The 57671-nt window shown below is 50.0% G+C and carries 42 protein-coding genes, 2 tRNA genes and 1 pseudogene (1 of these 45 running past the window's edge); 29 read left to right on the forward strand and 16 right to left on the reverse strand.

Annotation, left to right across the window (positions count from 1 at the left end; all coding sequences use genetic code 11):
- The 3 genes from AACZ40_RS04185 to AACZ40_RS04195 all read right to left on the reverse strand — a co-directional run.
- On the reverse strand, nt 1-700 hold a 700-nt coding region (locus AACZ40_RS04185; RefSeq protein ID WP_339673392.1), incomplete at its 3' end, for a HEAT repeat domain-containing protein.
- A gap of 514 nt (nt 701-1214) precedes the next feature.
- Complete coding sequence (gene lysA / locus AACZ40_RS04190; RefSeq protein WP_291178651.1) at nt 1215-2486, reverse strand: diaminopimelate decarboxylase; 1272 nt, start codon at nt 2484-2486, stop codon at nt 1215-1217.
- A gap of 103 nt (nt 2487-2589) precedes the next feature.
- On the reverse strand, nt 2590-3603 hold the full coding sequence (locus AACZ40_RS04195; protein WP_291178653.1) for an aspartate-semialdehyde dehydrogenase: 1014 nt from the start codon (nt 3601-3603) through the stop codon (nt 2590-2592).
- Nucleotides 3604-4083: 480 nt separating this feature from the next.
- Between AACZ40_RS04195 and purD the strand changes: the two genes are divergently transcribed.
- The 5 genes and pseudogenes from purD to AACZ40_RS04220 all read left to right on the forward strand — a co-directional run bounded on the left by purD (nt 4084) and on the right by AACZ40_RS04220 (nt 9656).
- The gene (purD, locus tag AACZ40_RS04200; protein WP_291178656.1) at nt 4084-5355 is read left to right on the forward strand and encodes a phosphoribosylamine--glycine ligase; all 1272 of its coding nucleotides are present in this window, start codon (nt 4084-4086) and stop codon (nt 5353-5355) included.
- A gap of 45 nt (nt 5356-5400) precedes the next feature.
- A pseudogene (locus AACZ40_RS04205) lies at nt 5401-6161 on the forward strand (2-phosphosulfolactate phosphatase).
- A gap of 79 nt (nt 6162-6240) precedes the next feature.
- Nucleotides 6241-7908, forward strand: coding sequence for a glycine--tRNA ligase (locus AACZ40_RS04210; protein ID WP_291178662.1), 1668 nt, complete (start codon nt 6241-6243; stop codon nt 7906-7908).
- A gap of 56 nt (nt 7909-7964) precedes the next feature.
- Nucleotides 7965-9503: an FAD-dependent oxidoreductase gene (locus tag AACZ40_RS04215; protein WP_291178665.1), complete on the forward strand. Its 1539-nt coding sequence runs from the start codon at nt 7965-7967 to the stop codon at nt 9501-9503.
- 82 nt (nt 9504-9585) lie between these two features.
- Nucleotides 9586-9656, forward strand: a tRNA-Gly gene (locus AACZ40_RS04220).
- A 58-nt stretch (nt 9657-9714) separates the two neighbouring features.
- Here AACZ40_RS04220 and AACZ40_RS04225 read toward each other — a convergent pair.
- Nucleotides 9715-14406, reverse strand: a complete 4692-nt coding sequence (locus tag AACZ40_RS04225; RefSeq protein ID WP_291178669.1) for a PQQ-binding-like beta-propeller repeat protein — start codon at nt 14404-14406, stop codon at nt 9715-9717.
- A 300-nt stretch (nt 14407-14706) separates the two neighbouring features.
- Here AACZ40_RS04225 and AACZ40_RS04230 point away from each other — a divergent pair, with 300 nt between their 5' ends.
- From AACZ40_RS04230 to AACZ40_RS04240, 3 genes are all read left to right on the forward strand, one after another.
- On the forward strand, nt 14707-17184 hold the full coding sequence (locus AACZ40_RS04230) for a DUF1553 domain-containing protein (RefSeq protein ID WP_291178672.1): 2478 nt from the start codon (nt 14707-14709) through the stop codon (nt 17182-17184).
- A 71-nt stretch (nt 17185-17255) separates the two neighbouring features.
- The gene (locus AACZ40_RS04235) at nt 17256-17837 is read left to right on the forward strand and encodes a DUF1501 domain-containing protein (protein ID WP_339673398.1); all 582 of its coding nucleotides are present in this window, start codon (nt 17256-17258) and stop codon (nt 17835-17837) included.
- Complete coding sequence (locus AACZ40_RS04240; protein WP_339673400.1) at nt 17764-18735, forward strand: DUF1501 domain-containing protein; 972 nt, start codon at nt 17764-17766, stop codon at nt 18733-18735. The genes AACZ40_RS04235 and AACZ40_RS04240 overlap by 74 nt, the downstream gene beginning before the upstream one ends.
- A 33-nt stretch (nt 18736-18768) precedes the next feature.
- Here AACZ40_RS04240 and AACZ40_RS04245 read toward each other — a convergent pair whose 3' ends face one another.
- Nucleotides 18769-20124 (reverse strand): arylsulfatase, encoded by a 1356-nt coding sequence (locus AACZ40_RS04245; RefSeq protein ID WP_291178678.1) that lies wholly within the window; start codon nt 20122-20124, stop codon nt 18769-18771.
- A gap of 44 nt (nt 20125-20168) precedes the next feature.
- On the reverse strand, nt 20169-21173 hold the full coding sequence (locus AACZ40_RS04250) for a zinc-binding dehydrogenase (RefSeq protein WP_291178681.1): 1005 nt from the start codon (nt 21171-21173) through the stop codon (nt 20169-20171).
- A gap of 172 nt (nt 21174-21345) precedes the next feature.
- Between AACZ40_RS04250 and AACZ40_RS04255 the strand changes: the two genes are divergently transcribed.
- A complete protein-coding gene (locus AACZ40_RS04255; RefSeq protein ID WP_291178684.1) occupies nt 21346-22380 on the forward strand; it encodes a Gfo/Idh/MocA family oxidoreductase in 1035 nt (344 codons plus the stop codon).
- 16 nt (nt 22381-22396) lie between these two features.
- Here AACZ40_RS04255 and AACZ40_RS04260 read toward each other — a convergent pair whose 3' ends face one another.
- Nucleotides 22397-22894: an acetolactate synthase gene (locus AACZ40_RS04260; RefSeq protein ID WP_291178687.1), complete on the reverse strand. Its 498-nt coding sequence runs from the start codon at nt 22892-22894 to the stop codon at nt 22397-22399.
- Between the two features lie 314 nt (nt 22895-23208).
- Between AACZ40_RS04260 and AACZ40_RS04265 the strand changes: the two genes are divergently transcribed.
- The 10 genes from AACZ40_RS04265 (at nt 23209) to AACZ40_RS04310 (ending at nt 33443) form a co-directional block, all read left to right on the forward strand.
- On the forward strand, nt 23209-23814 hold the full coding sequence (locus AACZ40_RS04265; protein WP_291178690.1) for an HAD family phosphatase: 606 nt from the start codon (nt 23209-23211) through the stop codon (nt 23812-23814).
- 243 nt (nt 23815-24057) lie between these two features.
- A complete protein-coding gene (locus AACZ40_RS04270) occupies nt 24058-25794 on the forward strand; it encodes a hypothetical protein (RefSeq protein WP_291178693.1) in 1737 nt (578 codons plus the stop codon).
- Nucleotides 25791-26999 (forward strand): hypothetical protein, encoded by a 1209-nt coding sequence (locus tag AACZ40_RS04275; RefSeq protein WP_291178696.1) that lies wholly within the window; start codon nt 25791-25793, stop codon nt 26997-26999. Before AACZ40_RS04270 ends, AACZ40_RS04275 begins: the two co-directional genes overlap by 4 nt.
- A gap of 441 nt (nt 27000-27440) precedes the next feature.
- Nucleotides 27441-27767: a hypothetical protein gene (locus tag AACZ40_RS04280; RefSeq protein WP_291178699.1), complete on the forward strand. Its 327-nt coding sequence runs from the start codon at nt 27441-27443 to the stop codon at nt 27765-27767.
- A gap of 156 nt (nt 27768-27923) precedes the next feature.
- Nucleotides 27924-28253 carry a hypothetical protein gene (locus AACZ40_RS04285; protein ID WP_339673404.1) on the forward strand — a complete coding sequence of 110 codons (330 nt, stop codon included), beginning with the start codon at nt 27924-27926 and terminating at the stop codon, nt 28251-28253.
- Nucleotides 28254-28406: 153 nt separating this feature from the next.
- Nucleotides 28407-28700 (forward strand): hypothetical protein, encoded by a 294-nt coding sequence (locus AACZ40_RS04290; protein WP_291178702.1) that lies wholly within the window; start codon nt 28407-28409, stop codon nt 28698-28700.
- A 63-nt stretch (nt 28701-28763) separates the two neighbouring features.
- Nucleotides 28764-29831 (forward strand): Flp pilus assembly protein CpaB, encoded by a 1068-nt coding sequence (gene cpaB, locus AACZ40_RS04295; protein WP_339673406.1) that lies wholly within the window; start codon nt 28764-28766, stop codon nt 29829-29831.
- Between the two features lie 198 nt (nt 29832-30029).
- Complete coding sequence (locus AACZ40_RS04300; RefSeq protein ID WP_291178708.1) at nt 30030-31364, forward strand: CpaF family protein; 1335 nt, start codon at nt 30030-30032, stop codon at nt 31362-31364.
- A 71-nt stretch (nt 31365-31435) separates the two neighbouring features.
- Nucleotides 31436-32368, forward strand: a complete 933-nt coding sequence (locus AACZ40_RS04305) for a type II secretion system F family protein (RefSeq protein ID WP_291178711.1) — start codon at nt 31436-31438, stop codon at nt 32366-32368.
- Between the two features lie 70 nt (nt 32369-32438).
- Nucleotides 32439-33443, forward strand: a complete 1005-nt coding sequence (locus tag AACZ40_RS04310) for a type II secretion system F family protein (protein WP_291178714.1) — start codon at nt 32439-32441, stop codon at nt 33441-33443.
- 88 nt (nt 33444-33531) lie between these two features.
- Here AACZ40_RS04310 and AACZ40_RS04315 read toward each other — a convergent pair whose 3' ends face one another.
- Nucleotides 33532-34962, reverse strand: coding sequence for a sigma-54 dependent transcriptional regulator (locus AACZ40_RS04315; RefSeq protein ID WP_291178717.1), 1431 nt, complete (start codon nt 34960-34962; stop codon nt 33532-33534).
- A gap of 644 nt (nt 34963-35606) precedes the next feature.
- Between AACZ40_RS04315 and AACZ40_RS04320 the strand changes: the two genes are divergently transcribed.
- A complete protein-coding gene (locus AACZ40_RS04320) occupies nt 35607-36962 on the forward strand; it encodes a hypothetical protein (RefSeq protein WP_291178720.1) in 1356 nt (451 codons plus the stop codon).
- 63 nt (nt 36963-37025) lie between these two features.
- On the opposite strand, the gene AACZ40_RS04325 is transcribed toward AACZ40_RS04320, so the two are convergent.
- Nucleotides 37026-37099 (reverse strand) — tRNA-Cys (locus AACZ40_RS04325).
- Between the two features lie 466 nt (nt 37100-37565).
- Between AACZ40_RS04325 and AACZ40_RS04330 the strand changes: the two genes are divergently transcribed.
- From AACZ40_RS04330 to AACZ40_RS04350, 5 genes are all read left to right on the forward strand, one after another.
- Nucleotides 37566-38381, forward strand: coding sequence for a hypothetical protein (locus tag AACZ40_RS04330; RefSeq protein WP_291178723.1), 816 nt, complete (start codon nt 37566-37568; stop codon nt 38379-38381).
- Between the two features lie 149 nt (nt 38382-38530).
- Entirely contained in the window at nt 38531-39679 is a 1149-nt protein-coding gene (locus AACZ40_RS04335; RefSeq protein ID WP_291178725.1) for a trypsin-like peptidase domain-containing protein, read from the forward strand.
- Between the two features lie 237 nt (nt 39680-39916).
- Nucleotides 39917-40282 (forward strand): STAS domain-containing protein, encoded by a 366-nt coding sequence (locus AACZ40_RS04340; protein ID WP_291178728.1) that lies wholly within the window; start codon nt 39917-39919, stop codon nt 40280-40282.
- Between the two features lie 302 nt (nt 40283-40584).
- Nucleotides 40585-40773: a hypothetical protein gene (locus AACZ40_RS04345; protein ID WP_291178731.1), complete on the forward strand. Its 189-nt coding sequence runs from the start codon at nt 40585-40587 to the stop codon at nt 40771-40773.
- Between the two features lie 208 nt (nt 40774-40981).
- Entirely contained in the window at nt 40982-41617 is a 636-nt protein-coding gene (locus tag AACZ40_RS04350) for a hypothetical protein (protein WP_291178733.1), read from the forward strand.
- 133 nt (nt 41618-41750) lie between these two features.
- On the opposite strand, the gene AACZ40_RS04355 is transcribed toward AACZ40_RS04350, so the two are convergent.
- Nucleotides 41751-43142: a PQQ-binding-like beta-propeller repeat protein gene (locus tag AACZ40_RS04355; protein ID WP_291178735.1), complete on the reverse strand. Its 1392-nt coding sequence runs from the start codon at nt 43140-43142 to the stop codon at nt 41751-41753.
- A 64-nt stretch (nt 43143-43206) separates the two neighbouring features.
- Nucleotides 43207-43671 carry a RidA family protein gene (locus tag AACZ40_RS04360; RefSeq protein WP_291178737.1) on the reverse strand — a complete coding sequence of 155 codons (465 nt, stop codon included), beginning with the start codon at nt 43669-43671 and terminating at the stop codon, nt 43207-43209.
- A 168-nt stretch (nt 43672-43839) separates the two neighbouring features.
- Here AACZ40_RS04360 and AACZ40_RS04365 point away from each other — a divergent pair, with 168 nt between their 5' ends.
- From AACZ40_RS04365 to AACZ40_RS04375, 3 genes are all read left to right on the forward strand, one after another.
- Nucleotides 43840-44874, forward strand: coding sequence for an endonuclease/exonuclease/phosphatase family protein (locus AACZ40_RS04365; protein ID WP_291178739.1), 1035 nt, complete (start codon nt 43840-43842; stop codon nt 44872-44874).
- A gap of 187 nt (nt 44875-45061) precedes the next feature.
- Nucleotides 45062-46624, forward strand: coding sequence for a PQQ-binding-like beta-propeller repeat protein (locus AACZ40_RS04370; RefSeq protein ID WP_291178742.1), 1563 nt, complete (start codon nt 45062-45064; stop codon nt 46622-46624).
- Between the two features lie 114 nt (nt 46625-46738).
- Complete coding sequence (locus AACZ40_RS04375) at nt 46739-48655, forward strand: sulfatase-like hydrolase/transferase (protein WP_291178745.1); 1917 nt, start codon at nt 46739-46741, stop codon at nt 48653-48655.
- A 51-nt stretch (nt 48656-48706) separates the two neighbouring features.
- Here AACZ40_RS04375 and AACZ40_RS04380 read toward each other — a convergent pair whose 3' ends face one another.
- Nucleotides 48707-52261, reverse strand: a complete 3555-nt coding sequence (locus AACZ40_RS04380) for a class I tRNA ligase family protein (RefSeq protein WP_291178747.1) — start codon at nt 52259-52261, stop codon at nt 48707-48709.
- 257 nt (nt 52262-52518) lie between these two features.
- On the opposite strand from AACZ40_RS04380, the gene AACZ40_RS04385 reads away from it, so the two are divergent.
- The gene (locus AACZ40_RS04385) at nt 52519-52995 is read left to right on the forward strand and encodes a tRNA (cytidine(34)-2'-O)-methyltransferase (protein WP_291178750.1); all 477 of its coding nucleotides are present in this window, start codon (nt 52519-52521) and stop codon (nt 52993-52995) included.
- A gap of 8 nt (nt 52996-53003) precedes the next feature.
- On the opposite strand, the gene AACZ40_RS04390 is transcribed toward AACZ40_RS04385, so the two are convergent.
- From AACZ40_RS04390 to AACZ40_RS04405, 4 genes are all read right to left on the reverse strand, one after another.
- Entirely contained in the window at nt 53004-54005 is a 1002-nt protein-coding gene (locus AACZ40_RS04390; RefSeq protein ID WP_291178753.1) for an aldo/keto reductase, read from the reverse strand.
- Between the two features lie 584 nt (nt 54006-54589).
- On the reverse strand, nt 54590-55549 hold the full coding sequence (locus AACZ40_RS04395) for a ferredoxin--NADP reductase (protein WP_339673415.1): 960 nt from the start codon (nt 55547-55549) through the stop codon (nt 54590-54592).
- A 374-nt stretch (nt 55550-55923) separates the two neighbouring features.
- Nucleotides 55924-56910 (reverse strand): methyltransferase domain-containing protein, encoded by a 987-nt coding sequence (locus AACZ40_RS04400; RefSeq protein WP_291178759.1) that lies wholly within the window; start codon nt 56908-56910, stop codon nt 55924-55926.
- A 47-nt stretch (nt 56911-56957) separates the two neighbouring features.
- Nucleotides 56958-57671, reverse strand: the 3' portion of a protein-coding gene (locus AACZ40_RS04405; protein ID WP_291178762.1) for an MBL fold metallo-hydrolase. 66 nt of this gene lie beyond the right edge of the window; only the last 714 of its 780 coding nucleotides appear in the window; the start codon falls outside the window, past its right edge — the gene reads right to left on this strand; its stop codon occupies nt 56958-56960.

The following is a 57671-nucleotide window of genomic DNA, read 5'->3' on the forward strand; positions in this document are numbered from 1 at the left end:
AGAGGTAGAGCGCTGCTGATGGATCAGCGATGTCGCCGAGTACTTCAGCAGCGATCTTGCGGACACGATTCTCCGGAGCCCGTAAGGCCGCAATCAGTGGTTCTACGACCGGTTTTCCCAGCTGTGATAAGGCGAATGCCAGTTCGTCATTTTTGGCAGGATCTTCGCTGACGTTTAACTGTTTCAAGATGGGAGGCGCGACGATCGACCCGGCAGATTTGAGCTGGATAATCGCGATGTTTCGATCCGTAGGAGAACCAGACAGATCGTTGATTAATTTATTAATGCGAGCGGGATCAGTGGCGTAAGCACGGAAGGCGGCTTCCATCTGATTCAGCAGGGTGATCGATTCCGGCTGCAATGCTTTGTTATTCGCCAGGGACAGGAATGCCGCGGGCCCATGTTCATCGCGGAGTGCCAACAGGGTTTCCTGGTCGAGGTTGGCTTTCAGCAGTTGCTCCAGGTAGGGTTTGGCAGAAGCGGCATGTCCGAGTCCGGTCAGTTGAATGACTGCCTGCAGCATTTGAGCAGGCGTCTCCGGTTTTGACAGCAGGAGTTCATCAGCAGAAAGACCGGTAATCGTCGCTGACTTTTGTAATTGCGGAGGAATTTCCTCCTGTGACCAGACGTGGGAGGACGTACTCAGGGTGCAGAAAATGACCAGAGCAAAGGCTGCCAGGATCCGATTATTAAAAGACATTCAGTCGACTCCGTGTCGTCATGGTTGTCGGCTATTCATGGGGCTGCCTGCGAACAGATCCGTTTCTAGGCCTGTCTGTCTGGCAGATTGAATATCTCTGATGGGAATACACAGTTACAGAAATTATATACTATTCTTATCACCTTACCCAAAACAACATAATTCAATTATTTCGTTTCAAGTCTTCACAGAAATCAGGTGGTATGTATTCAAATAGACATATTCAGTGTAGAAGCTTCCGTATCTAGACTGTGTCCAGTTTTACTGTAGCCTCTCCAGGACTATTGGGACCGAGTATAATAGATTGAGAGACGCTATAGTTAAATGCGACGCGTATCTAGTATCATCGTTTCTGACGGCGATAACGGTGCAATCGAATAAAGGGGATGCACGTATCTTTGCTGTTCCCAATGTATTACACAGCGCAAGAACCCGATAACTGTTATAACCCAACCAGGGCAGGACTGGTCTTCTGAACATTCAGGGGAGGCAGATCTGACGGAGTCAGAGGATCTCAGGTCTGTTCGAGGGCAATCAGCTCTTCGTAAGTTTCCCGGCGACGGATGACATGATATTCACTGCCATCCACCAGGATTTCTGCACTGCGGGGCCGCGCGTTGTAGTTGCTACTCATTACAGAGCCATAAGCACCCGCGCTGAACATGCAGAGATAGTCTCCCCGCTCCATGGGGGGCAGATAACGGTCTTTCGCAAAGTAGTCACAGGATTCACAGACCGGACCGACAACGTCAGCCTTCTCGCAGCCCTCGATTTCGCCTTCACAGTCGAAAGGCATGGGAACGGCTGGTTTGACAGGCCAGACACGGTGATAAGAATCGTACATCGCCGGACGTACCAGATCGGTCATGCCCCCATCCTGAATGTAGAACAGCTTGCCCCCTTCCCGCTTGGTAAAGACGATCTGGCTGATTAACACGCCGGAATTCCCGGCGATAAAGCGACCTGGTTCCAGTGCCAGACGACAGCCGATTTCTTTAATGGTGGGGACAATCACATCCGCGTAAGTTTGAGCGGAAGGGCCTTCGTCCGTTTTGTAGCTGATGCCAAAGCCGCCTCCGAGGTTGAGCCAGTTGGTATTGTGGCCTTTCTCACGCAGTTGGGAAATGACCTCGGCTCCTTTTTTGACCGCCTTGGCATACGGATCGGTCGAGAGAATGGGGGAACCCAGGTGCATATGAATGCCCGTCAGTTCCAGACGCTCATCTTTGAGTACCTTGTCGGCCAGTTCGGTGGCACGTTCGATATCCATGCCGAACTTGTTGCCTTTTTTTCCCGTGGTCGTTTTGTGATGAGTTTTGGCGTCGATATCCGGGTTCAAACGTAAAGCAACGCGGCCCACACAGTTCAATTCGCCGGCGATCCGGGCGATGGCATCAAGTTCGGCTTCACTTTCGACGTCGAACATCAGGATGTCAGCCTTGAGTGCCTGACGAATTTCTTCATCGGTCTTGCCGACACCAGCAAAGACAACGCGCGAGGTATCGGCGCCGGCCTGCTGGACGCGGAACAGTTCTCCTCCGGAGACCACATCGAAACTGCTGCCGGCATCGTTCATCGTTTTGAGAATACTCAGGTTCCCGTTGGCTTTGACAGAATAGCAGATGACCGGATCAACTTCGGCAAACGCGTCCTGGATTTCTTTCAAGCGACCGAGAAAGTCTGATTTGGAATAAACCCACAGGGGTGTGCCAAACTCTTCTGCCAGTTGAGCAACGGGGACATTTTCACAAAACAGTTCATCATTCTGGTAATGAAATGCAGACATGGCGTAGCCTTTACGATGTAATCTTTGAAAAATGGCACTGGCGGGACGAACTCTTCAATCCGGAATCCGCCCGCAGCGACAGTGGTGGAGACGCGAAAACAGCTTAGGTGCAGGCTTTATGTTTAGCGAGCAACTCGGCAATTTGGACAGCGTTGGTGGCAGCGCCTTTACGGAGGTTATCACTGACGCACCAGAAACTCAGCCCGTTCGGACAAGAAATATCACGGCGGATTCGACCGATGTAGACTTCATCACTGCCATCACAGGTAGAGGGGAGTGGATACGAGAGGTTCTGCAGATCGTCGACGACAGTGATTCCCGGAAAATCAGAGAACAACTGTCGGGCTTCTTCCGGCGAGATCGGGCGTTCGGTCTCCACAGTGATGGTTTCGCTGTGGCAGTTTGCCACGGGGATCCGGACACAGGTAGGATTGATCTGAATCGATTCATCGCCCAGAATTTTCCGGGTTTCATACACCATTTTCATTTCTTCGCTGGTGTAGCCGTCTTCTTTTTCGCTGCCAATCTGCGGGATCGCATTAAAGGCGATCGGGTGGGCGAAGACTTTGTAATCGTGGGATTTGCCTTCCAGGTAGGCGCGGGACCCTTCCAGAAGATCGCTGGTACCGGCAACACCGGCGCCACTGGTCGCCTGGTAAGTACTGACGATCACACGACGAACAGGAGAGGCATCGTGCAGCGGTTTCAAAGCCATGACCATCTGGGTGGTGGAACAGTTCGGACTGGCAATAATGCCTTTGGCTTCGAGGGCGGCTTCCGGGTTGATTTCCGGAATCACCAGTGCCACTTCGGGGTTCATCCGCCAGTAACCTGATTCATCGATGACAATCGCGCCCGCTTCTACGGCTGAGGGGAGAAATTCCGCTGCGACATCATCGGGAGTGGAAGCGATCACCAGTTCGACTCCCGCGAAGGAATCTTTGGTCAATTCTTCCAGTGTGTATGTTTTGCCTTGGAATTCCAGTGTTTTGCCTGCGGAGCGCGCTGAGGCCAGAAATCGAAATTGTTTCGCCTGGAAGTTCCGGTCTTCCAGCAGTTTCCGCATAATGTGCCCGACGGCACCGGTGGCACCAATGATGGCGACAGTATCAAACACTTTGAATTCTCCAGTAAATAAAAAGGCTAAAAGTCTTTTACAGAATAACTTTAGGTCAATTACTCAATCGAAGGATTACGATAACAGTAATTCCAGCTCTGATTTTAACACAGCAGAGGGACAGGTCTAAGCTGACAGCCCCGGTCCAAGAAGGTTCAGAGCACAATCGGGGATTTCTGTACAATCAAAACCCGAATGAACGGGACATTATAAGGTCTCAGGCTTGATTCGTCCAATGCTGGGCATGTGTTGTCTGAAGTGAAGTGGTTTCTGAAGAAACTTTATTCCCGTCAGCAACAGATTTATTCTGGTATAGAAGTAATACACGAGCTTTTTAGCAGCAAAGTCCAAATTTCGGGAAGCGATGCTACTAGGGTCAAAACAGTGCTGATATACTCCACAGGAGTGGAATCAAGTCAGTGAGAGAAATTATCTCGCCTGAAATTTTAAGAAGAAGATAACGAGCAGGTACCGTACACGATGAAAGTTTTAGTGATTGGTCAGGGAGGCCGCGAACACGCGCTGGTCTGGAAACTGGCCCAGTCGGAGAGTGTCAGTCAGGTCTTTTGTGCACCTGGAAACGCAGGAACTCAGCTGGATGCGACAAATGTCGCCATCAGCGTTGACGATATAGCGAAGATGGTCGCGTTTGCGAAAGAGGAAGCAATTCAACTGGCAGTGGTTGGCCCTGAAGTGCCACTGGTGGCGGGAATGTCTGATGCCCTTCGCGCCGCAGGCATTTCTGTGTTTGGACCTTCCAAGGCGGCCGCAGAACTGGAAGGCAGCAAATCATTTGCCAAACAGATGATGTGGAAGGCCAATGTCCCGACCGCCAAGTCAGAAACATTCAAAAACTTTGAAGCCGCTGAATCCTATCTCGAAGATCGTGAAGAACAGCCCCTGGTGATCAAGGCCGATGGTCTGGCTGCCGGAAAAGGGGTATTGATCTGCGATACCAGGCAGGAAGCCCTTGACGCCATCAAGTCGCTGATGAAAATTCGCGAGTTTGGTGATGCGGGGAGAACGGTCATTATTGAAGAAAAACTGATCGGCCAGGAAGTCAGTATTCTGGCAATCGTCAGTGGATCGACGATTGTTCCTCTGGAAACATCACAGGATCATAAAGCAGCCTACGATGGGGACAAAGGACCCAATACCGGCGGGATGGGAGCTTACAGCCCCGCTCCCCTGGTGACACCCGAACTGATGGACGAGATCATCGAAAAAATTCTGGTGCCGATGGTCAATGTCATGAAAATTGAAGACCGGCCATTCAATGGGGTACTGTATGCCGGTCTGATGATAACCAATCAGGGACCTAAAGTACTCGAATTCAATGTCCGTTTTGGGGATCCCGAAGCCCAGCCGGTCTTGATGCGGCTCAAGACAGACCTCGCACAACTGCTGCTGGCGGCTGCGGAGGAGCGTCTGGACGAAATCGATGATCTGGAGTGGGATGAGAGACCGACTGTCTGTGTGGTGATGGCTTCGGAAGGATATCCTGATCAGTATGAAAAAGGGAGAGTCATTCGCGGCTTGAATGAAGCGGCTCAGTTGGCTGACACCAAAGTCTTTCACGCGGGAACGACCATGAAAGACGATCAGGTCGTCACTGACGGTGGGCGTGTTCTGGGAGTGACGGCGATTGGTGAAAGCATCAGTCAGGCAAAACTGAAAGCGTACCAGGCGGTCAAATGCATCCGCTGGGATGGTGCCTGGTGTCGCAAGGATATTTCAGATAAGGCTCGCTGAGCCTCGGTTTCCCTTTTAGTCTTGAAAGAATACCCACGATCAGTCATGCCTGACGAAATTCGAACCTGCTTACTGCCTGTGTTGTCACAACCGGAAGACTTTTCGGGGAGCACTGCTGTGATTCTCGACATTCTTCGCGCTTCCTCTACGATTACGACAGCGTTACAGGCAGGGGCAGCCGCTGTGATTCCCTGTCAGGAAATTGAGGAGGCACTACAGGTTGCCCGTCAACTGAGTGATGCAACTGATTCAGAAGTATTACTGGGGGGCGAACGCATGGGGATCCTGATTGAGGGCTTTCAGCTGGATAACTCCCCTGCCCGGTATACTGCGGATGTGGTCGCCGGAAAACAGATCGTATTTACGACCAGCAATGGAACGCGGGCTTTGAAGCGTGCGATCCAGGCAGACCGGATTCTGATCGGTTCGTTTTGAATCTGGCGGCGGTGGTGAATGAATTGAGTCAATGTTCGGGCGTTATCTATCTCGTTTGTGCCGGGACGGATGGAGCAATCACGGGTGAAGACTGTCTTTGTGCAGGGGCGATCGCTGCAGGGCTGCAAGGTTCCGTTGCCCATGAGTTGACGCTGGACGATGCAACACGCATGGTGGTCGACTATTTTCAGACCCAGACCGACAAGGCAGACGGGCTGTTGTCAGCAATGCGTGCCAGCCAGGGGGGACGAAATCTGATTCAACGTGGCTTTGAAGAAGATATTCAATTATGTTCTGCCCGGGATCGTTATACGGTACTGCCCGAGTACAGTCACAAATCAGGGAAAATTATGTCAATTTCAGCAGACTGAACCACTGCTATTTAATGAGTAAAAATAAAATCTTTATCTGAGAATGTCTTACTGCAGACAAAAGGGAAAGACCAGAGCAATGAAAAAAGAGATGGAGAAAATCGTAGCGTTGTGTAAACGGCGCGGGTTCATTTTTCAGTCGTCTGAAATTTACGGCGGTCTGCAGGGGTTCTGGGATTATGGTCCGCTGGGAGTCGAACTCAAACGGAATGTACGTGAGGCCTGGTGGTCTGACATGATTACCACCCACAATGAGCTGGTTGCGCCGGAAGGTGCTCCCAAACCGTTCTGCATGACGGGGGTGGAAACTACAATTATCATGCATCCCAGCGTCTGGAAGAGCTCCGGGCACTTTGATCTGTTCCATGATTTCATGGTCGATTCCAAAGAATCGAAAGCCCGGTTCCGGGTCGATCATGTTTCGGTGGCAGTCGCTTATACCGCCGATAAAACTCCCGTCGCCTGTGAAACCTATATGGCTGATATCGGTGAAGAAGGACTCTCTAAGACCAAACGCAAACGCCTGGAAAAGGCCCTTGCCGAATACGAAAAAGAGAACGGCCTGGAAGCCGGCGAGACTCCTCAGATTACGATCTGTAACCTGATGGAATACCGGAAAATGCTGGCAGATGCGAATATTCCCGCGACCGGGAAACTGGAAGCACGTTGTCCTGAAACCGGGGGCGAACTGACCGAGCCCCGCGAATTCAACCTGATGTTTAAAACCATCATTGGTGCGCTTTCAGGAGAAGAAGGCACCGCGTTCCTGCGGCCGGAAACCGCACAGGGGATGTTTGTGAATTTCAAAAATGTCGTCGACAGCGGCCGTGTCAAAGTACCTTTCGGGATTGCTCAGATCGGGAAAAGTTTCCGGAATGAAATCACACCCCGAAACTACATTTTCCGTTCGCGAGAATTCGAACAGATGGAAATGGAATTCTTCTGTCACCCTGATGAATCGTTCGAGTGGTACCAGTACTGGCGGGACCGACGCTATGCCTGGTACATTAAACACGGGATCGCGGAAGGCAATCTGATTCTGCGCGATCATACCCAGGAAGAACTGGCACACTACTCGGTAGGAACTGCTGATGTGGAATATGCCTTCCCCTTCATGGAAGAGGATGAATATGGAGAACTGGAAGGGATTGCCCATCGCGGTGATTTCGACCTGCGTTCGCACATGGAAGGCAAGCTGGTTCGTGAAGGAGATCAACTGGTCGTTGAAAAGAATGAGCATGGACAGCCCAAGTACAAAGGCAGCGGAAAAGATCTGACCTACTTTGATGATCAGACCCGCGAGCGGTTCATTCCCCATGTCATTGAACCGGCCGCCGGTGCAGACCGTGCGACGCTGGCATTTTTGTGTGAAGCCTATTACGAAGATGAGCAACCGGATGAAAAAGGTGAAATGCAGACGCGGACCGTGATGCGATTTCATCCGCGCCTGGCTCCTGTGAAAGCTGCCGTGTTCCCCCTGATCAAAAAAGCGGGCATGCCGGAAATTGCTTCGTCCATTTACCAGCGTCTGAAATCAGCAGGAATTCAAGCGGTTTATGATCAACAGGGAGCCATCGGTCGACGATATCGCCGTCAGGACGAGATTGGGACACCTTTCTGCTTGACAGTGGATGGGGAAACTGAACAGGATAACTGTGTGACACTGCGTGATCGTGATACACTGGAACAGGTGAGAATTCCCATTGACGATGTCGTTACTGAGATTCATAAGCGAATCTATGGTTGAATGAATCAGTCTGGATTGAAAAATATTTCTGTAAAATAAGTCGAGAGGAGTCTGTCATGGCCAACGAAAATATGGACCGTCGTGTGTTCGGCAAATACCTCGCTGGCAGTACAGCTGCTTTTTTAGCCGGTACCAATTCCGCTTCTGCAAAAGAACCGGTTGTAGATGGAGTGACGCGTCCGTCCAACACCCTGTTGCTTGACGGGGGCGGTCAGTCTGTCTGGAATTCATCAGCACAACATGTGCGTACAAGCGGCTGGATTTCTCCAGATGGCAAAATCTTTCACGAAGCAGCCCGGAACATTCCGATTGTCGAGGAAGACGAAGTCATTGTCTGCGGGGGTGGACCTGCGGGTGTCGCCGCGGCGCTCGCGTCTGCCCGCAGTGGTGCCAAAACCCGTCTGCTGGAAGTCAATGGCTGTGTCGGAGGTGTCTGGACGGCAGGCGCACTCACGCTGATCATTGATGCTCAAAATAAGCCCGGCATCATGCGGGAACTGTTGCAGAAACTGGAAGAACGTGGTGCCAGTAATACCCTGCCCAACGGTTCGGTCGCATATGATACCGAGAAAACCAAACTGTTACTGGAAGATCTCCTGCTGGAAGCGGGCGTCAAAATTCAACTTCATACGCGAGTCGTAGGAGCAGCCACTGACATCAATAACCGTCTGTCAGTGATTGTGACGGAATCCAAATCGGGTCGTCAGGCGTGGCGGGCCAGGGCTTTTATTGACTGTTCCGGTGATGGCGATCTGGCAGCGCAGGCGGGTTGCAGTTACGAATTCGGTCAACCTGGTACGGGGCTGACTCAGCCGATGAGCCTGATGGTTCTGTTGACCGGGGTCACATTGGATGGTATTGCTCCTTTCGTCCGCGGAGATGCAGAACCTCGCAAGCTGGGGAACCCGAAGAAAAACCTGCTGGCCGAATTCCAGCGGGCGGGCGTTGATCCTTCCTATGGGGGCCCGACGATTTTTCGGGTTCGTGACGGCCTGTTTGCGATGATGGCCAACCATGAATATGGAACACTGGCCATTGATGCGGCACATGTCACTGAAGCAACTCTGCAGGCACGACGCGAAGTGCATAAGCTGGTCAACAGTCTGAAAAAACTGGGAGATCCCTGGACCAACCTCGAGATCATCGCGACCGCAGAACAGATCGGTACCCGCGAAGGTCGCCGGATTATGGGCCGCTATCATGTCAGCAGTGAAGATCTGAAGAACGGGGCACGGTTTGTGGACGGAATCTGCCACGTACGGTTCGGGATCGATGTTCATTCCACCAACCCAGGAAAAACGAAAGCCATCGAAAAGAAACCGTTCAAATCCAAACCTTATGATATCCCTCTGAGGGCATTGATTGCCCGGGATGTGACCGGCCTGATGATGGCAGGTCGCTGCATCAGTGGAGACTTTATCGCGCACAGCAGTTATCGGGTGACCGGGAATGCCGTGGCGATGGGAGAGGCAGCAGGAGTTGCTTCTGCGCTGGCAGCAACCACACAGAAACTGCCTCACGAAGTCCCCTTCCCTGAGGTGGCCAAGCAACTGGAAGTGATTCGCTCCGGTGAAAACCAGCAGGTGAAAAGTTAATGGAATGCTGAGCGCCGGGTTCGAAATTGCTTGACCCGAACCAGGGGGATGTTTACGCTGTCTCCTCAGCGGTCCGAGTTCAGCGGCTGTCGTATAATGGTATTACCCCAGCTTCCCAAGCTGGTGACGAGGGTTCGATTCCCTTCAGCCGCTCTTTTCAGACTGCCTGCTCACCTGTGACTACTGTCGAGTTTAAGCCTGCTCCTGCAGATCAGAGGGGCTTCTCGAAGATCTTATCCAGTGACTTCGCTTTATCGCTGAAGTCGATTTCGATGGCACTGTGCATCCCCTGCAGAATGATTTTCTGAAAGCGAGGATCGACCTGCAGCTGCAGGATGGTGTCTTTCAGGATGTTGTCTTTAAAGCCGATCGTATCCCCGGTTCTGGCATCCAGGATTTCCAGCAGGAATGAATAACTGCGCGTCCGGGACTCCGTCCGGATTTTACTCATAAAGATCAGGAAGGGGAGCTGGTACTGAGAGGTATCAATCCAGGAACGTTTCGGCAAATTGCGGCTCCAGAGAATCTGCCCTGTTTTACCGTCGATGCTGATTAAGTCATTGTCGAGGTGCACCACATTCAAAAAAGAGTCGCTGACATAAAAGTCGTTTTGAGGAGATCGTCGTCGCGGCGTCGTGTATGAGAAATTGAAGTAGTAGCGCTCCTGATCTTTGAAGCCGATAAACTTATTGAGGCTTGTCAGGTATTCGTCAGGGATGATGGATTCGATGATGGTCTCACCAGTTTCGACGTTGAGTACGCGCAGTCGATTGGGGGGCAGCAGGATCGCCAGTTCTGTTTCAGAAATCTGAGTCGAAAAACCGGAGTTGGAAACAGGCTCATCCAGCAGATGCTGATCAGTCAGCGGGTCCCAGAGACGAACGCGTTTTTCGGTGGTCGATGTGGTTTCGTAGAACAGCTTGCGACCGAAGACGTGACGGGAGCGACTGTTCAAATCCAGTTCGCCTTTGCGGATCAGTTCGCCGGTTGTCGTGCTGTAGACATCGTAATTCGTTCGATTGATATTAAAGGCAACCAGTGCCTGCTGGTCCCCGATCAGCCCTTTGCTGGAATCACTGAGGAAACCTGATTTGGAAGGGATGTTTTTGCGTTCCCACAAGACCTTGCCTGTCGCGGGATTTAATCCGAACAGGTGATTATCCCACTGGAAAACGCAGACGCGCGGCCCGGAGGGGCCAACATAAAACAGTGATTGCGAGTTATTTAAATCAGTGAATTCCTTTGTCCACAGTGGTGTGGAATCTTCTCCGTTCAGTTGCAGCAGCGAAACGCCATGGATCTTGCGGCTGCTACCGAGCGGAATGAAATGACCTACGCGGGTGTTTTGCGAATGATAGGGGTAGGAAATGCGATCGGAAACTTCGATCTTTCCGATGGTCTGTCCAGCGTGCTTATTGATGACATGCAGCTGTTCCCCGGATTTCAACAGCAGCTGAGATATTTCAGCAGGAGGAAGAAACTTGCGTTCATAGTTTTTATAGGTGTTTCTGGTTTCCGGGGGGGGCGTTCCCAGATCACTCTGTCTGATAATCAGGTGAGAGACTTCATGTTGCAGTGGCTGCATGGCCTGGAAGATGGTCCAGGTCTGCGAACCTCGATTAAAGCGGTTAACATACTGTTTTCCGGTGAGGCCGGTCTCAAGTGTGACCTGTGCATATTTTTTGTCCAGCTCACGCAGTAACGCGGCTGCTTCATGGGGAAGCCCGGCGGTCTGCCAGAGTTCCAGCAGTTCGCAGGTAGCGTTCGCCGCGATCTGGTCATCCGGATGACTGCGGTTCTGCATCAGCAGGAATTCAGCCTGCTGGATCTGTCCCTGTTCGATCAGTCGGTCTGCCAGTGTGCTGCGCACTTCAACAGCCTGAGACCAACTGCCGTAGGTGTCGAGAAATGCCTGCAGAGCGAGGGTGGAGCCCTCTTTCAGGGCGACCTGTTGGTCATCCGTGATTTGTGCATCCAGGGCTTCACGGTCGATGCGATCTGCTTTCGCAGTTACTTTTTCCATCAGACCCGCAACCAGGCTTTTGGTGGTGACCAGATGATCGGTGTCTCCTGCCATTGCCAGTGGCTGCTGGACTTCAATTTTCTTAAATTCCTCGGCAATTTCCATCAATGCCTGGTAGTTTTCCTGCTCAAGGAGATACTTGGATTTACGTGAAAGGTAGCGACCTCGTTCCTGGGGGCTGGTCGCAAGTCGTTCCAGTTTCGCAAGAATCAGAAATTCATCCTGTGTCGATTGATTCAGCTCGGCGTAAAGCAGTTCCCGCAAGAGCGACTCAGATCGTGATTTTACGTTGGCAGTGGTGGAAATCGAGAGCAGAGTCTCGAGCCTGTGTTGCGCACTGTTCAAATTCCCGAGTGCCAGTTCTAGTTCGGCTTTTAGCAACTGGTCACTTTGATGTTGGGGAGAATTCAGATTCTGCTGATCAAGTTGAGGTAAGCTGGTCAGCATGGCTTCTGCCTGGGGGAATGCATCAATCTGCCAGAGTCCCAGCGAGATCAACTTACCCTGGTGGGCAATGATGTTTCCGGGATACCAGTTGTGCTGGTCCGGGTCTTGATTTGATTGCTGCGAATGATTCGCATGGGCGTATGCCGCGCCCTGGCGGAGTTTCTGTTTGAAGTCCCGGTTCAGTATTTCTGTGATCTGGGTCGTATTACTTAAGGTAAAGCCGGATTCTTTTCCTGTGGGAATATGGATGCTGAGAATGCTTCCCGTTTTTACAGGCAACAGATAATTATTCTGTGACAGGAAACCTTTGCCGGTCACAGGGCCTACGTGCAGATGCCAGAGTTCCCGTCCATCTTCGATGTGTCTGCCACGACAATAGTCCGAGCCGACAATCAGCACGGTTTTGTCAACAACAGCAGCCACATATTCCGCGTCTTCCCGGTGTACTTCTTCCCAGAGCGGAAGTCCGGTATTTAAATCGACACAATGAATATAGGGGGAACCTGTAGGGAGATAAAAAACACGGTGTTGATCAATCAGGGGCGCAGATGTCAGGCCCGGATGACCAAAGGCGACGGGCCGATAATATCGCTTCTGTGAGATGCGCTGGTACTGGTCTCCGTCTCCGTAGTAATAGTTCCAGAGGAGATCGCCATTCGTGGCATCAATGGCGATCAGAGTATCCATCTGGGTGGTGCAGACCAGAACGCCTTGACTGCAGGCCAGAGGGCACTGCTGATAGGCGCGTGTCCGATCTGCGAATATAGGTTGATTGACGAATGCGATTCCCTGTTTCCAGTGGATCCCACCGTTCTGCGGGTTGATGCACAGAACAGAGAGTTGACTGTGATGTTCGGTCAGGGCATAAATGTAATTTCCGACTGGCAATGGTGCCCCGAGGAAATAATAGCCTTCGATACTCCAGTCGGGTCTGTTCTGCATTGCAGCCGGTTGTTTCACTGCGGGAGAAGCTGTGCCAGCAGAGTCCCGGTTGTCTGGAGCCGATTTTCCGTTTGCCGATTTTCTGTTTAATGGGAGCGCAACCAGCCGATTCCCTTTCTGAGAGACCAGGGGGAAATGAGACGAAGAGCGACGCAGTCCCATGTTGATCTGAGCCGGCGGTTGTGTGTCCGGCAGATAATCAATGGCAAAGACGTATTGGCCATTACTGCTGAGAGATCCGTAGATCGAATTGTAATTATAAAACTTTTCCAGTGGCAGATTCTGGGAATAGGCCGAGTGAGGTGGATTCTGAGCTTCCAGTTGTTCGATCAACTGAGTGAGGCTGCCTGCACTCTGGAAGAGCCAGTCTGTATTCCCGGAGTCCACATGCACCGCCCGGACGCCATTGAAATCACGATAAATGATCAGGTCGTCGACGGCGATGGGTTGATTGACGACCGCGGTTGAGAGATTTTCACGAAACTGTTTCTTCTCCCAGTTTCGGAGTGTTTCCAGTGGGCTGTCTTTATCTGTCCGGCCGATCGGATGGCTCCAGACCGGATTCAGATAAGGCAGACTGGCATCAACTGACTGATTGCGTTTTGCATTACCCTGTGATACGAACCACCCGGTTGTTTTACGAGTCGCGGAATCAGCGAGTGTGGTATCCAGGAACTGCAGCGCCTGTTCCAGAGAGAGTGTTCTGCCGGAGACGATGACTTTCTCTGTTCCGTATGTTTCCAGGATCTGAGCGGTTTTTTCATGCTGTTGTGACTGCTGATAGGTCAGAGCGGCTTTCAGTAAATGGACCGGTTCCAGGCGTGACTTCTGCAGACGGCTTTCGAGGAGCAGATCCCAGTAGCGTGCCGCGAAATCAAAGTTCCCCTGCTCCATATAATGGGTGGCCAGATAATTCAGGGATTCAAAACCGGCTTTCAAGGGAAAGAATCGTAAAGCCAGCAGTTCATACAGTCGCAGATCATTCGTCTGTCGTGCCTGTTGCAATAACTGGTTTGCCTGAGGTCCGGAGATACGTTCATAGTCTGCCAGTGAACGCGGCGAGAACTGGGAATACAATTGCCGGGTGCGCTCGCGGAAATTAACGGGGCGTGGCTGATCATCGGACCAGAAAAAATAGTCTTCCTGGTGATCCAGCAGTTTTTCCAGCTGCAATGCGCCTTCGGTGAACTCGCGATCCTGAAATTTCTGTTCTGCCCGCTCAAACTGAGTCTGTAGATTCCGGTTTCGGTAAATCCGGTGGATCAGAGCCTCACGTTCTTCCGAGATTGACTGATCTGGCTCGCTCTGGTCCGGGACTTCGTTTTGTTCTGGTGGATCCAGGAATGCCAGCAGCGGTTGCCTGTTCTGTTTTTCACCTGAAAGTAAATGGAAACAGGGATAAAACAGAACCACGCTCAGGCAGAGCAAGATTCTGGTTGAGGCATTCTTCGGGAATTTCCTTCCCGAGAATGCAGGATATAATCGATTCATCCTGCGGGTTCTCCTCAGATCAGAAACAAGTGCCTGGTATCAAGCGCATCACCGAACGCAGGCTGCAGCATTATAACATAATCAGCCGGGAGACAGACAGACTAGTTTGAAAAGGAGACCATCCTCCGGATTTAATAAATTCGCGGTATGCCAGTAGGGGAAATAAGTTAGGGATGTTTATTGTTGAATTGACATCCGTCATAGGAATCATCGACAATGGAAGAATCAGATCCTGGACAGATCATGGAATGTATCAAATCCTTCACTGAAGACTGTACAGTCGGGAGAGACAGACCACGCATGCCTTGCTTTACTCACCGCAGAACCAGATCACTTTCCCTGTCTGCTTGTGGATTGCTCCTGTGGGGAGTTCTATCCGGGCTCGTTACTGTCGCCGCTGAAACGAACAAAATCCCTGCCCGACAGGCAGGAAAAGCCCCTGTCGATTTTACGCAGGAAGTTCAACCTCTGCTGGCAAAACATTGTTATTCCTGCCATGGACCTGATGTACAGGAAGGCGGATTACGCCTGGATCAGAGTGAACTGGCATTCAAAAAGCTGGAATCAGAGGCGACGGCAGTCGTGCCACATCACCCGGAGCAGAGTGAGCTGATCGCGCGCATTACGTCGAAGGATGAAAGTCTGCAGATGCCTCCCGAGGGGGAGCGGCTTAAGCCGGAACAGATTGAAGTTCTCAAAAACTGGATTCAGCAGGGCGCGGAATGGAAGAAACACTGGGCGTTCCAGCCGCCTCAGCAGAACAGTCCCCCTGAAACCAGCCAGAGTCAGTGGGTCAAAAATCCGATCGATGCGTTTATCCTGTCCGGCCTGGAGAAAAAGGGGCTGTCCCCTGCTCCGCCCGCTGATCGAGTGGCGCTGATTCGTCGCGTCTGTTTTGATCTGACCGGCTTGCCTCCGACTCCGGAAGAAGTGGATCAGTTTGTGAATGATTCGTCTCCGGATGCTTACGAAAAACTGGTAGATCGCCTGCTGGATTCCCCCCGATATGGAGAGCGCTGGGCGCGTCACTGGCTCGATCTGGTCCGTTATGCTGATACCAACAGTTTCGAAAGGGATGGCGCCAAACCCAATGCCTGGCGTTTTCGAGATTACGTCATCCGATCATTTAATGAGGACAAACCGTACAGTCAGTTTATCAAAGAGCAACTGGCGGGTGACGAACTGGATCAGGTGACCAACGACACGATTATTGCGACCGGATATTACCGCCTGGGGCTCTGGGATGACGAGCCGGCAGATCCGCTTTTGAGTTACTACAATGAACTGGATGATATTGTTTCCACAACCAGCCAGGTCTTTCTCGGCCTGACATTAAACTGTGCCCGCTGCCACGAACATAAGATCGATCCGGTTCCTCACGAAGACTACTATCGATTTATGGCGTTTTTCCATGGTCTGAATTCTTATGGAACGCGCGGCGATCAACTGTCGTTTAACCAGACGGATATTACTGCACCCGAACTAGCGGCAAAGTACGCGAAATACGACCAGCAGAAAAACGATCTCAAGCACAGAATGCATGCGATTGAAGAAACAGCGATTAAAAAAATGCCCGGGGTTGACCAGCGGCGCTCGGAAACCCGTGAGCGGGGAAAACTGCTCAAAGAAAAACTGGCCGAGTATCTGGAACCGGATGAAAGTCAGGCTTACCAGGGGCTAAAGGAAAAGTTAAAGCAGCTGGAAGCCGACCGCAAAAAATTACCTCCACGGAAAGCGGCACTCAGCGTGAGGCGGAGTCTGAAAGCGCCGCGTGAAACCTTCGTGTTACTGCGGGGGAACCCGCATGTCCCTGGTGACAGGGTGGAACCAGGTTTTCCGGAACTCTTTGGTGAGACGGAAGCCATCATTCCGAAACCAACGCAGGATCAGCAGACTTCAGGTAGACGACGGGTTCTGGCGGAGTGGATTGCCGATGAGAACAACATGCTGACATCGCGTGTCATTGTCAATCGGATCTGGCAGCATCATTTTGGTCGGGGGATCGTGCAATCGCCGAATAACTTCGGGCAACTGGGCGTGCCTCCCACGCATCCCGAACTCTTGGACTGGCTGGCCCTGGAATTCGTGAAAGGCGGTCAGCGATTTAAAGCATTTCATAAGTTGATTCTGATGTCGAATACGTATCAGATGTCGTCCCGGCACTCGGAACAGGCGGCAGCCGTCGATCCGGCGAATGATCTGTTCTGGCGGTTTAACATGCGGCGATTGAGCGCAGAAGAAGTGCGTGATTCCATTCTGGCAGTGAATGGTCGCCTGAATCTGAAAATGTATGGCCCTGGTTTTTATCCCTTGATTTCTCAGGAAGTGTTACAGGGGCAATCTCGACCGGGGGAAGGCTGGGGTGATTCCTCAGAAGAAGAACGGGCACGGCGAAGTATTTATATTTTCGTAAAACGCTCGCTGGTGACTCCCCTGCTCTTCAATTTTGACTTTGCAGATACTGACAGCAGCTGTGCGGTTCGCTTTGTGACTACGCAACCGGCTCAGGCTCTGAGCATGATAAACGGCCATTTTGTCAACCGACAGGCGGAACTGTTTGCAGACCGGCTGATTGAGGAAACGGGAACAGAGTATTCCAAGTTTGTCACACGGGCGATTCGCCTGGCTTATGGACGGGCGCCACAGCCAGGTGAAGTGGCTGACGCTGTGCAGCTGATTCAAAGATTGATGCAGAAACATTCCCTGAAAGAAAAACAGGCGCTCGATTATTTCTGTCTGACGGTTTTGAATCGGAATGAATTTGTCTATCTGGATTAAAAGCGAATCAGGTTACTGAAACACAGCCTGAACATTGAATTACGAGACAATAGGCTTGAAGAGGATTAACAATGGCTTTGGATAAACCTGCACATCAACAGAATGGACACGCACAATTCTGTCGTCGCACACGACGGGAGTTTTTGTGGGAAACCGGCGGCGGTTTTGCATCAGTGGCTTTAACCGGCTTGATGTCAGCAGATGGCTTTCTGAATTCACAGGCACTTGCCGCTGACGGGGTGAGTCGGTACCAGAATCCGCTGGCTCCCAAAGATCCTCACTTCAAACCGAAAGCGAAGAGTGTGATCTTTCTGTTTATGTACGGCGGGCCCAGCCACGTCGATACATTTGACCATAAACCCAAGCTGTATGGCCTGGATGGCAAGACGGTTTCTGTAAAAACCAAGGGGCGCGGCGGAGAAAAAAATGAAGGCCGCGTCGTAGGGCCGAAGTGGAAGTTCAAGCGGTATGGAGAATCAGGTCAGTGGGTTTCGGAACTGTTTCCCCATCTGGCAACCTGTGTTGACGACATTGCTTTTCTGAAATCGATGACTGCCCATTCATGGATCAGCGATGTTGATGATGAATTCCGGTCGCATCTTGAGCGGTTTTCCCAGTCTCGGTTCGTGGCTCAATTATGGACTGGGAACTGAGAATGAGAACCTGCCTGGTTACGTTGTGATGCTGGATCCGACTGGTGGGCCCATCAGTGGCGCCAAAAACTGGTCCAGCGGTTTCATGCCGGCGACTTACCAGGGAACCACGATGCGTTCCAAAGGCGCGCCTCTGATTGATCTGCGTCGTCCGGAAGGCATGTCTAAAGCGGTACAGCGGGAACTGCTGGATGCTTTGAAAGCTGAGAATGAAAAACACGAAGCCACCCGTGCCGGAAACTCGGAACTGGCAGCGCGAATTGCGAGTTATGAACTGGCTTTCAAAATGCAGCAGCATGCTCCCGAAGCAGCGGATCTGGCTGCAGAGACACAACAGACCCAGGAAATGTACGGTTTGAACAATCCACGCACCGCTGATTTTGGCAGTCGTTGTCTGCTGGCGCGTCGGCTCGTGGAACGGGGTGTGCGATTTATTCAACTCTACTCAGGTGGAAACCATAACGATGCGAACTGGGATGCGCACGGTGACCTCGTAAAAAATCACAGCTTCCATGCGGGAAATACGGATCAGCCAATTGCAGCATTGATTAAGGATTTAAAGGCCCGGGGACTGTTTGATGATACGATTATTGTCTGGGGTGGTGAATTTGGCAGGCAGCCCACCGCGGAATATGCGAAAGGAACCGGCCGCGATCACAACTCTGCCGGGTTCACAATGTGGACTGCCGGGGGCGGAATCAAAGGAGGAGTTTCAGTGGGGGCGACCGATGAACTGGGGTCTGCAGCGGTCGAAAAACCGTTCCATGTCAAACGCCTGCATGCCACGATTCTGAACCAGATGGGCCTGGACCCCAACCGGCTTTCTTACTTCTATGGCGGCCTTGATCAAAAGCTGGTCGGCGTCGAGCATACAGAGCCGATTCACGAGATCATTTAAACCTTGAGTACCGTTTGACGGTGTCCCTGCCCTTCAATCCGAGTTCTGACTCGCTTTGATCTGCTGCTGCATCCGTGCTGTTATTTTCGGATGCTGGTCTGCCAGATTATGCTGTTCTCCGATATCGGTTTCCAGATCATAGAGCTCCAGCGGCTTCTGTGGGCTGCTGCGGACCGCTTTCCACTTGCCCGCCCGCAGTGCTTCCTTCCCGCGATATTTCCAGAACAATGTTTCGTGAGTGGGTTGTGGTTTCCCGAGCAGCGTGGGGAGATAGGAGATGCCGTCGATGTTCTGCGGTGACTCGATTCCTGCAAGGTCACAGGCCGTGGGGAGGAAGTCCCAGAAGGCACTGATGTGATCTGTTGAAGTACCGGGCTTTATTTTTCCAGGCCATTTGGCGATCAATGGTACCCTGATTCCTCCCTCATACAGATCACGTTTAAAACCGCGCAAAGGACCGTTCGAGTTAAAGAATTCGACCTGATGTTTGCCTTCCTGGTGAGGACCATTATCAGATGTGAAGAAAATAATGGTGTTGTCATCCAGTTTCAGTTCTTTGAGCAGCGCGACCAGGCTTCCCAGGTCCCGATCCAGTCGTGTGATCATGGCGGCGAAGCCTTTTTCAGGGGCGGGCCAGTCCCGATTGGCGTAGATGCCATACTCGGGGACTTCCATGCCATCCCCGACCGCGCGGCCCCCTTCATTGTTGGCATGCGGTATCGTGTAATGCGCCTGCAGGAAAAAAGGTCGTTGCGAATTCTGCCTGATGAACTGAAACGCTTCTTCCGTCAATAAGTCATGTGAATAGGTTTCGCGGGCGAGGGAGACTCGTTTCTGGGGGCCGACTTGATTTCCCGGCAGGACGACCTTCTGTTCGTTCCTCCAGAGAAATTCCGGATAATAATTGTGAGCATTTCCCTGGTCCAGATAACCAAACCAGAAATCAAAGCCCTGTCGACTGGGAACCCCGCTGGTACGGTGTGGTCCCAGGGCCCATTTGCCTACCCCTCCTGTCGTGTAACCGGCGTCTTTTAAAAGGGAGGTGACTGTCGTTGTTCCTGCGGGAAAATGGTACTGTTCATTCTGACTGATGGGAGTGTGTCCGCTGTGCTGGCCGGTCAGTAAAACCAGGCGCGAAGGACGACAGACGGTATGCCCGGCATAGTGGTTCGTGAACAGCATACCCTCTTTGGCGAGTTGATCAATATTCGGAGTTTGAATTACTTCCTGCCCATAACAGCCCAGGTCCCCATAACCCAGGTCATCCGCCATAACGTAGATGATATTGGGAGTCTCGGCGGCATGAGCCACTCTTAACAAGGCAAGACTGATAATGAAAACACCTGTAATCAAACACAGGAGACGCCGTGGGCTTATGAGATAATTCATCAGGGACCTTCTGAAGTGAGAATTCGTATTCGGAAAGACATTTGTTATAACCCTGTTTTCAATTGAGAATGCTTTAACGCCGGAAATTCAACAATGACTTTGATGACACCATCCCGTCGATCCCGGAACAGTTCAAACGCCTGCTGGATGTCTGCCAGCGGGAACCGGTGAGTGATGATCGGCGTGACATCGATGCGACCTTCCGAGAGCCACTGCATTGCCAGGGGAAAATCGCGGTTGAAATCAGGATTGATGCTGGAATGGATGGTGATATTTTTGAAGACCAGATCGCGCAGGCGTACCCCGTCGATTGTTTCCGGCGGGACACCAAACACAAGAATACTGCCTGTTGGACGGCAGAGTTCGATACAGAGATTCAACTGCTGGTCGGCATGACCGACGGCTTCGATCACAATGTCAGGCAGTTCTCCTTTCAGAATTTCTCTCACCGCCTCAAGGGGATCTGTGTGCTGATTACAGATGGTGGCCGTCGCTCCCATGGAAGGACTGACCTGCAGCCGTGATTCAAGCAGGTCGATACCGATGACTTCGCGGGCCCCCATGTTGCTGAGAGCCGCATTCATCAATTGCCCCATCGGTCCCTGGCCGACGACGGCGACAGTCTTGTCCAGCAGGTTGGGAAGTTTTTTCAGAGCGAACAACGCCGTTCCCAGGGGTTGGGCCATCAAGGCATGCTCTTCGGGGATGTTGGTGGCGATGGGGATGGTCCGTGATTCATCCAGAATGAAGCGTTCCCGCAGTCCCTGTTGTATGATCGGGACTGCCAGAACCCGGTCCCCTGCTTTCCAGCGCTGACCGTTTGTGGCCGTCACTGTGCCGATCATTTCATGGAGCGAGTGACCGATTTCGATTTCCCATTCATCACTGCCGATAAAGTAAGGTAAATCCGATCCACAGAGACAGGTCGTTTCCGGCTGAAAGATAATTTCGCCGTGAGCAGACTCGGATCGGCTGGCTGGTGGCAGTACGGGTTCGGGGATCTCGATGAGTTCGATTTTTCCGGGAGCGACAAGATGGCTTGCTAACAACGAACTGGTCCTGAAAAAGGAGATGGCATGAATGTTCCTGAAAAAGAAGTCCCTTCTGGAAGCCGGCATGCGGAACGGGTATAGTAATATAAAATATACGATATAGCTTCAATTGCAATGTTGAGCCGCTGAGCTGCTTCAGCAAACTATCAGATGATTCAGGGGACGAAGAATGGAGAAGCGGATCACAGTTGCTGTGTTGACGAATGAAACGGGAGCGCATTTAAGTGCTTACTTTACGGCGTTAAAAGAGATAAAGGCAGTGAAGAATGTGGTATTGTCAGATCCGGGACAGACACAGGCGGAAGCGGCGCGAAGTCAGCTCGGTTCGAAACTGACTGCCGTATATGATCAACCCGAAACTCTGTTTCAGCAGGAAAAACCGGATCTGGCACTGGTGACAATGCAGGCCAGACAGGCCCCGCAGGCCATAAACCTGGCATTGGAGAATGGCTGTCATGTATTTTCTGAGAAGCCGGCATGTCTGAGTGTGCAGCAGTTTGAGCCTCTGGTTCAGAAGGCGGAAAGCAAACATCTGCATTTATCACTGGCGCTGGCGAATCGCATGAATCCCGAGATTCTGTTTGCCCGGTCTTTGATTCAGGGAGGTTCGCTGGGAAAAATCTACGGCGTGGAAATGACGCTGCTGGCAGATCAGACGCGGCTGGCAAGACCCGCCTATCACAAAAGCTGGTATGCCCACAAGGATCAGGCAGGCGGGGGCTTTTTATCGTGGCTGGGGATTCACTGGATTGATCTGTCGATGTATCTGACGGAATCATCCATTACCGATGTGGCAGGGTTTACAGCTCTGGTGGGGGGACAACCGATTGATGTGGAAGACTCGGCAGCATTTTCGTTTCGTTACGCTGCCGGATTTCTGGGAACTTTGACCGCGGGTTATTATTTGAAGCAGGGTTACCAGTCGATGATTAAAATCTGGGGGAGTCAAGGCTGGCTGGAGATGCTGCCTTTTGAAGAACGGCATCTGGAATGGACGTTGAATCACAATGGCAAAACGTTGAAATTTGATAAATCGACTGAGCCCCGTGGTTATACTCCTGCTGTCGAGAAAGCAGTTTCAGCTGTGGCGAATGATCAGGACCCCCTGTTGACCAGCCGCGAGAGTTTGAGAATCATTCGAACCATCTACGCGTGCTACGAGGCAGCGCAGACCGGTAAATCACAGGCGATTCCTCAAAGCTGAATGGCGTGTCTATTGATTAAATGTATTCGTCGTCGTCTTTCAGATCTTTCTCAGTGATGATGCGATGGCCCTGCTCTGTTAAAGTTCTGATCCCCAGATCGATATCATCGACACATAACGCGATGGCACCTCTGCCGTGTCTGCGATAAAGCAGCGGGTAGGTGTAATCGATGTTGACTTCAGCCTGCAGCAGCGAAAGACAGATACGCATGAAAGGCTGTGTGTCATCGGGAAGCTCGACACCGATCAGGTCTTTTTCAAAGAAGGTGTAATTGGAGAGTTCAAATATCTCCCGGGCGTGTTCGTAATTATCCAGCACGATCCGACTCATTGCCACGTCGACCGAATCCACCGTACTTAAAGCGATGATTCTGAGATCAAATTTTTCCAGCAGTTTTAAGAGTTGATGGAGATACCCGACCCGGTTTTCCATAAACACACAAAATTGTCGCAGGCAAGGCCACTCTTTGCCTGGTTCCCCGGTGGGGTAGGAAGATTGATCTTCGAATTCCATCTATTATTCTCTCCACGATGTAAATAAATCAGGATTGAAAGATGGCACAGAACATCAATCGAACCTGAACTTGCAATGTGACAGGAACCAGAACTAAGGGCTCTCATCAAGTTCTTATCTACCGGCAATTTAAGAAAATAACCCGATAGCGTCAATAAGAGGTCTATTCTCCTGTTCCGTAAGCGGGTAAATAAAACTTCGCGGGTCATATTCCTCTGGTATGAAGCGGGGAGATATTTATGATGCGAGGGAGAAATATGGACGATGTTCCAGTTCGCACTTTTTTCATCACCCTGAATTCAGGAGCCTTTGCCTTGATACGTACTTTTCTGTTCGATATGGGGAATGTGCTCGCTTTTTTTTCACATGATAAGATGTGTGAACAGATGGGGGGGCTGTGTGGCAGGTCCGGCGCGGAAATTCAGAATCTGCTGATTGAATCCGGAATCCAGTGGGAATACGAACGGGGCAGGCTTTCTCCTGCTGAATTTCACAGCTGGTTTGAGCAGACGGTAGGGCAATCCGTCGATATTCAGGCGCTGCAGACTGCTGGTTCGGACATTTTTGAACTCAACAGTACCATCATCCCGGTATTAGATGCATTAAAAACTCAGGGATATCGACTGGTGCTTCTCTCAAATACGTGTGTATCTCACTTTGAGTTCATCTGGAATGAATTTGAAGTTCTGCAGCGATTTGATGACTATGTGACTTCCTACACTGCCGGTGCCATCAAACCGGAACCCGCCATTTTCCAATGTGCCCTGAAAAAAATCCAGTGTGCTCCTGAGGAAGCCTTCTATACAGATGATATCGTCGAATATATCAGTCAGGCGCGCCTGCTGGGGATGCAGGCAGAAGTCTTCACGGATACCGAGACGCTGATTTCGCAACTGGCCCGGCGGGAGATCGTGGTCTGAGCAGATCCGATCTGAGTTCCGATCCGTCTTTTCTAATGCTGCAAAACACGATTTTGTAATTTACAGAATGTTCAGCATTCTTAACTGCTGCTCCCCTTCAGTCTCGGGTTTTGAGCAGTGTCATCCATTCTTTGGAACGTTGTTTGCGGTATGAATTCGCGAGCTTTCGAGGTGCGCCTCGAGATCCCTCGATTTTCAACGTAAATTTAGTGTTTGTCGTTCGTTTCAATAGTGGAATGCGTTATGTCGGTTGATTCTTATCCCGAGACACTGGAGTCACAACATTCTGACAGTGAAGAGCGGTCTTACCGTGAAATGTTCTCGATGGGATGGCCTCAACTGGTAACCTGTCTCTGGTTTGCGCTGCTGTTTTTCTACTTTGGCAATGTCCATATATTTTATTCAGACATCTGGGGACATGTTTCCTACGGCGAATGGATTGTTGCGCATCAGAGTCTACCAGTGTACGACCCTTTTCTCGCTCTGGCGGACGGGGTTAAGAGTATTGATGCCGCCTGGCTCTCACAGGTATTGTTTGCCAAGGTTTATGCATCATTTGGAGTACGGGGCTTATCTCACGTCTTCGCTTTAACAGTATTCACGAGCCATATTCTCTTTTGGCTGGCGTTTTATCTGAAAACCGGTCGCGCTGGCATCAGTACCCTGGCGTCATTTCTGCTGGTGGTCATTTCTTCCAGTCGGATCGCGATTATTCGTCCCGAGATTTTTGGAACGTTGTGTGTGGCTTTGATGCTGGTGATCATGGCCTGGTCAGAAAAATATGATGTCTGGAACCGAACAGCCAAACCAGGTGATGACACCCAAAATTCCGGAAAAAAAGCACCATTGGCCTTATTGCTGGCGCTTTACCTGGGAATCCCTCTCATTTTTCTGGCCTGGGCAAACCTGCATGGGTCTTTTGTTGTGGGACTGGCCATTCTGGGACTGCAATTTCTGGGTAGAGTCCTGGAAGTGGGCTGGCGTACCCGAAGCCTGGTACAGGTCTGTAGTGATCCCTGGGTCAGATGCTGGCTGGTAGTGACTGAATTAGCGGTCTGCGGAGCCCTGCTCAACCCCTATCATATGGATCTGTTTCTCAACTCGCTGACATTTCCCAGGAATCCCAACCTGAAGGATGTACTGGAGTGGGAGCCACTTGAGTTCAGAGACGCCGAGGGGATCTGGTTCTGTGCCTCCTGGGTGTTGATGCTGGGCCTGTTCCGCCACAGCCGGACGCCAATTCGGACAGCAGATATGCTGCGGGTGGGACTGTTGTCCCTGGCGGTGATTGTGGGAGTCAGAATGATTGGCTGGTTTTCTGTGGTCTTTGTCTATGCCATGGTGCCTCATCTGACAAATGTAATTCCGCGGAGAGAGTTAATTGTTCCTGTTTTAAATGACAATTCAAAACAGCCTGTTTCTTTCTGGTACCGAAAAACGCCTTTAATAACAGCCGTTTGTGCATTGATCGTCTGGTTTGGTTTCGCATTTTCGAATATTGCAACGCCGTTATTTGGTGGGAAACCCCGGCCCCTGGATAAAATTTACAGCCAGGGAACCCCCCGGAAATTGACGGAGTTTTTAAAAGAGCATCCTCCTCAGGGGCAGGTCTGGAATCCGCAGTGGTGGGGAGACTGGCTGGTCTGGGATGGGCCCGCGGAGATGAATGTATTTATGACAACCAATGCCGTTCATCTCACGCCGCCTCAGGTCTGGAGGGATTACCTGGGGATTGCCAGGGCGAATCGAGGCTGGCATGCGGTTGCAGAAAAATATGCTGTGACCACATTTATTGTGCATAAGGAGAAACAGGTCCAACTCGCCAGGCAGGTGCGCAAGTTGAAAGGTTTCAAGGTGGTATACGAAGATGATCTGAGTGTAGTGGTGTCACGGGAACCAGAGTTAATTGCTGCCGCCAGTCAGAGTGAGGTTCAGGATGCTGAAAAACCTGCCGACGAAAAACAGGAGGTGCAGCCATGAGTCCTCAAGTCATGTCGTTAAAATCCAGGCTGAAAATGGCAGGATTTCTATGTTTTCATCTGCTCCTGATCGGTGTTGTCATCACCTGGGGGGCCATTCGATTTCAAAGCTGGGAACTGCAGAAGCAGTTGCCGGAATTGCGCTTGAATCCTCTGTCTGTGGCACCTGAGTATAATCGGCTGGAGATTGTTTCCGACGAGGATCTCGTAAAAGTGCTGAATCGCCTTCAGCCCCGCTTCAGAGGCAAGTCACCACAAATCAATCATGTAGATCATGCACTCCGTTTCTGGGGAATCGAAGCAGAATTTGATGATCCGCAGTCACTTTCAGGTATTGAAATGCGGGATATTCTACTGGACCATCGCCGATTTGGAGATGTCTGGGGGGAAAAGACCGATCCCTTATTAGTCCATAATCAATATGGGGTCAGGACCCGGGTGCAGGAAAGTTTAGCGACATCAAGCCACGAAGATCATACTCTTGCTACCCTGGCAGAGGTAGGAACGCCCGCTGATTATCCGGTGGTGACTTCAGAGGGCGAGACGTCACTGTCAGTGATGATCGGGGAAGCAATGCGATCTTTCACTCTGAATCAGGTTGAGTATGAATGGTCTGCTGTCGTATTTGCCCTGTATATGAACAGCGCCAGGGACTGGATGACGACCGAAGGGCAATACATCAATTTCGATGTGATCTCGGAAAGGATCATGCGACAACCACCTGTTAAAGGCGTCTGTTATGGTAATCATCGATTACATGCACTTGTGATCCTGCTCCGAGTGGATGAACAGACTCCGATCCTGACTGAAGCAGGTCGTGAGAAAGTTGTGAGCTATCTGCAGGGGATCACCAGCCTGCTGGTCAAAAACCAGTCCGAAGAAGGATTCTGGGATAAAAACTGGGACGGTCAACCTCTGGATCTGGCTTCGGAAAGTAAATTCACTCCCGTCGCCCGCCGGGTTCTGGCGACGGGGCATGCCATGGAATGGTGGTCACTGGCACCCCCCGAAGTACTGCCTCCCGATCAAACCCTTCAGAAAGCCGGGCACTGGCTCGTGGAGACGATCCAGGAGATGCCTGAATCTGAGATTAAAGCCAGCTATACCTTCCTGTCACATGCAGGACGTGCCCTGGCGCTCTGGCGTGGAAAATTTCCTCACCAGATTCAACTCCCAGCACCCGCTCAAGTCACTGACCGTCTTTAATCACTTCCCTGACTGACCTGTCGTCAGATTTCTGGCTCTCAATCTCTGTTTGATCGTCTTGAGAATCCAAATGCCACTGCTTGTGTATCATGGGTAACGCTTTGCTGCAGAGTGTTAACGATTGGAAACGCAGTGGTACCGTAACATTCTCCGGTTGCCATTCAATCCAATTATTTATGGAATTGGTGCCCGGATTAATTGTTGATGGTTATAGCGGTGATGAGGTTTTCTTCAATTATCGTGAGAAAGCGCAAGGTGCATTGTGGAGTGAAAATGCGAAAAATATGGGCTGTAGGTCAAAATGGCACATCGTCTGCTGTATTTTTGCAACGTCTGCGCTGGGCGTATGCAGACGAGTTAATCTGCTTTGGTGTTAATAGCCGCTTTCGCTTGCGGTGCATCGGGTAGGAATTAACCATTTGATCTATGTGAGGAGTACGAATGAATATGTTTCAGCAGTTTTGGAATGATGAAAATGGTTTCGTCGTTTCAACAGAATTAGTGCTGATCGCTACAGTGTTGGTTCTCGGCATGATTGTCGGACTGACTACATTGCGTGATCAGGTCATCGCGGAACTTGCAGACGTTGCCGCTGCATTTTCGAACAGCAACCAGAGCTATTCTTTTTCCGGAATTACTGGTCACTCTTCCAGCACAGCGGGTTCGCTTTTCATCGATAACACAGACTTCTGTGATGTTGATGAAGAAGACCCCGGAACCTTTTCGCACTGTATCAGCATTGTGATCGCTACTGGCGAAGGAAGCTAAGAAGTGGCTTTTGATTGGAGTGAAGTTTCACTCCAGACTGTGCGAATTGACTTAAAGAATTCTCTGATTTAATTCGCAACTGAAGATGTTTCAATTATTTTTTCAAAATGTTCAAAAGAACTGTCAAATCAGTTCACATATTAATGAGGAGTTAGAATGAACATGCTTAATAAGTTCTGGAATGATGAGGCCGGTTTTGTTGTCTCGTCAGAACTCGTACTCATCGGCACAATCCTGGTTCTGGGTGTTGTTGTTGGTCTGGCTACCGTTCGCGATCAGGTGGTTCAGGAATTAGGTGACCTTGCATTAGCTATTTCAAACATTAATCAAAGTTACAGTTTTTCAGGTGTTACAGGACACACATCCAGCACAGCTGGTTCTATGTTCGAAGACCTGACCGACTTTTGTGATCCTACGACAGATACTGCTGATGAAGAACCAGCCTGCATCTTCGTCCAAATCGACCCCGAACCCGAAGGTCCATAAACTGCTTGAGATTCTCTCATCTGTTTCCGGAGACGCCCCTCCGGAAACAGATGATTTCTAAAGTCTTAAGACTTTGGCACATAAGATGCCTGAAGTTTGTGTAAGATCAGTTAAAATTCAATCTTGAATTACCCAGACAGGAATCGGATAGGAATGAGAATTGCTTCTCAATTTTGGATGGACGAAATAGGAAGTGTTTCCCCTTTTGCAACAGTTTTGTTGATGACAATTCTGCTGCTGGGGCTTTTACCAGGTGTTGTCACACTGCGGGATCAGATCGTTCAGGAGTTTGGTGATGTGGCTGTTGCGATCGAGAGCTTTGATCAGTCTTACAGTTATTCATTTAATGGTGTCACCAGTGAATATATTGATTCCAGCAGTATCAGTGATCCAGTAAATGAGGCGCCTGCCGGACTCGACCTTACCATCTCCGCAACGAGCGAATAAATCGAAGTACTTTGTGCTGAATTTGCAGCATGAATGTAATTAAAAACGAGTGTATTTCATCTGATGTCTGTTGAAGGCCAACTCCAGATGAGATCCAAACACAAATATCTATCACCGAAGATTTTCAGGGAAGTTAGCGTGGCAAAAATTAGTCCAGGAACCATGACAGCAGCGATTTTCGCAATCTTACTAGGTCTCGGCGCAGCTTACACAGTGAGGCAGTATCTACATGAAAAGCCAAAACCATTTGTACTCGCTGAAGATCCACCAGCAGGACCACAGAAAATAATGCTGCCGATTGCATCGCGCGACCTGGTTCCAGGTCAGAAACTGTCTCTTGACGATATCTCGATTCTGCAAATCACTCCCGAGCTACTTAAGAAAAACTATGATATGCAGGGTAAACAGCGGATTATGACAACACAGTATATCTCCGGCCGAACGCTCAAGACGGCGATTAAAGCAGGTCAGCCTTTTCACACGATAGAGCTATATGCCAGTGGAATGGGGCCTGGCATTTCTGAGCTTCTCGAACCTGGAAATCGGGCTGTGACAGTCGCCATTCACAAGATTGGTAACGTGGCTGGATTTTCCCGTCCTGGCACAGTGGTTGACGTATTATTCCGCTCCAATCAAGTAGAGGGAATTCCTGAAACCACGATCACTCTTCTTGAAAAAGTGCGCGTCCTTGCTGTCGGAGATCAGGCTGTTCCCGGACATAAGGTGGGGGATGCGAAAGATGTGCACTATCCTGTTACTCTTGAAGTCTCTCCGGAACAGGGCAAAGTGCTTAAGGTGGTTAAAGATCATGGTATATTAAGCCTGGCACTACGCCACCCCAATGAAAATACAGAGGTTGTTTCAGCGGGCCGCGCCAGTGATCGACTCACACTTTCCAATATTCTTGGCTTCATGCCCAACCAGCGCGTATCCAGTATGGATATTTATCGGGGAGGTAGTCTGAATACTGTGCATTTCAAAGGTAACCGGGCCTACAAAAATCAGAGCTGGATCGATGCTATCGAAACCCCAGTTGCTTCTGAAGTACTCCCCACCGGCAAAGCAACGACGACTATGAAACAGTCAGACAATAAAACTTCAGAGATCTCGACACCCGTGAGTGGTCTGTAATCGCAGTCAGGTAATGTCTGTTCGATATCGGATGATCGTCCTACCCACGTTGATGGATTAGCTTTAATCAGTGCAGCATTTACCAGTCATGGTACGCTTCGATTTCAGTGATGATCATGTTTATTAACAGAGAACTTCATTGAATGTTGAATTCTCTTATCACTGGATTATAAATCTTCACACATTTAGGTTTTTAGCATGGAATCACTTGGTACGAAAAAACTTTTTGTAGAACCGGTCAGTTACCTGCCTGAAAACAGGGAAGCTGAACTGCGATTTCAGAAACAAAAAGTACTGATCCATCAGGAACTGGTTGATTCCCTCGATCTCTCCATGCTGGCCCAGATCTCTGAAAAAGAGCTTTCTGCAGAAGTACGTGCCGTCGCAATGGAAATCTGCGATGATCATGCTGCTGTACTGGAGGGAATTGATCGAGAGAGGCTTCTGGGGGAGTTGCTGAGTGAAGTTTTCGGGCTGGGACCACTGGATCAGCTGATGCAGGATCCGGATGTGAGTGATATTCTGGTCAATCATGCCTATGAAATTCATATAGAAAAAGCGGGGCAATTACAGGAGTCGGACGTTATTTTCGCCGATAATCAGCACCTGATGCGAATTATTCAGCGAATTGTGTCACGTGTTGGTCGCAGGATTGATGAAGTGAATCCCATGGTGGATGCCAGACTGCCAGATGGCTCCCGTATTAATGCCATCATTCCTCCCCTGGCGTTAAACGGTCCTTCTCTGTCGATTCGAAGATTTGGAACAAAACCCTTACAGATCGATGATCTGATTGAAAAGAAATCAGTCACTCCAGAGATCGTGGACTTCCTGGCCGCCGTTGTGGATTCCCGGATCAGCATGTTGATCTCAGGTGGTACAGGCAGTGGTAAAACGACGATGTTGAATGCCCTGTCGAATTTTATTCCACGTGAGGAACGATTGATAACAATCGAGGATTCTGCTGAGTTGCTGTTGCAGCATAAGCATGTTGTTCGTCTGGAAACCAAGGTAGATAATACCGAAGGTGTGGGGGAAATCTCACAGAGACAGCTTGTGAAAAACAGTCTGCGTATGCGACCTGATCGAATCATTGTCGGTGAGGTGAGAGGTGCTGAGGCACTGGACATGCTTCAGGCGATGAATACAGGCCATGAAGGTTCGTTGACTACAATTCACGCCAATGATACCCGCGACGCACTGGCCCGACTGGAAATGATGGTGGCGATGAGCGGGTTTGATCTGCCTCTCCCTGTGATCAGACAATATATTGCAAATGGGATAGGAATCATCCTGCACGTTTCTCGTCTCAAAGGCGGACAACGTTGCATCACTAAAGTGTCTGAAATTATCTCACTGAATAGTCAGGGGGATTACAAGGTAGAAGACATATTTGGTTTTGAACAGACTGGAATTGATGACCAGGGGAAAGCACAGGGTAAATTTTATGCTACCGGATATCGCCCCGCATGTCTCAAACGTATGGAAGCGTCCGGTATCAAATTGAGTCAGCAGATCTTCGAAAAGAAATAAGAAATAAACCAGCGGCCTTTCGTCTCTGGATCTGAGTGTCGTGTCGTTAAAGTAAGTGGAGAACTCCTTTCGTGGACAGTTCATCAATAGCATTGATTTGTTTTGCTGCAGTGACAACTGCGGCACTGGCGGCTTACCTGTTCGTCCGCGATATGGCAGGAGTGGCTGGTTCAAACGGCGAGACGTTTTCCAGGCGGCCTCGGTTGCGCAGAATTCATAACGTATTTGATCAAGAGCCAGCATCCAGTCTGCTGGGAAGATTTGATCAGAGTTTTGATCGTCTGGTTCTGGAGAACGGTTCGGATTTCACACCGTTCAGTGCATTCCTCCTGTTGATTGTCTGCGGTCTAGTAACTGGTGGCAGCATTTTCATCTACTCGAACCAGCCCCTGGCCGGAATTGCCGGGATGATAGGGGGAATGATTGCAGTACTCATTATTTTGCACTTTCGTCGAAAAAAACGCATGCAGACTATTCAGGAAGAGCTTCCGGAAATGATCGATCTGCTGGCTCGAGCGACCCACGCCGGAGCCAGTCTTGAGCAGGCAATTTCGATTGTAGGGGAGGAAACCAGAGGTCCATTGAGTTCTGAATTCAGACGTTGTGCGCGTCAACTTGATATGAACCTATCTGTGCCTGCGGTCATGAAGGCACTTTCCAGCCGCATCCAGCTGGTCGATTTGAAAATCTTAACATCTACATTGATGCTATACCGTAAAACGGGTGGGAATCTGCCTGCCAATCTGGAACGAATGTCAGCAGTAGTCCGTGATCGCATTAACTATCGTCGTCAGATGAAAGCTTCTACAGGGGCAGGCCGTGCCTCGGCCCTACTGATGACAGTCGTCGCTCCCGTGGCCTTTGTCGTATTACTGGTGGCATTTCCTGATCATGTTTCCAATCTCTATACCGATCCTGTTGGTAATGTCCTGTTATTGATAGCAATTGTTCTGGAAGTGATCGGGATCCTGTGGGTATCGACCCTCTTAAGAACAGATTATTAAAAGTCGATTTGAAATTTCACAAACTGGTTGACAAACCCTGTGATGCCGGTTGATTATTAAAGAGATATTCATGTTTATCGAAATTGTCACAGTTGCCACTTTCCTGTTAGTCTGTTTTGTGATCTTCCTGATCGGAGATGCCATCGCAGCAGGCCACCGTGCTGGTAGAAAAAATAAATCTAAATTCGATGACCGGGGAGCCAATTATTATAAAACGTCCAAGGTGGGAGTTTTCAGTCGTGCATTTGCCGGTGTCATTCCCCAGGCTGATCAGGAAATTCAGAAAATTGAACTCGATCTGAAGCGGGCTGGTTACTACCGCTCAACGGCACTGGTGGAATATCTGGCAACACGCAATATGCTGGTAGTACTGGTATTAATCGTCACCGGTGTTGGTTGTGTGTTAGCAGACCCTGGTTCGAATATGCCGGAAATTATTCTGGTTGCGGGATTAATTATTGCGGGCGCTGGCTATGGTCTGCCTCGGATTGTCCTGAATAATCAGGCAAACCGCCGAGTACATCGCATTCAGAGAGGATTGCCTGATGCACTTGACCTGGTGATGATGTGTCTGACCGGTGGGGTTCCCTTGCGGACAGCTTTAGAGCGTGTTACCGAAGAGGTTCGATTTTCTCATCCGGATATCGCTGTCGAATTCGAAATCATTCGTCGGCATGCAGATGCCAACTCCATGCCGGATGCGTTAAAGCAGTTTGCGAAACGAATCGATGCACCTGATGTGAATGCCCTGTCTTTAATGATTTCTCAGACGGAGCGACTGGGGACGAATGTCTCAACAGCCTTGATTGATTTTGCAGATGGAGTACGAAGAAAATACCGACAGCGGGCTGAAGAAAATTCCAGCAAAACCAGTATCAAGCTGTTGTTTCCCATCATCTTCTGCATGGCGCCTCCCATCTACATTCTGTTCTTCGGTCCGGCAGTTCTTGAACTGCGTAATTTCCTGATCCGTGAACATCGCCCGGGGGGTATTCTGGAACCAACGACTTACGGGGATTCCATCAGTAACACCTCTGAATCAATTCGTCTTCAGTCTGATGAGAGTGGCCTGTAAAACCGAAATTGAACCAGGTAGGCAACGGGAGCGGAACAGCTGGGGACGCAGTGGTTACCACAGCTCGTATGCTTCATTCAATTCTGAATTAGGTTTCCGATTGAATTTTCTTTCTGGCAGCAGGTTTGGCCTGTTCCAGCATCCCATACTTGCGCATTTTCTTATAGAGCCCGACCCGACTGATTCCCAAGGCTTTTGCAGTGGCAGTTTTGCGGTATCCATTCTCTGAAAGCGATTTCTGAAGCAGATGCATCTCACTGATCGCTACCTGATCTGCCAGTGATTTACTCTCTATGGCTCGATGCATTTCTTCCTGACGACCCTTGTTGACATCTTCGATAATGTTGGGAGAAAATTCATGAGAGGTTAATTCGCCATGATTGGAAAACAGCACAGCGCGTTGAATCTGGTTTTTTAACTCCCGCAGATTGCCGGGCCACTGATACTGTTTGAGCATCTCAGGCACACTGCGATGGATTTTTGTGATGGTGATTCCGTGTTGCTCACAGCATTCTGTGATAAACTGGACTGCCAGAGGTATGATATCATGCGGTCTCTCACGGAGTGCCGGCAGTCGGAACTGGAGAACGTTCAGGCGGTAATATAAGTCAGAGCGAAATTTATTGTTGCGGGTCAGTTCATCGAGCTCCACATTCGCAGCGACGATGAGGCGTGCTTCAGAAAAACGGGACTCAGTAGATCCCACCGGTTCAAACTGCCCCGTTTCAATAACTTTCAGTAATTTTGCCTGGTCTTTGGAGGAGAGGATATCTATTTCGTCCAGGAGGAGAGTCCCCTTGCCTGCCGCTTCGAAACGACCAATTTTTGAGCGATCGGCGCCTGTAAATGAACCTCTCAGGTGACCAAAGAGTTCACTTTCAATCAAATCCGAAGGAAGTGCACCACAGGCGATGTTCTGAAATGGTTCTGCGCTGCGCGGGGAGAGTTCGTGAATCATGGATGCCAGAGTCGTTTTACCGGTACCGGTTTCACCAACCAGAAGTAAGGTGACGTTATGTCGGGCAATTTTTGTGATCTGATCCAGAATGGGAATCATTGACTGGGTATAAGTGGTGACGTGCTGATTTCGATCAAAAATATGACGCGATTCTGGCAGACTGGCTGATTTTACCACCGGGGGGATGGCGTCCAGGTCTTCAGATAGTGACTGGATTTCATCTGCAACCGGTGGATATTCCAGATAACAGTCTGTTACAAAATTGGCTGACTCCAGTAATTCAATGTGAATAAACTGGTCAATGACAGCAACGACCTTGACAGGGGCTTCGCATTGCTCGCGTATGTATAGTAAGACTGCCTTGCGGTCATCAATAGCAGAACTGGCGAGATCAGCTCGTAAATCGATAAATAATACAGGTTGGCCTGCTTCCTGAAGGGCACAAGTCAATTCACTCAGGCAGGAAACAGTTTTCAGATTCAGATTGATCTCTTCCAGCTGACGGCTGAGCTTCTGCTCTAATTGGGTATCCGATGTGTAAAGAATTCCAAGCGGGTGCATCAGAGAACCTTTTATATTCGATCAAGTAAACGGATGATCTAAAACCAACTGTCGAAATAATATGTTCAGCCAGTATCCCAACCTGCGAATGAGCAAGCCATATATATGGATGACTGGGATGAATAGGTGGGTAGTATCGATTATTACGGCTGCGTTACGATAACAAATGTTATCACTGGAAGCAAATATGTAATCAGGGGTAAATAGGAAGATGATAATGCTGGGTTCATAGTAAATATTCGACCTGATCTAAAGCTAGGAAGAAATTTAAAAATTGCGGAATGAATCCAATTTAAATGTGTATGTATGTGCATTTATCGATTGATGACTTTTCGCCGAGTAAAATAACAGGCGGTTTTATTTCGGAAGTTTATTGGAAGGGTTTCTGTATTTGAGGGAGAGGATTGCGCTTTACCGTCTTGCTGTCACTGGTCCAGTTAATCGTTTCATACCAGTTCGCCGATCACTGCCAGAAATACATCTCGTTTGTATTACAACGCCGCCTGAAGTTTTTGAAATATGTGATGCAGAACCTGTCGATCTTAAAAAGCAGGAAGTTCGAGAATCAAACAGCATGGATCGCTCTGACAATGTCCGGAGATTTATTTTCAGGGCTTCATCCATTCTGGTAACTTGATATCCCTATGAGCGATCGAATTCATTTCTGTATCAGTTGTTCTCTGCTGCTGTTTATGGTGGGACTGGTCATCGCTCCTTCCAGTTCTCATTCGCCGTTGCCTGAGCAGCCTCTGCCCTCTCAATCTTCTGTAGAGACTCGACAGTCAGTCCAAAATTTTCTGGATGAAGAATCTGCCCAGACAGCGCTTGTCAGTATCAATGCAGGGCTGTCAGCGAAACAAAACGGGGATGTTGGGCATTACATTCCACTGAATGTTGTGCCAGAAAACATGGCAGGCAAAAGAGTGCAGCAGTCGCCAGTGACTGCTCCCAGGCCAGAGAACCAGAATCAACTTAAAAAACAGTCATTCTCTCGTGAGTTGCGGCAAAAACTGGAACAGACAGTCACAACCGCCAATCAATTAATCAGCCAGACGGAGGATACTTTTTCGCGGGGCCTGATCCCACTGTCAGATTATCACCTGGCATTAAATCTTGCTTACGATACGAAGATCAGGGCAGCGGATGTGCAGAATCAGGGGCGCGCCAAATTATTGTTAAATGAGAAGAGAGCTCTGATTCAGAAAGCGGTTGAACAGTTACAGGCTTTTGATCAGCCCGCTGCTCAAGGCTGGTATGGAGATCTGGTGCACGCCAGATTGATTCTGGCTCAAACAGATTATGAAATAGCAGGAGTCTCACACAACCGGGATGGGCAAGAGGCTGCCCTGGGACAGATCACCCGCCTCTCTGATGAGTATTTTTCCGTTCGGAATGAAGAATTCAGTGTGGGGGAAGCGGGACTGGCAGAATACCGTCGTGCTTCTCGTGCTGTGAATATTGCCCGGCAGGAGCAGAATCATTTCAGGGGAGTGAAAGATGAGACGAGTCTGATGAACTATGCAGAAGATCTCCATCAGATTGAGTCTGCTGTCGAGTGGTTTTCATCCAATGGAGCAGGTTTGGGGAGAGCGGATCTGGTTGATCTCTCTAAAGCAAATTTGAACTATGTTCAGGGTAAATACTATCAAAGTCAGAATCGAGAAACAGAAAGCCAGCAGTTCTTCAATGACAGTTTACAGCAGGCAAAATCTGCCTGGGAACTGAGGATGGATCAGTATTATCCTCGGGGAACTGCAAATCTGCATGATCTCACTACATCCTGGATATTGTGGAATGCCTCGGGATCGGAACTGTCAGAACTGAAGCCCAGCCAGTCTGCTGCGATCAGGCAGGCATTAACTGCAGGCTTAGACCGAATGGTGAATACCGCAGATCAGATTACGGATCGCAGAGGAAGAATGGCCGGCGACATCAGTCTGGTTCATTGTCTGAAAAACTCAGAGTTCCTGATCGAGCTTGAAAACAGCCAAAATAAATAGCGTTCTTCGAAAGATTTGTGCGCAAAAAAAACAGCCTCTATTGGGAGGCTGTTTTTACTGAAGAGGCGCCGCCCGGATTCGAACCGGGGAATAACGGATTTGCAATCCGCCGCCTTAGACCACTTGGCTACGGCGCCCTGAATTTTGTGCTTACCACTCTGATAAACTCTTAACTCTTGCGAGTTTATTGTGTTGAAATTATTTAATCAACAGAAGTGATACAGTCATTATTCGACTCTTCGTCGTCTGAATTTGACCGAATCCTAATAACCGATCGAAGTTAGGTCAAGCATGCAGCCACCGATCGGTAAAATTTTTGTAGGCTACCCATATTAACAATGATGTGATCAGTCCTGTTTTGAGCAGGTTGCAGTAACTGTATCTGCTGAAAATGAGCGAAAATACCTTCTGGTTGACTAACTGTCCCGCTTTGGTGGCATTCCAAGTCAAATCCGTGTAGCATCGAAAATAGATCTGCCCTGCTCTCTTTCAGAGGTGATTCCAGTGGCATTAGTTCATTATTTCTCTCCTCATTTTCCCCAAAATGTTCTAATTGGATTGAGAAGAGTTTTTTCATTTTCAGAATAGACCAGTAGAAATAACATGATTGATCAGACAGACACAACAGCAAAAATGACGGAAGATCAACTAATTGACCGTGCCCGAGAAGCCCTGAGCGACAGTAGCTGGGTGATTGGTGAATGTGCTGCACAATGGACAAAAAAATATGCCAAAGGCAGAACCGATGCTGATTTTGGTGCCATGGTCGGTTTGAGTGGCGATCAGATCTATCAGAGGCGGCGGGTCTGGGAAACGTTTGGAGATGTGCGGGAACAGTACCAGCATCTCAAATGGTCACACTATTATATCGCATTAACCTGGGATGATGCTCCGGAATGTCTGCAGTGGGCCGAAGAAAATCAGGCGACTGTTGCCGAGTTAAAAGCATGGCGGCGTGCTGTGAATGGAGAAGATCTCTCGATTTCCGAACCGTTTGAAGAATACCCGGTCGATTCCGAAGTGGCCTTTGTCTCAGATGAACCCATCTCTGTAAAAGATCCCTCTGAATATGGTCAACTGGATCGGGGAGAATCAGGTTCCCGCGAGCAGTCTGACTCTCCTGCCACGGTGGGTGCTCACGCGCGCGACGTGGGTGGTTCAGGCAGCGACTACAGTCCTTTCCGCTCCGGAGCCGGTGCCCCCGCACCTCAAGGTTCGAACTCAGAAGTCGCTGTCGTAGCGAAACCTGAAATCACTCCCGAACAGGCCATCAAGCGGATCTGTTCTGCTGTGGAACGCTGTCATAAAATGTTAAATCCCGAAGTCGTTTCTGCATTCCCGGAATTATCTCCCAAACTGAAAAAACGTTTTATCAAAGCGGTCAGTGATTTGAATTCTACTGCAGCCAGGTTGCAGTAATCAGAGCGCGGAGATTGCTGAAGGGAGAGAAACAGCGGTTGCGATACCGGAGTGGCCTGACTTAAAATACAAGCCAGTCACTCTGAACTCAGTCTCTTTCAATTGCTGGGAAAAATCAGGTTATCCATTCAGAAGCAGGGACAGACAGCTTGGATTCTCCATCCAGAAAATCTTCAGCGATCCAACGCTGGTTAATTCTCATTCTGATCGTTCTGATCGTCCTGATGGCGGGCGAGTTGATCAGACGTCAGTTCCGCCAGACCTCGTATCAGTTTCCGATGACAACGGATCTTACCCAGTCTGAAATCAGGACGATCGACCTGTTTCGGGAAGCCTCGCCTTCGGTGGTTCATATCCGCACAGCTGAGATTGCATTTGAACTGAGCCGGTTCAGTCTGAATCAACAGAAAACGCCACAGGGATCTGGTAGTGGATTCATCTGGGGCAGACAGGGGCATATCGTGACTAACTATCACGTGATCCAAAATGCAGATGAAATGACTGTGACGTTGGCCGATAACACAACACGGACCGCATACACAGTGGGAATTGCTCCTTCAAAGGATCTGGCTGTATTAAAAATCGATGTACCGGAAGACCAGCTGAAACCCATTGAGATTGGATCCTCTTCCAACCTGCAGGTCGGGCAGACCGTTCTGGCGATCGGAAACCCTTTTGGACTGGACCAGACTTTGACTACAGGGATCATCAGCGGATTGGGGAGGGAGATTATTTCGGTTACCGGAAGATCGATTCGCAATGTGATCCAGACCGACGCTGCCATCAATCCTGGTAACTCTGGGGGCCCCCTGCTCGACAGTTCCGGACGCTTGATCGGGATGAATACAGCAATCTACAGTTCATCACATGTTTATGCCGGGATTGGCTACGCAGTGCCGGTGGATCTGATCAGCCGATTTGTCCCTCAATTAATCGATTATGGAAAGATTCGGAGTCCCAGTCTGAACTTTACGGGAGTCGATGACTTTGTGACTGGTAAACTCAAAAAGAATGGGATTTTACCAGCTTCGATCCAGGGAGTTATGGTTCAGGATATCATAGAAGGTGGAGCCGCCGATCAGGCAGGTTTACTGGAAATCAGACGAGATAACAGCGGAAATATTGTACTGGGAGATCTGATCCTGCAAATGGATGAAACGCCGATTGTGGGCTCGAATTCACTCCTTGATGCGCTGGAAACACATAAAGTGGGTGATGTCGTGACGCTCACGATATTTCGGAATAATCAAAAACTGAAAGTAAAAGCCAAACTGCAGGACTGGAAAAACGAGCAATAAAGCTGCTTCCCTGCTTTTCCACTCTGAATGTGTATGACTCTGGGGGGAGTACGCTGAGGATGACGCGTTGATAAATATTCGGTTTTAATAGACTTGCGTCGATAGTTCTTGGACCTCGAATCCCATTTCTTGGTTGACACTTTAGTGATATGGATTACTATGTGTAGGTTCCTTTGATGTCCTCTTCTGAATCCAGAGAGGGCTTTTACAAATGACGCTCTAGTTGACAGTTCAATTATGCCTGCTGATTATCCACCGGAAATTGTCAAAGAAGGTCAGGTCACTGTAGTGGCTTTGGGACCTGAATATGAAAACTTGGACGAACCCAGGCTGGACGCCTTGACGGATGTTCTGTTGCAGGTGGCAGAATCGGCGACTCCCCCGATCGTTGTATTGGATCTCTCACACACCTCATTTTTTGGTTCCGCTTTTATCGAAGTGATTTTCCGGATGTGGAATCGTCTGAACCATCGTGAAGGTGGGAAGTTTACCATTTGCGGTTTGAGTGAATACTGCACTGAGGTGCTGGAAGTTACTCACCTGGATCAGCTTTGGGAAACCTTCGATACCCGGGAAGCCGCAATCAAAGCACTTAACTCATGAATCTCTAATGAGTTAATGCTTTAAGCATTCTCGCGAAATTCCCCGCATATGTAATCTTCAGGAACTCAGGTTAACGCAAGTGTTTCTGTTTGTTAACACTTGCATCGTCTCCAGGCTCTGATTCCCAGCAGATTCGTGCCCGAACTGATAATCCATTTTCTGCAGAGGTCAAGCGGTTTTCAGTTGTTTTAACGGACTTCTCCTCTCCGCTTGTAGAATCCCCAGATTTCGAATGATTGGTACAGGTTGTGCATATCTCATTCTCTGAGGATTTTCTATCTGGACATATGAAAGGGAGACCTGTGTTTCATAAAATTAAAACACAAACCAGGCGCTGGAAGCAAAAAGTTCGTGGTGCTGTGTTTGTTGAATATCTGCTGCTGCTCACCATAATTGGGATTGGAGCTATTGCAGGGTTGACCACATTGCGCGGTGCTTTAATCAATGAACTGATGGACCTTGCCAACGCAATTAATGCCATCAATTCCTAGAAATTACGGCCGCAAAGCATATTAAGTATAGAACAGGTCTGGGCAGACAGCTCAGGCCTTTTTTATTTGTGTATCCTGTTTAAATTCTGGTGTTTTCCCTTTTTGTTACAGAAAGATTGAAATAAACGGAATGAATCGAATATAATAGGTACGATGAATATACAACCTGCGGTTGTTTTCAACTTAATAGATCGGATGAGGCAGCATCATGAAACGATTACTGATTTTAGCCATTGTCATGGGTGGGTTTTATCTCACGATGACCGGATTCAGTTCTGCAGATCAGAAACCCAAAGTTCTTGTTCCTGGGGGAGAGCCTCAGGTCAAAGACACAATTGCACAGGATTCGGACTACCGGGACTATGACCGCTCTGATTTAAAAACAGGACTGGTCAGAGCCTTTTACGATGCCCTTGTCGCTGCCGAAAATGATATAAATGAGAATGGTGGCATTGAAAACAATGAATTAGGCAGAAATGACGCACTCGGAACTGAAATTGACAATGAGGGCCTGAAGCAACGTGGTCTGATTCAACGGCAGCGATATATTGGCCCCGATGGAAAAGAACACACCGCATTTGAAGAAGCGCGACGGACGATCTATCAGGCAGATCGAATTCTGGCACGTATCAAAGCTGAAAATAAAGTCGCTCTGGAGAAACTCAAGCATCCCCCCCGTCGAATTCTGCCGAGCCGGGGGCAACAACGTCCCAAAGTGATCGATTTGACTGATAAACAGGCTTTAAAACTGAAAATTGAAGCCCAGGAAAAACAGGTACAGCAACAGCAGCAAAAGTTGCAGGCACTGAAACAGCAACTGGAAAACAGTTCTGAACCGAATTAGACGGTGTGCCGTTTTGATGTAATGTCCCAGGTACAGATATTGAGAGACGCTGCTCAGGAGCAACGTGATGCGTTTCCGCCTGGTTTGAACACAGGAATCAAAAGCCGTGCCAGAGGGATTAACTTCGGCACGGCTATTTTTTTTGGAGATCAAGGCAGATCAGTCTTTTTTCATCACGCAGATAGAGTTTACGATCTGCCAGCGCGGGATGGGCCCAGGCTTTGAATTCGAGCAAACCGGTCAGTTTGCCTTTCTCGTGATATTCCGTCGGATTGGCTTCGGCCAGAATCAGTGTCCCCTGCTCTGTCAGGCAGATCAGATGCCCTTCCGCGGCGATCTGAGTGCATTTTCCCACACGACGGGTCTGCCATTGTATCTTCCCTCGCTGCATATCCAGGCACCGATAGGAGACAGATGCCAGGTCGCCGTGTGGACCATAAATATAGCCGTCTCTGATGATACTGGTCGCAAACTGATTCTGCAGTGAGAGGCTTTTCCATTGAGAGATCGGTCTGATTTCTTCTTTCTGACGAAATAAAGCAAACCGCATGCAGCCCGTACCGTAAGCGGAAGAAATGAAAAGTGATTCATCATTCCAGACAGGCGTAGCGCAGTTACAGTTGTATTTGTTACCCCAGACAATCCGCCAGAGCAGACTCCCTTCTTCGGGATTCAACGAGAGGATTGATGAGCCGGTCGGCACAATAATCTGTCGCTGATCCAGCGTCTCAATCACGATGGGAGAGCCATATCCGGGCGGATCGTTGCCTGCTCCCCAGACCAGTTTTCCCGTATCCTTGTTGAGGGCAATCACCGAGTTATTGTTATCTCCTCCCGGCTGAAGGATAACCAGATCTCCTTCGATCAGCGGGGAGGCGGACATCCCCCAGTAATATAAAGTCTGTTCTTCCTGTCGCGGCGCGCCGCTGATCTGAAAAATATTGACTTTCCAGAGAATCTCACCCGAGTTTGCATTCAGACAAAGTAAATCTCCGGCAGGTAGCAGGCAGTACAGTTTGCCGGCGTGGTAAGTCGGTGTAGAACGGGGGCCGCGCGCCTGTTTCTGATGATCGATATAAGTAGGGGCGGCGACAGTAGACCAGAGTTTTTTCCCGGTCTGGATATCGAAGCAGAACACGAGATCATTCGTCAGATGCGTGGCCATTGTCCAGAGACGACCCTCGGCAATGACCATTGAAGAATAACCACCTCCCAGGGGAACCCGCCACAAAACGGCTGGTTTATGCACATTCCAATCCAGGTTCAGACCTGTTTCATCGGAAATCCCATTTCGATGATTGCCCAGAAACGAGGTCCAGGGTTCTGATCCTGGTTGGGAACGGGAAGGCTGGACGGGAGCTTCGGTTGCTTGCGGAGTTTGAGGTTTCCCGGGATTAATCTCGGGCAACTGGCCATTCACCAGGTTCGTCGACAGAATCAGGCCCATCAGGAATACGAAAAATGCAGATAGAGCCGGTTTGTTGAAATACGCGTGCTTCTCTCGCCTCGTTTCGGGCCAATTCATCTTGAACAATCCATTAAAAGTGGCACTTCAGCTGATTTGCAATCCATATTATTCAGCGTGCTGACTACTCGACCTCTACCCAGAGAGCCAGTTGAACGGCTGCATTTAAGGGCATTTCTGAGATCCCCAAAGCTATCCGAGTATGTTTGCCTCTATCACCAAAGATGTCAGTTAAGAGCTGTGAGGCGTCATTCAATACATAAGGTTGTCGATCAAATCCAGGCGCGGAATGGACGTACCCCTCCAGACGGATAATGCGTTTGATCTTTGAAAGCTCTCCTGTCACGGCTTTAATTTGAGCCAGGGCATTCAGCAGACAAAGGCAGGCGGCATTGGATCCATCGTCTTCATGCAACTGATCCCCCACTTTTCCCTTGAACATCAATTCGCTGCCTATAAATGGCAACTGTCCGCTGGTGACAATGACATTTCCAAACTGGGTGGCGGGAATGTATGATCCCACAGCCTGAGGAGGAGAAGGCAGTGTGTGTCCCAGTTCCTGGATGCGTGATTCGGGGGTCTGGCTCATTGTGAGTGAAATCCTCTGAAGGTGAATTTGGTATCAGCAACTGCTTTGGCAGTCATCACTGCAGCGGAATCATAACATATTTTAAGCCGTCCCCACCAGTAGAAGTGACAGGGAATCAACTGAATTTCGCGCTGAACAGCGCGAACCGGTTCAATAGAAAACAAAGAAATGAATTCAGAGCGCGCAGACAGTCAGGATCATCTAAAGGAGCCCTCTTCCAGACCCAGGCTGCGAACATCAATTCACATCTGGCTGTTGAAAGCGAGCGTGCTTCTGATTTCCGTCTTCTGGTGCCTGGCCATCTCAATACGTTTTACGATCCGAGACTCCAGCAGTGCGATTGCGGCTCTGATTTTTTATATGTCGCCTTTGATTTTGTTAAGTCTGGGGGCTTTCGTCCTTTGCATACTGACCTGGAGAGTGCACTGGCGGCGGATCGCTGTGATCTGGTTCCTGCTCTCGATTATGACCGGGATCTGGTGCTGGAAGACACAGTTCCTCAGTAATATAAATGAGAACAGAACAGCAGGCCACGACCAGACAGTGACGCGAGCTCTGTTCTGGAATATAGGTGATCGAATCTGGGGAATGGAACATGTCATCAATGAATTACAGCAACTCGATCCGGATCTGATCGGCCTGGTCGAAGCCGGCGCTGATTCTGCTGAAATGAAGCAGTTCTGGAAGCAGTCATTCCCGGATCATTCCTACCAGGTTGTTCAGAATGGTTTTGTATTTCTTTCTCGTCTTCCGATCGCAGAAATTTCTGCAGGCAGGCTGGCTGATATGGGGCATTATCTGAACCTTCAGTTAGCGTCCGATCGGCCAGATATCAGAGCTCCTGATGTTTTTCTGGTGGATATCAACAGCAATGTATTGAAATCAAGAAGAGCGGCTCTCAACGAACTGGCAGTTCAGGTCTCTTCGTTGAACCAGCAACCGGTGCTGTTGCTGGGAGACTTTAATACACCAGCAGATTCCGTGCACTTTGACCCGTTGAGAAAGACTCTACAAAACAGCCTTGAAGTAGCCGGCGACGGTTATCTGGCGACCTGGCCACTGCCTGTACCCGTGCTGGATCTGGATGGTATCTGGGTGAATCGATTCATAAAACTTCATCGAGCAGAGAATCGCTGGACCTGGGTTTCTGATCATCGACCTGTGTATATAGAAATGACTTTCGACTCTCAGCAGCAAAAATAAGGCCTTGAATTTCCAGTGAGAGGTTTGATTTGTTCTAATCCTGAAACGGGAGAAACGTGTTCAAACTTCGACAATTCAGGTTTCCTGCTTCATCCCGTGACCGGAGTGCAGTATAATCGAGTCCTGTTTACGGATTTTTTAACACCAGATTCTGTAGTCCGGTTTCCCCGAATCAGAAGGATTTCTCATGCGATCTGTCAGTCGATTGAGTTTGTTGGTCAGTCTGTTGGCGATCAGTGTCAGCAGCAGAGTTGAGGCGGCTATCTTCAGCGGAGAAATCCAATCCGTTTCTGCGGCACAAAAACAGGTCGTGATTAAATCGAGCCAGGGAAAAGAAAAAAGCTTTCTGATTCCTGCAGACGTGCCCGTCACATTCAACGGGAAACCTGCTGAATTCGAGCAGTTTGAAATCGGGCAGAGAGCCACGGTTTTCACTTCATCCAAGGGCGAAATCACCCGCTTTTCCGTCCGAGAGGCCGTAGCAAAAAAAACGGGTGAACCTGCCAGTGGTTCAAAAAAAACAATGAAGGAACGCAAAAGTACGGTAACATCGGGAGCAGAACCTGCTGCACAGGGCTGGACGCAGTTCCGGGGACCGGATCGGCGAAATATTTCCTATGAGACCGGCTTGAGCAAGGATTGGAACCAGAATCCCCCCAAACTGTTATGGACGGCGCGGGGCCTGGGTGAAGGATACTCGTCTGTTTCATTGAGTGGAAATCTGCTGTATACGATGGGCACAAAAGGCAATGAAGAAACAGTGATAGCCATTGATGTCAATACTGGTGAAATCGCCTGGACACATTCCAACGGGCCTATGTTTCAAAATAATCAGGGCAATGGTCCTCGTTCTACGCCCACTATTGATGGCGATCAGATTTATGCATTGGGCGCCAATGGAAATCTGGTAAGTCTGTCAGCCAAAGATGGCAATGTGGAATGGAGTAAGAATATCCTCCAGGAGTTTAACGCACGCAATATTGTCTGGGGAATCAGTGAGTCACCACTGATTGACGGGGATCAGCTGATCTGTACTCCGGGGGGACAGGGAGCAACCATGGTTGCTTTAAAGAAACAGGACGGCAGCCTCATCTGGAAATCGAATGTACCCGGAAATCCGCAGGCCGGTTATGCCTCTGCCATTACTATTAATACTGGAGGTATCAGGCAGTATGTGAATTTCACACATGCCGGTGTGATGGGGATCGAGGCTGCCAGTGGCAGACCTTTGTGGGGGAATGACAAGGCGGCAAACAAAACAGCGAACTGCTCTGCCCCTGTTTTCTTTGCGGAGAAAAATTCGATATTTTATGCTTCCGGATACGGGACCGGGGGTGCCCTGGTTCAATTATCGGCGGCTCAAAATGGAGTCAACGCGCAACTGGCATTCTTCACTCCCGAAATGAAAAATCACCATGGTGGAATGGTGGAAGTGGATGGCTTCCTGTATGGCGCGAGTGACCCGGGCGTATTGATCTGCATCAATCTGTCTAACGGGCAGACTGTCTGGCAGGATCGCTCTGTAGGTAAAGGTGCACTGACTTGTGCCGACGGGCATCTCTATCTGAGAAGCGAAAAAGGACCGGTGGCGCTGGTAGAAGTCAACCCGAAAGCATATGTGGAAAAAGGTCGCTTTAACCAGCCGGATCGCAGTGGAAATATGGCCTGGCCTCACCCGGTCGTCGTCGATGGCAAGCTGTTTTTGCGGGATCAGGATCTCCTGTTATGTTATGATGTCCGCAGCAGGTAATGCGGGGCTTCTTTCTGCCGGCGAACCCCTGTTCCACTCTCCTGCACTACATATGGCTGTTGGGGAGCCTGGACAAAGAGATGCTTTACAACTTTTGATTTGAAAGAAAATGATATGCGGTTTCGAAGTGCTCTGCTGAATCAGTTTACCTGGTTCTTGTTCTGTATATTTCTTGTTTGCACGGGATTGACTTCGGTCAGTCATTCTGCGGCAGACTCGGAAACGGTGCGGCCTAATATTCTGTGGATTACAAGTGAAGATAATGGTCCCCATCTGGGATGTTACGGGGATGAGTATGCGGATACTCCCCATATAGACAAACTGGCTTCAAAAGGCATGATCTATCTGAACTGCTGGTCGACCGCTCCGGTATGTGCGCCCGCGCGAACCACTTTGATTACCGGTATGTATCCCACCTGTCTGGGAGCCGAGCATATGCGGAGTATGGTCAAGCTGCCTGAGAATATAAAGTTGTACCCACAGTACCTGAGGCAGGCTGGCTATTACTGCACGAATAACAGTAAAGAAGATTACAATGTGGAGAAAGCTGGACAAATCTGGGATCAATCCAATGGTAAGGCTCACTGGAAAAATCGAAAACCGGGACAACCTTTCTTTGCGGTCTTCAATCATACAATCAGTCACGAAAGTAAAATACGAAATCGGCCGCACACTCTGGTGCATGATCCTGCCAAGGTCCGGGTTCCCGCGTATCATCCCGATACTCCAGAAGTCCGCCATGACTGGGCACAGTATTACGATCGGATCACGGAAATGGATGCGCTGGTCGGCAGGAATCTCAAAGAGCTGGCAGACGCCGGTCTCACCGAAGATACAATCATTTTCTATTATGGAGATCATGGCTCAGGCATGCCCCGCAGCAAACGCTGGCCATATAATTCCGGCTTGCAGGTTCCCCTGGTGGTGTATGTTCCTCCAAAGTTTCGCAAGCTGGCTCCCGCCGATTACCAGGCCCGGGGAAAAACAGATCGCCTGGTAGGTTTTGTTGACTTTGCTCCTACCGTACTGAGTCTGGCAGGCATCAAACCGCCGCAGCATATGCAGGGGGATGCCTTCATGGGAGAATTTAATACCACACCGCAAGAGTATCTGTTCGGCTTTCGAGGCAGAATGGATGAACGCTACGATCTGGTGCGATCAGTCCGAGACCAGCGTTACCTCTATATCAAAAACTACATGCCCCACAAAAAGTATGGCCAGTATCTGAATTACATGTTCCAGACACCCACGACCCAGATCTGGAAGAAAATGTACGACGCCGGCGAACTCAAGCCACCCCAAACCTATTTCTGGGAGACGAAGCCCGCTGAAGAACTATACGATCTCCAGACAGACCGGGACGAAGTCAATAATCTGGCTGACTCGGCGGAACATCAAAAGATACTGGAAGAACTGAAGCAGGCACAGCATAAAAAAATCCTCGCAATCAGAGACCTTGGCTTTTTACCGGAAGCAGAGTTTCACAGCCTGGCAGAGGGAAAAGCTCCTTATCTGATTGGTCAGAACAAAGACCTGTATCCCCTCAAACAGATTTTAAAGATGGCAGACCTCGCATCTTCCGGGAAACCCTCTGGTGTGGATCAGCTGATCAAAGGGCTCTCCAATCAGAATTCTGGCATCTGCTACTGGGCTGCGATGGGCTTGTTGATGCGGGGCGAAAAAGCGGTCGCGCAGGCCCAGGAGCCCCTTCAACAAGCTTTGGAAGATCCTTCCAAATCAGTGCGTTGTATCGCGGCGGAGGCACTCGGGAAATATGGTGACCAGCAGGACGTCGAAAATGCCGTCGACACTCTGGTGTCTCTGTCCAATCTGAATCAGGATGGAGTTTATGTGGCGATGCTGGCATTAAATGGCCTGGACAAGCTGGGAAGTCAAAAAGTCGCCTGGGTACAGGACCAGATTGCCAGGTTGCCTCTGAAGAATGATCAACTGGACCGACGGTTGCAATCGTATGTAGGCCGACTGGTAGAGCGTCTGCAGGAACAGCAGGATCAAGCTGCAGAGAAATAAAATGAAAGGGAGCGTAAATACTGTTGTCGTATTTACGCTCCACTTTTGATTTCAGGATGAAGCCTTTTCGATCCGGAGCGACACCTTGCTGTTACCGATCGAAACTTCCTTACTGTCACCCGCCAGTTCAGACTGTTCCAGCTGATCCCCGAGTGTTTCGCCGAGGATGTAGTCTGACCAGTTGGTGACTGCTTCTTTGACTTCGGTCGCGTCTGCCGGATTGAAGAAAATTTTGATCCGGTCTTCTATCTCCAGATCTGCTTCTTTGCGCAACTGCTGAATCTGCCGCACAAAGTCACGGGCCATGCCTTCCTGTTCGAGTTCAGGGGTGAGCTTCGTGGAAACGGCGATCTGAATCCCCTGCTCGTCCGCACAGACCCAGTCGGCCGCCTGCTCGGTACCCACCAGAACGTCATCCGGTTCAAGATCAATCTGATTGCCTGCCAGATCGAGGGATACCGATTCGCCACGTCTGAGCGGCCCGAGTACTTCATCGCCGACTTCGGGGAGTTGCTGACGCAGCATACCCAGCAGCTTACCGTACTTCGGTCCCAGTGTTTTCAGATTCGGTTTGTAGGTGTAACTGACCAGATCATCCAGGTTCTCGCAGCGCGTCACCAGTTTGATGTTCAATTCTTCTTCGATCGTCGTGGCCAGGCTTACGATCGCATCTGACTGCTGTGTCGTCTGGCAGGCGAATCGTAATTCCGCCAGAGGCTGACGGACCCGCTGGTTGGATTCATCACGCAGTTTGTGACCCAGTTTCACGACGATCTGTGCCTGAGCCGCCCGGAAGTTGAGTTCTTCGTCAAGCAGTGAAGCATCACATTCCGGAAAATCACAGAGGTGCACACTCTGAGGAGCAGACTGGTCCCAGCTGGTAACCAGATTCTGATACATGCGTTCGCTGAGGAACGGGATGCTGGGAGCCAACGCTTTGGAAAGTGTGACCAGCACTTCGAACAGGGTCTGATAGGCGGCCAGCTTATCGGTATCGTTGGCATCCTGGGAACGCCAGAAGCGACGTCGATTGCGTCTGATGTACCAGTTCGAGAGATCATCGATGAATGCCGTGGCGTTTTTCAGAAAACCGGCGAAATTATATGCTTCGATTTCCGTTTTCGCAGAAGCGAGCAGGGCCTGCAGGTTTGATAAAATCCAGCGGTCAATTTCCGGGCGGTCTGCCACAGGAATCCGGTCCTGCGCGGGATCAAACTCATCCAGTCGTGCGTAGTTGACAAAGAAAGCATAGGAGTTCCAGAGAGGAATCAACACCTGCCGACGGATTTCATCAGCGGGTTTACTTTCCACCAGGCAGGTTGGAGTACCTTCCCGGGTTTCACTGATCGGGCCCTCGGGGGTTTCCAGAGTCACATGCTGTTCGGGATTTCGCATACCGAACCTCAGGTCCGAGGCGGGATTGTGCGCGAGGTACATCCAGCGCATGGTATCGACGCCCAGTTGCTCGGCGGCTTCTTCGAACCAGATAGCGGTGCCATCTGATTTGTGCATCGGTTTACCTTCCTCATTCAACACCAGTCGATAACCAAGCAGTGTTTTGAAGGGGGGCGTCCCATCCATCATGGTTGCCATCGAGAGCAACGCATAGAACCAGTTGCGGAACTGTCCGGGGAAACATTCGGTAACCAGGTCTGCGGGATACCATTTTTCCCACTCCGCCTGGTTCGTATTGTACTGCATGGTGGAGAAAGGCACGATGCCCGCATCGAGCCACGGATTTCCGACATCCGGGATACGCGACATCAGATTTCCGGTTTTCGGATTTTTGAGTTTGACTGCGTCGATCCAGGGGCGATGCGGAGTGTGACCTTCCAGCGCTTCCCAGCCTTCGACTGCGCGTTCTTTCAACTCAGCCAGAGAGCCAATGACTTCGAAATCCCCGGTTTCTTCATCGACCCAGATCGGCAGGGCCAGCCCCCAGAAGCGTTTTTTGGAGACCATCCAGTCCCGCATGTTGGTGAGCCATTCCAGCTCGTGCTGCTCACCATCAATGCTGGAAGGAACCCAGTCTATCTGACGGGTGACATCTTTAATCTCTTCCCGCCAGTCCATATTGATAAACCATTCATCGACCAGGCGGAAGATTAGCTCATCGCCGGTCCGCCAGCAGTGTGGATAGATGTGCGGGTAAGGTTCCACAGAGACCAGCAGATCTTTTTCTTTCAGGCGTTCGAATACCAGCTCCGGTGTGGCGGGATCGATGGCTTCTTTGCCCGTGAATTCCCCGAAGCCCTCTTCAAAGCGACCGTCTTCACCCAGGGGGGCGATTGCCACCAGCCCCAGCTGTTTACCCAGTTGGTGGTCGACATCTCCACAACCCGGTGCGGTATGTACGATGCCGGTTCCCTCGCCGGCGACAACGTGTGGATTGCCTTTGAAGTCCCTGCCGCCATCTACGACTTTGTGGCAGGAGATGCCGGTCTGATCCAGCAGGGTTTCGTCACTGGGATGACCGCCGGGTGCCTGTTGGGCGGGAAGATCGTCAAAAGGACCCGTATATTCCCAGCCCACCATCTGGGCCCCCTTGATGGTCTCAAGGATTTCATAGCCCCCCTGCTCTTTAAAGATCTGGGCCAGTGTTTTCAGTTTGGGAACATCTTTCGGCCAGGACCACTCCGGGCGTCCAAATCCCTCTTTGAATTCCCGACTCAACCGCTGGTATTCCAGGTTGTCTTTGGCGAAGTAATAGACGGCGTCATCTTTTTTCGCACGGAGTTTGACGTATTCGAGGTCGGGGTTGATGGCAGCAGCCACGTTACTGGTCAGCGTCCAGGGAGTCGTGGTCCAGATCAGCAGGTATTCCTTTTCGCGATCCTTGAGAGGGAACCGCACGAACACCGACTTATGGACAGACAGCTTCCGTCCGTCAGCGACTTCCATCTGACTGTAGGCACTGCCTCCGCGTCCTGACCAGGGCATGACGTCGTGCCCACGATAAACTTTCCCCCGTTCAAAACATTTCTTGAGAAATGTCCAGATGGTTTCGTTATTCTCGGTTGAGAAGGTGAAATAGCTTCCGCCCCATTCCGAGTTACCCAGACGCGAAACCAGCATATCCGCTTTGTCGGTGATCTGTTTTCCGCTGGGGGCCGTCATTGTGACTTCTGTATCCTTGCCGACATATTCTGCAAGCTTTCGCAGCTCATCCGGATTGTCCCAGTCCATCCAGTAACCCAGACGCACCGACTGTTCTGTCTGACGGGCGGCAAAACGCAAAACACGTTTTTTACATTCATTGACAAACTTGTCGATCCCATGCGAAACGACTTCCTGCTTCGTTCCATACCCCAGTTCTTTTTCCACTTCGACTTCAACCCAGAGTCCCTGGCAGTCAAAACCGTTCTGAAAACGAAGTTCATGCCCGGTCATGGCGTAATAACGCTGGTAGGCGTCTTTGTAGGTTCTGCCCCAGGCGTGATGAACACCCATCGGGTTATTGGCAGTCATCGGACCGTCAATAAAGCTCCATTTGGGTTTGCCCTGATTTTTCCTGCGAAGCTGATCAAACGTCTGGTTTTCTTCCCAGAATTTGAGGATTTCGTGTTCACCTTTGATAAAGCTGGCGTCAGTGACTTTTTGAAACATCGGAAAATCTTATTGAGTTATTTTGATTGAAAATGAGTTTAGAGAAATTAAACGCGTCCAATTTCACTATGGTGACAGACCGACTAAGATATTGAATTCAACGATTAGAAACGCGTCACGCGCTGCCGGGGCTGTCCTGAGACAGAAGTATAATAGCGGGAATGCGTTAAGTATTACAGAGACAGCACTTTCTTACGAGGCATGTAAATTCGTATTTGTAGCTGTTTTATCATAATATTTCCAGTTTGAGAGTCAGAATGTCCGAGCCGAAAGAACCTTTATTCCATGTTGTCCTGTATCAGCCGGATATCCCCCAGAATACAGGGAATATCGGCCGAACCTGCGTCGCCGTCGGTGCCAAACTGTGGCTGGTGCGTCCACTGGGATTCCAGTTGGATGCCAAGCATTTACGGCGGGCCGGTATGGATTACTGGCAACACCTGAACTGGGAAGCCGTGGACAGCCTGGCGGAAGTACAGACAAAGCTACAGGACAGGACATGGTGGAAGCTGACCAAGTTCGCAACCCGCTTTGTCTGGGATGCGGAGCTGGAACCCGGTCAGGTGTTTCTGTTTGGCAGCGAAAGTAACGGTCTGCCTCCCCGGCTCCTCGAAGAAGATCCGGATTCCAACCTGAAGCTGCCGATGCACCAGGAAGTTCGCAGCCTGAATCTGGCCAGTACTGCAACTGCCGTCATGTACGAAGCAGTACGCCAGTTTGGAGGATTAAGCTGAACCGCCTGCTATTTCCCCCGCCCTGTTACCGGATATTGCGGATCCTGGAAGCCTTTTCCACTGTGTTCTCCCGGCGGGACGAGTGAATCGATAAAGGCTTCGTCTTCTGCTGTGATCTCGACGTCCAGGCAACCCAGGTTGTCATCGAACTGTTCCATGGTGCGCGGGCCGATGATGATCGATGTGAGAATGGGATTAGCCATACACCAGGCGAGCGCGAAGTTTGTCATCGAGACTCCCTTCTTGTCGCAGTAATCTGCGATTTCCTGGGAGAGTTTAATACTCACATCACGCAGTTCGGCTTCTTTCATGCGTTTATCATCGCGAGAGGCACGGCTGCCTTCCGGAAAAGGCTGGTCCGGGCGATATTTTCCGGTCAGGATCCCACGAGCCAGCGGGCTGTAACTGACGACGCCAATCCCCTTTTCCTGGCAGAGAGGCATCAGTTCCACCTCGATGTCACGATTCATAATGTTATACAGGGGTTGCACACAGCTGAATGAATACAGGTTGCGGACATCGCTTGTCCAGAGTGCTTCAGCCAGTCTCCAGGCACGGAAATTGGAGCAGGCGATGTAGCGTACTTTTCCAGAACGGACCATGTCATCCAGGGTACGCAGGGTTTCTTCGATCGGGGTCTGGTAGTCGGGGGTGTGGACATAATAGATGTCGACGTAGTCGGTATCCAGACGCTGCAGACTGCGATCCAGTTCCCGCATCAGATGGACTCTGCTGGCACCGGCATCATTGGGGCCGTCTCCCATCGGCGCGCGTCCCTTGGTTGCCAGGATGACCTTATCTCGTTTTTCTTTCAGCGCCTTTCCCACAACCAGTTCGGATCCTCCGGTGCTGTACATGTTGGCGGTGTCGAAAAAGTTGATGCCCAGGTCAATGGCTTTATGCATAATGGCGATCGAGTCTGCTTCACTGGTCGGTCCACCAAACATCATTGTGCCCAGGCAGACGGGGGAAACGCGTACGCCAGCTTTCCCTAAATTGCGGTAATCCATAATTGTCAATCCTGCAGAGAGTAGGTGTCAGTCGGTTGAGTTTATCACGAGTTCTATCTTCGGTTTTTATGACAGATTTCTCAAGGGACCTTAAATTCCTTGAACAGACGTGGTTGAAGATTTTCGCTCAGCCTGTTAAAGTAACTCTTTGCCCCCTTGGGGTTTATATGAGACCTGATTGATTCTGCAATGACTGTTGGCTGTTAAGCTAATTGATACCAATGGTTTAAGATAAAACGAATTCAACTGAACTTATTTAATCTAGAAGTAAATACGAAAGGCATTTCTTCGAATGGGAACCAAGAAGACAGGTAAAGGTCGTCGAAAAATTGGTCGTAAAAAACGACGTGCGCGAGCTAAGATCAGGCATCGTAAGGGTTAATTCCCATTTTTGCCTGGCAGGGCAGGTTCTGCTGGCTCCTTGAAGTGCATACTTTAAGGTCCTGATGCTTTGCGCTATCAGTGAAGCAGCACCGGATTTGAATTGCCGGAACACAGAGACAATAAGGGGCTTATTTGAGCCCCTTCTTTCGTTGGTTGGTAATACTTCCATGTCTGTTATCGAATGTCCGATATCAGGTGATCTACCAGTATTTCTCGAAGTGGATGTTACCCGGATTTTTGGGGGTAGAAAGCTTGTAGCCCTGTTCTGTGAGCAGTTCTACCATCCCCTTGGAATCCGGGAAAACCAGTTCCCCCTGCTCATTTTTTTCGGGAAGACCGATCATGGAAGGGTTTCCGCAGAGAAAGACGTGTGTGTTTTCCGGATCGGGTGACCAGCCAAACGCTTCTTCGAATCGTGCGGGGCGAATGATATCCTGCAGGTACTGTTTTCCCACATAGGACGGGTGATTCTCATCCATGTTTACCGGCTCGCGTGTCGTGAAAGCACCGTAGCGGTAGTTGGAGAACTGTTTCTGCAACTGTTCCTGCTGATCGAGATATCCCAGGTCACCTTTGTAGCGGACGCAGGTCATGGAAACGATGCGTCCTGTATGACCCCGTTTTAACAACTCGATACTCATCGAATTATGCGGCGCTTCTCCCGTTCCCGTGCCGGCAAAGATCACGTTATTACCCGGTTCTACCGGTTTCAGCGTATAGGTTCCGACGGGCTTTTTCCCCAGATGCAGGCGATCTCCCTCTTTGAGACGAAACAGCCGCGGGGTGAGTGGTGGATCATCTGTGTCAGGACGTAATACCAGCGTGATGTAAAACTCGAGATAATCAATTTCATCATTGGCCAGCAGCTCGCCCTGCAGATTCAGCATCGGGCAGGAGATGGAGTAGGCACGACGAATCAGTTTTGGCTTTTCCAGCTCGGCTAAGGGACCTCCATCGACACGGTGTTCCCAGCTACCCAGGCCCAGTGTTGTGTATTGCCCCCCTGAAAAAGGGGGTACTTCTTCGTCGGGTTTGATGCGCACAATCATCAAATGATCGTGTGGCATCCGCAGATCCATCACCGACGCGTTGTAGTATTTGTGTCGAAGTTCTTCAATTTCTGGAGTCGATTGACCGGTCGGAGGATTCGATGGATTCATGACTCTCCCTGTCGCGATGGGTTATCACCGTTGATGGTGATCTCTTGATTTTGAATTGTGGAACTGTCCCTTTGCTGGTTGCAGATCCACAATGTTTCCACATCGAACTCGCTCTGATTTCAGAATGAGTTCTCAAATCCAAAAGGATAAGAATATGATGTTCTCTTTATGTCGTGTCTATCTTCTATCACTTTTTCTGCTCAGAAAGTCAAGTCAGATCCAAAGTTTAATAACAGTCACACCTGTTTCAGATCCATCAGGGGCAGGCTGTTGTAATTAAAAAAGCCTTAAGGAATCTGATCAATCAGGATATCCGATTTAGTGAAATAGTGAAAACGGGTAAAACCAATCGATTTCAACGGGACTGTCAGCTCTCAGTTCGTGTCATTTGTGGACCTGGTTCCCTGGATATTCACGCCACTGCCAATCAATAGATTATGGTGATAACACCAGAGATAGAACCGTCCCTTCTTCTCCGGTGGCAGAACTTTCAGGTTTTCAAATCCCGCCTGTTCGAACCAGGATCTGAGTTCCGCGGTTGTATGGTGATACTGATAGGCGGGGGCAAACCAGTCAAATGTGTCGCAGACACGATTCTCCCAGTTGGAGTGGTTACTGAAATTAACGATCTTGTTGAGAACTTTATTGATGACCGGCAATCCTCCCAGCCAGGCACCCAGGCGACACCAGGGTTCCAGCTTTTCCGGCGACATCCGCGTGGTGATTTTTCGTAACCCGCTATTGATCCATTCCTGCCACCACTGATTCCTGCGATAGAGCCAGACAGAGTATTTTCCGCCGGGCTTGACCATGCGAGCCACTGCGTCGAAGACCGCGCGAGTCTCTTTATCGTGATGCATGACGCCGATGGAAAAGACAAAATCGAAAGATTCGGGTTCAAAAGGCAGATGTTTCAAATCAGCCTGCACCAGGTTCACATGTTCGAGGTGCGCAGTCAGCTGTTGCGCTTTCTCGACGGCTGTGGTATGGTCGGCACCAAACACGATGCCCCCTGCTTCGGCTGCGACTTTACAGTAACGACCGCCGCCACAACCGGCGTCCAGAATTTTGAGGCCTTTCAGTTCATCCAGTTCCATTCCGGTTTTCGCGGTGAATGTGGCCCGGTCTTCATCTGGGTGCGCGACTTCGTATTTATTCCACTGCAGGCCGAAGCTGGAAAGGTGTTCCTGCTCGACAAAGCGGGGAATTCCCATGAGTACCGGATAGGCCTGGCTGTTTTGGGAATCGATCAGCTGTTGTTGTGACGGATTCCATTCGAGTGGACGGCACTCGTCCGGACTTCTCAATACTTCCAGGAGATCCTGAGAAAGAAAATTGCCGGATGATGTTTCTTTCGTCATGATGGCTGACTGCTTACCTGAAAATGATCTGAGAAATGATGAGTGGTTTAAAATTCCAGTTCCATCAGATCTTCGCCCAGAATGGTATTGGGAAAGATCTGTTGTGCAACTTTGATTCCGATGGGATCGTCGCCGGTCTGCTGCGGGTCGATGTGTGTTAAGACCAGCTTTCCTACGTTGGCATCGCGTGCAAGTTCAGCAACCGGGGTCGTGTGACTGTGCCCGGTTTTGTCGGCCCATTCGGCCATGTCATCCGGAAAATAACATTCATGAATCAGGAGATCGACACCCTTTACAAATTCCAGATGCTGTGCGGGATTGGCTGTATCTGTGATATAAGCCAGAGAATGTCCAGGCCAGTCGATGCGATAGCCGACCGAGCCCCCCGGGTGTTCCAGGGGAATGTGTTTCAGAATCCCCTGCTCTGCGACGGAAACAGTTTCCGGGAGAGGTGTGAATAGATAACCGGGTAACAGGGGAAAGATTTCTTCGGAAAACAGGTGAGTCTGGATGGCGTTCAACTTGGAAGCTTCTCCATACAGTTTGACGGAATCAACCTGATCGGTGAGCATCGGGACCAGAAAAAAAGAGAGCCCGACAATATGATCGAGATGAGCATGTGTCAGGAAAATCTGCAGGTCCCGCGTCTTGAGAAATTGCTGAACGCGAAAGAAGCTGGTCCCCGCGTCAAAGATGACACCCAGTTCCGGGAGCATCAGGCAGGCGGTATGGCGGCGTTCGTTCGGGTGATATCCACCAGT

It is taken from the genome of uncultured Gimesia sp. (assembly GCF_963972345.1).
Lineage (GTDB): Bacteria > Planctomycetota > Planctomycetia > Planctomycetales > Planctomycetaceae > Gimesia.

Bases quoted from the DNA above. Each gene is read 5' to 3' on its own strand.
- AACZ40_RS04320 (WP_291178720.1), top strand. From the start codon at position 35,607: ATGAGCGATCGAATTCATTTCTGTATCAGTTGTTCTCTGCTGCTGTTT.
- AACZ40_RS04375 (WP_291178745.1), top strand. From the start codon at position 46,739: ATGCGGTTTCGAAGTGCTCTGCTGAATCAGTTTACCTGGTTCTTGTTC.
- AACZ40_RS04385 (WP_291178750.1), top strand. From the start codon at position 52,519: ATGTCCGAGCCGAAAGAACCTTTATTCCATGTTGTCCTGTATCAGCCG.
- AACZ40_RS04340 (WP_291178728.1), top strand. From the start codon at position 39,917: ATGCCTGCTGATTATCCACCGGAAATTGTCAAAGAAGGTCAGGTCACT.
- AACZ40_RS04350 (WP_291178733.1), top strand. From the start codon at position 40,982: ATGAAACGATTACTGATTTTAGCCATTGTCATGGGTGGGTTTTATCTC.
- AACZ40_RS04270 (WP_291178693.1), top strand. From the start codon at position 24,058: ATGTCGGTTGATTCTTATCCCGAGACACTGGAGTCACAACATTCTGAC.
- AACZ40_RS04365 (WP_291178739.1), top strand. From the start codon at position 43,840: ATGAATTCAGAGCGCGCAGACAGTCAGGATCATCTAAAGGAGCCCTCT.
- AACZ40_RS04310 (WP_291178714.1), top strand. From the start codon at position 32,439: ATGTTTATCGAAATTGTCACAGTTGCCACTTTCCTGTTAGTCTGTTTT.
- AACZ40_RS04235 (WP_339673398.1), top strand. From the start codon at position 17,256: ATGGCTTTGGATAAACCTGCACATCAACAGAATGGACACGCACAATTC.
- AACZ40_RS04245 (WP_291178678.1), bottom strand. From the start codon at position 20,124: ATGAATTATCTCATAAGCCCACGGCGTCTCCTGTGTTTGATTACAGGT.
- AACZ40_RS04395 (WP_339673415.1), bottom strand. From the start codon at position 55,549: ATGAATCCATCGAATCCTCCGACCGGTCAATCGACTCCAGAAATTGAA.
- AACZ40_RS04360 (WP_291178737.1), bottom strand. From the start codon at position 43,671: ATGAGCCAGACCCCCGAATCACGCATCCAGGAACTGGGACACACACTG.
- lysA (WP_291178651.1), bottom strand. From the start codon at position 2,486: ATGTCTGCATTTCATTACCAGAATGATGAACTGTTTTGTGAAAATGTC.
- AACZ40_RS04280 (WP_291178699.1), top strand. From the start codon at position 27,441: ATGAATATGTTTCAGCAGTTTTGGAATGATGAAAATGGTTTCGTCGTT.
- AACZ40_RS04225 (WP_291178669.1), bottom strand. From the start codon at position 14,406: ATGAATCGATTATATCCTGCATTCTCGGGAAGGAAATTCCCGAAGAAT.
- AACZ40_RS04230 (WP_291178672.1), top strand. From the start codon at position 14,707: ATGCCTTGCTTTACTCACCGCAGAACCAGATCACTTTCCCTGTCTGCT.
- AACZ40_RS04315 (WP_291178717.1), bottom strand. From the start codon at position 34,962: ATGCACCCGCTTGGAATTCTTTACACATCGGATACCCAATTAGAGCAG.
- AACZ40_RS04210 (WP_291178662.1), top strand. From the start codon at position 6,241: ATGAAAAAAGAGATGGAGAAAATCGTAGCGTTGTGTAAACGGCGCGGG.
- AACZ40_RS04275 (WP_291178696.1), top strand. From the start codon at position 25,791: ATGAGTCCTCAAGTCATGTCGTTAAAATCCAGGCTGAAAATGGCAGGA.
- AACZ40_RS04370 (WP_291178742.1), top strand. From the start codon at position 45,062: ATGCGATCTGTCAGTCGATTGAGTTTGTTGGTCAGTCTGTTGGCGATC.
- AACZ40_RS04290 (WP_291178702.1), top strand. From the start codon at position 28,407: ATGAGAATTGCTTCTCAATTTTGGATGGACGAAATAGGAAGTGTTTCC.
- AACZ40_RS04260 (WP_291178687.1), bottom strand. From the start codon at position 22,894: ATGGAATTCGAAGATCAATCTTCCTACCCCACCGGGGAACCAGGCAAA.
- AACZ40_RS04255 (WP_291178684.1), top strand. From the start codon at position 21,346: ATGGAGAAGCGGATCACAGTTGCTGTGTTGACGAATGAAACGGGAGCG.
- AACZ40_RS04390 (WP_291178753.1), bottom strand. From the start codon at position 54,005: ATGGATTACCGCAATTTAGGGAAAGCTGGCGTACGCGTTTCCCCCGTC.
- AACZ40_RS04330 (WP_291178723.1), top strand. From the start codon at position 37,566: ATGATTGATCAGACAGACACAACAGCAAAAATGACGGAAGATCAACTA.
- AACZ40_RS04400 (WP_291178759.1), bottom strand. From the start codon at position 56,910: ATGACGAAAGAAACATCATCCGGCAATTTTCTTTCTCAGGATCTCCTG.
- purD (WP_291178656.1), top strand. From the start codon at position 4,084: ATGAAAGTTTTAGTGATTGGTCAGGGAGGCCGCGAACACGCGCTGGTC.
- AACZ40_RS04215 (WP_291178665.1), top strand. From the start codon at position 7,965: ATGGCCAACGAAAATATGGACCGTCGTGTGTTCGGCAAATACCTCGCT.
- AACZ40_RS04300 (WP_291178708.1), top strand. From the start codon at position 30,030: ATGGAATCACTTGGTACGAAAAAACTTTTTGTAGAACCGGTCAGTTAC.
- AACZ40_RS04355 (WP_291178735.1), bottom strand. From the start codon at position 43,142: ATGAATTGGCCCGAAACGAGGCGAGAGAAGCACGCGTATTTCAACAAA.
- cpaB (WP_339673406.1), top strand. From the start codon at position 28,764: ATGTCTGTTGAAGGCCAACTCCAGATGAGATCCAAACACAAATATCTA.
- AACZ40_RS04240 (WP_339673400.1), top strand. From the start codon at position 17,764: ATGATGAATTCCGGTCGCATCTTGAGCGGTTTTCCCAGTCTCGGTTCG.
- AACZ40_RS04285 (WP_339673404.1), top strand. From the start codon at position 27,924: ATGAACATGCTTAATAAGTTCTGGAATGATGAGGCCGGTTTTGTTGTC.
- AACZ40_RS04380 (WP_291178747.1), bottom strand. From the start codon at position 52,261: ATGTTTCAAAAAGTCACTGACGCCAGCTTTATCAAAGGTGAACACGAA.